This window comes from Limnohabitans sp. JirII-29, from assembly GCF_003063395.1.
Classification (GTDB): Bacteria; Pseudomonadota; Gammaproteobacteria; order Burkholderiales; family Burkholderiaceae_C; genus Limnohabitans.
In genome coordinates, this window is the sequence record NZ_NESB01000002.1 from 163,439 (window position 1) to 217,420 (window position 53,982).

Annotated in this window: 60 protein-coding genes (2 of these 60 only partly in view); 32 read left to right on the forward strand and 28 right to left on the reverse strand. The window is 59.4% G+C overall.

The window, feature by feature from the left end:
- The 3 genes from argB to B9Z39_RS03515 all read left to right on the forward strand — a co-directional run.
- Window positions 1-597, forward strand: the 3' portion of a protein-coding gene (gene argB, locus B9Z39_RS03505; RefSeq protein WP_100148024.1) for an acetylglutamate kinase. 276 nt of this gene lie to the left of the window's left edge; the window shows 597 of its 873 coding nt (coding positions 277-873); its start codon lies beyond the left edge, outside the window; it ends in the stop codon at window positions 595-597.
- A 15-nt stretch (window positions 598-612) separates the two neighbouring features.
- Window positions 613-1,254 (forward strand): nucleoid occlusion factor SlmA, encoded by a 642-nt coding sequence (gene slmA / locus B9Z39_RS03510; protein ID WP_100148023.1) that lies wholly within the window; start codon window positions 613-615, stop codon window positions 1,252-1,254.
- A gap of 123 nt (window positions 1,255-1,377) precedes the next feature.
- Window positions 1,378-2,241 carry a fumarylacetoacetate hydrolase family protein gene (locus B9Z39_RS03515; RefSeq protein ID WP_100148022.1) on the forward strand — a complete coding sequence of 288 codons (864 nt, stop codon included), beginning with the start codon at window positions 1,378-1,380 and terminating at the stop codon, window positions 2,239-2,241.
- Window positions 2,242-2,303: 62 nt separating this feature from the next.
- On the opposite strand, the gene ttcA is transcribed toward B9Z39_RS03515, so the two are convergent.
- From ttcA to B9Z39_RS03535, 4 genes are read right to left on the reverse strand one after another with little or no spacing between them, the layout of a single operon-like run.
- Window positions 2,304-3,209: a tRNA 2-thiocytidine(32) synthetase TtcA gene (ttcA, locus tag B9Z39_RS03520; protein ID WP_108300731.1), complete on the reverse strand. Its 906-nt coding sequence runs from the start codon at window positions 3,207-3,209 to the stop codon at window positions 2,304-2,306.
- Window positions 3,210-3,252: 43 nt separating this feature from the next.
- The gene (locus B9Z39_RS03525; protein ID WP_100148020.1) at window positions 3,253-3,627 is read right to left on the reverse strand and encodes a dihydroneopterin aldolase; all 375 of its coding nucleotides are present in this window, start codon (window positions 3,625-3,627) and stop codon (window positions 3,253-3,255) included.
- Window positions 3,628-3,629: 2 nt separating this feature from the next.
- A complete protein-coding gene (locus B9Z39_RS03530) occupies window positions 3,630-4,034 on the reverse strand; it encodes a dihydroneopterin aldolase (RefSeq protein ID WP_108300732.1) in 405 nt (134 codons plus the stop codon).
- Window positions 4,031-4,903 carry an SDR family oxidoreductase gene (locus B9Z39_RS03535; RefSeq protein ID WP_108300733.1) on the reverse strand — a complete coding sequence of 291 codons (873 nt, stop codon included), beginning with the start codon at window positions 4,901-4,903 and terminating at the stop codon, window positions 4,031-4,033. Before B9Z39_RS03535 ends, B9Z39_RS03530 begins: the two co-directional genes overlap by 4 nt.
- A 45-nt stretch (window positions 4,904-4,948) precedes the next feature.
- Here B9Z39_RS03535 and B9Z39_RS03540 point away from each other — a divergent pair, with 45 nt between their 5' ends.
- Both B9Z39_RS03540 and B9Z39_RS03545 read left to right on the forward strand, forming a co-directional pair.
- The gene (locus B9Z39_RS03540) at window positions 4,949-6,085 is read left to right on the forward strand and encodes a class I SAM-dependent methyltransferase (RefSeq protein ID WP_108300734.1); all 1,137 of its coding nucleotides are present in this window, start codon (window positions 4,949-4,951) and stop codon (window positions 6,083-6,085) included.
- Window positions 6,086-6,094: 9 nt separating this feature from the next.
- Window positions 6,095-6,289, forward strand: coding sequence for a DUF2905 domain-containing protein (locus B9Z39_RS03545; protein WP_108300735.1), 195 nt, complete (start codon window positions 6,095-6,097; stop codon window positions 6,287-6,289).
- Here B9Z39_RS03545 and B9Z39_RS16865 read toward each other — a convergent pair.
- The 4 genes from B9Z39_RS16865 to B9Z39_RS03560 all read right to left on the reverse strand — a co-directional run bounded on the left by B9Z39_RS16865 (window position 6,282) and on the right by B9Z39_RS03560 (window position 9,582).
- Window positions 6,282-6,575: a hypothetical protein gene (locus tag B9Z39_RS16865; RefSeq protein ID WP_146183272.1), complete on the reverse strand. Its 294-nt coding sequence runs from the start codon at window positions 6,573-6,575 to the stop codon at window positions 6,282-6,284. The two genes, B9Z39_RS03545 and B9Z39_RS16865, sit on opposite strands and share 8 nt — an antisense overlap.
- Window positions 6,576-6,709: 134 nt before the next feature.
- The gene (locus B9Z39_RS03550) at window positions 6,710-7,933 is read right to left on the reverse strand and encodes a multifunctional CCA addition/repair protein (RefSeq protein WP_108300736.1); all 1,224 of its coding nucleotides are present in this window, start codon (window positions 7,931-7,933) and stop codon (window positions 6,710-6,712) included.
- Between the two features lie 37 nt (window positions 7,934-7,970).
- The gene (locus B9Z39_RS03555) at window positions 7,971-8,666 is read right to left on the reverse strand and encodes a glutathione S-transferase family protein (protein ID WP_108300737.1); all 696 of its coding nucleotides are present in this window, start codon (window positions 8,664-8,666) and stop codon (window positions 7,971-7,973) included.
- 13 nt (window positions 8,667-8,679) lie between these two features.
- Complete coding sequence (locus tag B9Z39_RS03560; protein WP_108300936.1) at window positions 8,680-9,582, reverse strand: complex I NDUFA9 subunit family protein; 903 nt, start codon at window positions 9,580-9,582, stop codon at window positions 8,680-8,682.
- Between the two features lie 73 nt (window positions 9,583-9,655).
- On the opposite strand from B9Z39_RS03560, the gene tal reads away from it, so the two are divergent.
- Window positions 9,656-10,603 (forward strand): transaldolase, encoded by a 948-nt coding sequence (gene tal, locus B9Z39_RS03565; RefSeq protein WP_108300738.1) that lies wholly within the window; start codon window positions 9,656-9,658, stop codon window positions 10,601-10,603.
- Here tal and B9Z39_RS03570 read toward each other — a convergent pair.
- From B9Z39_RS03570 to B9Z39_RS03590, 5 genes are all read right to left on the reverse strand, one after another.
- Window positions 10,594-11,022 (reverse strand): DUF86 domain-containing protein, encoded by a 429-nt coding sequence (locus B9Z39_RS03570; protein ID WP_108300739.1) that lies wholly within the window; start codon window positions 11,020-11,022, stop codon window positions 10,594-10,596. The genes tal and B9Z39_RS03570 overlap by 10 nt on opposite strands.
- Complete coding sequence (locus B9Z39_RS03575; protein WP_108300740.1) at window positions 11,012-11,416, reverse strand: nucleotidyltransferase domain-containing protein; 405 nt, start codon at window positions 11,414-11,416, stop codon at window positions 11,012-11,014. The genes B9Z39_RS03570 and B9Z39_RS03575 overlap by 11 nt, the downstream gene beginning before the upstream one ends.
- Window positions 11,417-11,610: 194 nt before the next feature.
- Entirely contained in the window at window positions 11,611-13,257 is a 1,647-nt protein-coding gene (gene groL, locus B9Z39_RS03580; protein WP_108300741.1) for a chaperonin GroEL, read from the reverse strand.
- A gap of 22 nt (window positions 13,258-13,279) precedes the next feature.
- The gene (gene groES, locus B9Z39_RS03585; RefSeq protein ID WP_100148011.1) at window positions 13,280-13,567 is read right to left on the reverse strand and encodes a co-chaperone GroES; all 288 of its coding nucleotides are present in this window, start codon (window positions 13,565-13,567) and stop codon (window positions 13,280-13,282) included.
- A 161-nt stretch (window positions 13,568-13,728) separates the two neighbouring features.
- On the reverse strand, window positions 13,729-15,774 hold the full coding sequence (locus tag B9Z39_RS03590) for a lytic transglycosylase domain-containing protein (RefSeq protein WP_108300742.1): 2,046 nt from the start codon (window positions 15,772-15,774) through the stop codon (window positions 13,729-13,731).
- A gap of 13 nt (window positions 15,775-15,787) precedes the next feature.
- Between B9Z39_RS03590 and B9Z39_RS03595 the strand changes: the two genes are divergently transcribed.
- Window positions 15,788-16,363: a 5-formyltetrahydrofolate cyclo-ligase gene (locus tag B9Z39_RS03595; protein ID WP_108300743.1), complete on the forward strand. Its 576-nt coding sequence runs from the start codon at window positions 15,788-15,790 to the stop codon at window positions 16,361-16,363.
- A 7-nt stretch (window positions 16,364-16,370) separates the two neighbouring features.
- On the opposite strand, the gene B9Z39_RS03600 is transcribed toward B9Z39_RS03595, so the two are convergent.
- A complete protein-coding gene (locus B9Z39_RS03600; protein WP_108300744.1) occupies window positions 16,371-17,339 on the reverse strand; it encodes a LysR substrate-binding domain-containing protein in 969 nt (322 codons plus the stop codon).
- Window positions 17,340-17,498: 159 nt separating this feature from the next.
- Between B9Z39_RS03600 and B9Z39_RS03605 the strand changes: the two genes are divergently transcribed.
- The 3 genes from B9Z39_RS03605 (at window position 17,499) to B9Z39_RS03615 (ending at window position 19,485) form a co-directional block, all read left to right on the forward strand.
- Window positions 17,499-17,795 carry a DUF2917 domain-containing protein gene (locus B9Z39_RS03605; RefSeq protein ID WP_158269446.1) on the forward strand — a complete coding sequence of 99 codons (297 nt, stop codon included), beginning with the start codon at window positions 17,499-17,501 and terminating at the stop codon, window positions 17,793-17,795.
- 22 nt (window positions 17,796-17,817) lie between these two features.
- A complete protein-coding gene (locus B9Z39_RS03610; protein ID WP_100148006.1) occupies window positions 17,818-18,414 on the forward strand; it encodes a TetR/AcrR family transcriptional regulator in 597 nt (198 codons plus the stop codon).
- A gap of 78 nt (window positions 18,415-18,492) precedes the next feature.
- On the forward strand, window positions 18,493-19,485 hold the full coding sequence (locus B9Z39_RS03615) for an MBL fold metallo-hydrolase (RefSeq protein WP_108300746.1): 993 nt from the start codon (window positions 18,493-18,495) through the stop codon (window positions 19,483-19,485).
- A 1-nt stretch (window position 19,486) separates the two neighbouring features.
- On the opposite strand, the gene B9Z39_RS03620 is transcribed toward B9Z39_RS03615, so the two are convergent.
- Complete coding sequence (locus B9Z39_RS03620) at window positions 19,487-20,368, reverse strand: DUF6279 family lipoprotein (protein WP_143474218.1); 882 nt, start codon at window positions 20,366-20,368, stop codon at window positions 19,487-19,489.
- Between B9Z39_RS03620 and glmU the strand changes: the two genes are divergently transcribed.
- Genes glmU through B9Z39_RS03635 form a run of 3 tightly spaced genes read left to right on the forward strand, consistent with a single transcriptional unit; the run spans window position 20,367 to window position 22,461 of the window.
- Window positions 20,367-21,761, forward strand: coding sequence for a bifunctional UDP-N-acetylglucosamine diphosphorylase/glucosamine-1-phosphate N-acetyltransferase GlmU (gene glmU, locus B9Z39_RS03625; protein WP_108300937.1), 1,395 nt, complete (start codon window positions 20,367-20,369; stop codon window positions 21,759-21,761). The two genes, B9Z39_RS03620 and glmU, sit on opposite strands and share 2 nt — an antisense overlap.
- 45 nt (window positions 21,762-21,806) lie before the next feature.
- A complete protein-coding gene (locus tag B9Z39_RS03630) occupies window positions 21,807-22,058 on the forward strand; it encodes a type II toxin-antitoxin system Phd/YefM family antitoxin (RefSeq protein WP_100148003.1) in 252 nt (83 codons plus the stop codon).
- Window positions 22,045-22,461, forward strand: a complete 417-nt coding sequence (locus B9Z39_RS03635; RefSeq protein WP_108300747.1) for a putative toxin-antitoxin system toxin component, PIN family — start codon at window positions 22,045-22,047, stop codon at window positions 22,459-22,461. Before B9Z39_RS03630 ends, B9Z39_RS03635 begins: the two co-directional genes overlap by 14 nt.
- Here B9Z39_RS03635 and B9Z39_RS03640 read toward each other — a convergent pair.
- Complete coding sequence (locus tag B9Z39_RS03640) at window positions 22,458-22,946, reverse strand: Lrp/AsnC family transcriptional regulator (protein WP_100148001.1); 489 nt, start codon at window positions 22,944-22,946, stop codon at window positions 22,458-22,460. The two genes, B9Z39_RS03635 and B9Z39_RS03640, sit on opposite strands and share 4 nt — an antisense overlap.
- Window positions 22,947-23,082: 136 nt before the next feature.
- Here B9Z39_RS03640 and glmS point away from each other — a divergent pair, with 136 nt between their 5' ends.
- Window positions 23,083-24,954 carry a glutamine--fructose-6-phosphate transaminase (isomerizing) gene (glmS, locus tag B9Z39_RS03645; RefSeq protein WP_100148000.1) on the forward strand — a complete coding sequence of 624 codons (1,872 nt, stop codon included), beginning with the start codon at window positions 23,083-23,085 and terminating at the stop codon, window positions 24,952-24,954.
- A 499-nt stretch (window positions 24,955-25,453) separates the two neighbouring features.
- On the opposite strand, the gene kdpE is transcribed toward glmS, so the two are convergent.
- The 6 genes from kdpE to B9Z39_RS03675 form a co-directional block, all read right to left on the reverse strand.
- A complete protein-coding gene (gene kdpE / locus B9Z39_RS03650) occupies window positions 25,454-26,161 on the reverse strand; it encodes a two-component system response regulator KdpE (protein ID WP_255416778.1) in 708 nt (235 codons plus the stop codon).
- The gene (locus B9Z39_RS03655; protein WP_108300748.1) at window positions 26,158-28,917 is read right to left on the reverse strand and encodes a DUF4118 domain-containing protein; all 2,760 of its coding nucleotides are present in this window, start codon (window positions 28,915-28,917) and stop codon (window positions 26,158-26,160) included. Before B9Z39_RS03655 ends, kdpE begins: the two co-directional genes overlap by 4 nt.
- 76 nt (window positions 28,918-28,993) lie before the next feature.
- Entirely contained in the window at window positions 28,994-29,608 is a 615-nt protein-coding gene (kdpC, locus tag B9Z39_RS03660; RefSeq protein ID WP_108300749.1) for a potassium-transporting ATPase subunit KdpC, read from the reverse strand.
- A 17-nt stretch (window positions 29,609-29,625) separates the two neighbouring features.
- Complete coding sequence (kdpB, locus tag B9Z39_RS03665; RefSeq protein ID WP_108300750.1) at window positions 29,626-31,719, reverse strand: potassium-transporting ATPase subunit KdpB; 2,094 nt, start codon at window positions 31,717-31,719, stop codon at window positions 29,626-29,628.
- 32 nt (window positions 31,720-31,751) lie between these two features.
- Window positions 31,752-33,551: a potassium-transporting ATPase subunit KdpA gene (kdpA, locus tag B9Z39_RS03670; protein ID WP_108300751.1), complete on the reverse strand. Its 1,800-nt coding sequence runs from the start codon at window positions 33,549-33,551 to the stop codon at window positions 31,752-31,754.
- Window positions 33,551-33,649 carry a potassium-transporting ATPase subunit F gene (locus B9Z39_RS03675; RefSeq protein WP_108300752.1) on the reverse strand — a complete coding sequence of 33 codons (99 nt, stop codon included), beginning with the start codon at window positions 33,647-33,649 and terminating at the stop codon, window positions 33,551-33,553. Before B9Z39_RS03675 ends, kdpA begins: the two co-directional genes overlap by 1 nt.
- A gap of 476 nt (window positions 33,650-34,125) precedes the next feature.
- Here B9Z39_RS03675 and B9Z39_RS03680 point away from each other — a divergent pair, with 476 nt between their 5' ends.
- The 17 genes from B9Z39_RS03680 (at window position 34,126) to B9Z39_RS03760 (ending at window position 48,702) form a co-directional block, all read left to right on the forward strand.
- Entirely contained in the window at window positions 34,126-34,749 is a 624-nt protein-coding gene (locus tag B9Z39_RS03680; RefSeq protein ID WP_108300753.1) for a tyrosine-type recombinase/integrase, read from the forward strand.
- A 430-nt stretch (window positions 34,750-35,179) separates the two neighbouring features.
- The gene (locus B9Z39_RS03685) at window positions 35,180-35,695 is read left to right on the forward strand and encodes a hypothetical protein (protein WP_146183273.1); all 516 of its coding nucleotides are present in this window, start codon (window positions 35,180-35,182) and stop codon (window positions 35,693-35,695) included.
- Between the two features lie 5 nt (window positions 35,696-35,700).
- Window positions 35,701-36,045, forward strand: a complete 345-nt coding sequence (locus B9Z39_RS03690; RefSeq protein WP_108300755.1) for a hypothetical protein — start codon at window positions 35,701-35,703, stop codon at window positions 36,043-36,045.
- On the forward strand, window positions 36,046-36,354 hold the full coding sequence (locus B9Z39_RS03695) for an ATPase with chaperone activity (protein ID WP_100147997.1): 309 nt from the start codon (window positions 36,046-36,048) through the stop codon (window positions 36,352-36,354). It abuts the gene before it with no gap.
- Window positions 36,351-37,112: an alpha/beta fold hydrolase gene (locus B9Z39_RS03700; protein WP_100147996.1), complete on the forward strand. Its 762-nt coding sequence runs from the start codon at window positions 36,351-36,353 to the stop codon at window positions 37,110-37,112. Before B9Z39_RS03695 ends, B9Z39_RS03700 begins: the two co-directional genes overlap by 4 nt.
- Window positions 37,113-37,225: 113 nt before the next feature.
- Window positions 37,226-38,029: an ABC transporter ATP-binding protein gene (locus B9Z39_RS03705; RefSeq protein ID WP_100147995.1), complete on the forward strand. Its 804-nt coding sequence runs from the start codon at window positions 37,226-37,228 to the stop codon at window positions 38,027-38,029.
- A gap of 46 nt (window positions 38,030-38,075) precedes the next feature.
- Window positions 38,076-39,080, forward strand: a complete 1,005-nt coding sequence (locus B9Z39_RS03710; protein ID WP_108300756.1) for an ABC transporter substrate-binding protein — start codon at window positions 38,076-38,078, stop codon at window positions 39,078-39,080.
- A gap of 6 nt (window positions 39,081-39,086) precedes the next feature.
- Window positions 39,087-39,872, forward strand: coding sequence for an ABC transporter permease (locus B9Z39_RS03715; RefSeq protein ID WP_100147993.1), 786 nt, complete (start codon window positions 39,087-39,089; stop codon window positions 39,870-39,872).
- Window positions 39,869-40,630, forward strand: coding sequence for an SDR family oxidoreductase (locus B9Z39_RS03720; protein WP_100147992.1), 762 nt, complete (start codon window positions 39,869-39,871; stop codon window positions 40,628-40,630). The genes B9Z39_RS03715 and B9Z39_RS03720 overlap by 4 nt, the downstream gene beginning before the upstream one ends.
- A 118-nt stretch (window positions 40,631-40,748) precedes the next feature.
- A complete protein-coding gene (locus B9Z39_RS03725; protein WP_233202738.1) occupies window positions 40,749-41,246 on the forward strand; it encodes a cupin domain-containing protein in 498 nt (165 codons plus the stop codon).
- Window positions 41,247-41,257: 11 nt separating this feature from the next.
- Entirely contained in the window at window positions 41,258-42,145 is an 888-nt protein-coding gene (locus B9Z39_RS03730) for an alpha/beta fold hydrolase (RefSeq protein WP_100147990.1), read from the forward strand.
- A complete protein-coding gene (locus B9Z39_RS03735; RefSeq protein ID WP_108300757.1) occupies window positions 42,142-42,936 on the forward strand; it encodes an IclR family transcriptional regulator in 795 nt (264 codons plus the stop codon). The genes B9Z39_RS03730 and B9Z39_RS03735 overlap by 4 nt, the downstream gene beginning before the upstream one ends.
- Window positions 42,933-44,603 carry a thiamine pyrophosphate-binding protein gene (locus B9Z39_RS03740; RefSeq protein ID WP_108300758.1) on the forward strand — a complete coding sequence of 557 codons (1,671 nt, stop codon included), beginning with the start codon at window positions 42,933-42,935 and terminating at the stop codon, window positions 44,601-44,603. The genes B9Z39_RS03735 and B9Z39_RS03740 overlap by 4 nt, the downstream gene beginning before the upstream one ends.
- A gap of 4 nt (window positions 44,604-44,607) precedes the next feature.
- On the forward strand, window positions 44,608-45,408 hold the full coding sequence (locus tag B9Z39_RS03745) for an aspartate dehydrogenase (RefSeq protein WP_108300759.1): 801 nt from the start codon (window positions 44,608-44,610) through the stop codon (window positions 45,406-45,408).
- A gap of 7 nt (window positions 45,409-45,415) precedes the next feature.
- Complete coding sequence (locus B9Z39_RS03750; RefSeq protein WP_108300760.1) at window positions 45,416-46,888, forward strand: aldehyde dehydrogenase; 1,473 nt, start codon at window positions 45,416-45,418, stop codon at window positions 46,886-46,888.
- A 1-nt stretch (window position 46,889) separates the two neighbouring features.
- Complete coding sequence (locus tag B9Z39_RS03755; RefSeq protein WP_369908108.1) at window positions 46,890-47,903, forward strand: Bug family tripartite tricarboxylate transporter substrate binding protein; 1,014 nt, start codon at window positions 46,890-46,892, stop codon at window positions 47,901-47,903.
- A gap of 22 nt (window positions 47,904-47,925) precedes the next feature.
- Window positions 47,926-48,702 carry an SDR family oxidoreductase gene (locus tag B9Z39_RS03760; protein ID WP_108300761.1) on the forward strand — a complete coding sequence of 259 codons (777 nt, stop codon included), beginning with the start codon at window positions 47,926-47,928 and terminating at the stop codon, window positions 48,700-48,702.
- A 3-nt stretch (window positions 48,703-48,705) separates the two neighbouring features.
- Here the strand turns inward: B9Z39_RS03760 and B9Z39_RS03765 are convergent, their stop codons facing one another.
- The 6 genes from B9Z39_RS03765 to B9Z39_RS03790 form a co-directional block, all read right to left on the reverse strand.
- Complete coding sequence (locus B9Z39_RS03765) at window positions 48,706-49,671, reverse strand: PDR/VanB family oxidoreductase (protein WP_108300762.1); 966 nt, start codon at window positions 49,669-49,671, stop codon at window positions 48,706-48,708.
- A 20-nt stretch (window positions 49,672-49,691) separates the two neighbouring features.
- On the reverse strand, window positions 49,692-50,732 hold the full coding sequence (locus B9Z39_RS03770) for an aromatic ring-hydroxylating dioxygenase subunit alpha (RefSeq protein WP_100147980.1): 1,041 nt from the start codon (window positions 50,730-50,732) through the stop codon (window positions 49,692-49,694).
- A 14-nt stretch (window positions 50,733-50,746) separates the two neighbouring features.
- Window positions 50,747-50,974: a recombinase-like helix-turn-helix domain-containing protein gene (locus B9Z39_RS03775; RefSeq protein ID WP_100147979.1), complete on the reverse strand. Its 228-nt coding sequence runs from the start codon at window positions 50,972-50,974 to the stop codon at window positions 50,747-50,749.
- 37 nt (window positions 50,975-51,011) lie between these two features.
- Window positions 51,012-51,974, reverse strand: a complete 963-nt coding sequence (locus B9Z39_RS03780; RefSeq protein ID WP_108300763.1) for a VOC family protein — start codon at window positions 51,972-51,974, stop codon at window positions 51,012-51,014.
- Window positions 51,975-52,093: 119 nt separating this feature from the next.
- Entirely contained in the window at window positions 52,094-53,140 is a 1,047-nt protein-coding gene (locus B9Z39_RS03785) for a zinc-binding dehydrogenase (RefSeq protein ID WP_100147977.1), read from the reverse strand.
- Complete coding sequence (locus B9Z39_RS03790) at window positions 53,137-53,610, reverse strand: MarR family winged helix-turn-helix transcriptional regulator (protein WP_233248908.1); 474 nt, start codon at window positions 53,608-53,610, stop codon at window positions 53,137-53,139. Before B9Z39_RS03790 ends, B9Z39_RS03785 begins: the two co-directional genes overlap by 4 nt.
- A gap of 169 nt (window positions 53,611-53,779) precedes the next feature.
- Between B9Z39_RS03790 and badH the strand changes: the two genes are divergently transcribed.
- Window positions 53,780-53,982, forward strand: the start of a protein-coding gene (gene badH / locus B9Z39_RS03795; RefSeq protein ID WP_100147975.1) for a 2-hydroxycyclohexanecarboxyl-CoA dehydrogenase. 565 nt of this gene lie beyond the right edge of the window; the window shows 203 of its 768 coding nt (coding positions 1-203); it begins with the start codon at window positions 53,780-53,782; the stop codon falls past the right edge of the window.

A 53,982-nucleotide genomic window follows, 5' to 3' on the forward strand; every position in this document is an offset into this window, starting at 1 on the left:
GAAGTGGTGGAGTGGGTGCTGGGTGGCGAAGTGCAGCAAGACATCGTGGGCCTGATCAACCAAGCGGGTGGCAAGGCGGTGGGCTTGACCGGACGTGACGGTGCCATGATTCGCGCCCGCAAACTGGTGTTGCACGACAGCCAAGACCCCAGCAAAGCCTACGACGTGGGCCAGGTGGGCGACATCGTCAGCATCGACCCCAGCGTGGTCAAAGCTTTGCAGGACGACGCTTTCATCCCCGTGATCAGTCCGATTGGTTTTGGAGAAAGCAACGAGAGCTACAACATCAACGCCGACGTGGTGGCCGCCAAGCTGGCCACTGTGCTGCAAGCTGAAAAGCTGTTGATGCTCACCAACATTCCCGGCGTGCTCGACAAACAAGGCCAGTTGCTGCCCGAGTTGACACCACGTCGCATTGACGAGCTGTGTGCCGACGGCACCATCAGCGGCGGCATGTTGCCCAAGATCAGTGGCGCCCTGGATGCTGCCAAGAGCGGTGTGAATGCGGTGCACATCATCGATGGCCGGGTGCCGCACGCTATGTTGCTGGAGATCTTGACCGATCAGGCCTTCGGCACCATGATTAGGTCGCACTAACTATCAAGGCCGCCCATGTCTGACGCCGCTTCTGTCCCCGACTCTGATGCGACCCATGCCTCTGCCGAGGGCGTCAGCCGCAAGCGCATGAAGCCCGGTGAGCGGCGTGCGCAAATTTTGCAAACCCTCGCGAGCATGCTGGAGCAGCCGGGTGCCGAGCGCATCACCACCGCTTCTTTGGCGGCCAAATTAGAGGTGAGCGAGGCGGCGCTGTATCGCCACTTTGCCAGCAAAGCGCAGATGTTTGAAGGGCTGATTGATTTCATCGAAAGCAGCCTGTTCACCTTGATCAACCAAATCGCAGAACGCGAGGGTGACGGGGCCGACAAGGCAGCACGCATGGTCACCGTGTTGTTGCAGTTTGGCGAAAAGAACCCGGGTATGGCCCGCGTCATGGTGGGCGATGCTTTGGTGTTTGAACACGAGCGCTTGCATCAGCGCATGAACCAGTTGTTTGACCGCATTGAGTCGGCCCTGCGTCAAGTGCTGCGTGCTGCAGCCCAAGCGCGTCAGTCGCCCACCCCCACAGTGGACGCCCAAGTGCGCGCCGCCGCCTTGGTGGCGCTGGCCCTGGGCAACTTGCAGCGCTTCGCGCGCTCGGGCTTCAAACGTTCACCGCTGGAACATTTGGACGCTGCCCTCACGCTGTTGGTTTGACGGCCTGTGCTCGGCCTTTGTCGCCCACGCGAAGTGAGGCGCTCGCTCAAGGCGCCATAATCCGCCCGCACCTCATGCAACCCATGAGCGCTTCGAATGACTGTTTAACCTGAAAGGCAACCCATGAAATTGGTTCGTTATGGCAACCCCGGCAAAGAAAAACCCGGTTTGATTGACGCCGATGGCAAGCTGCGTGACCTGAGCGCTGTCATCCCCGACTTGCTGCCCCAATACCTCGGTGACGCCACCTTGGCCAAGCTGCGCCGCCTCAAAACCGCGTCGCTGCCTTTGGTCAAAGGCAAGCCTCGTCTGGGTTGCCCCGTCGCAGGTGTGGGCAAGTTTGTGGCCATTGGCTTGAACTACGCTGACCACGCCGCCGAAGCCGGCATGGCATTGCCCAAAGAACCCGTGGTGTTCATGAAACCCACCAGCTGTATCCAAGGCCCCAACGACGATGTGATGTTGCCCAAGGGCTCGGTCAAGTCCGACTGGGAAGTGGAACTCGGCATCGTGATTGGCACCAAGGCCCGTTATGTGTCGCAAAAAAGCGCACTCGACCACGTGGCGGGTTACACCTTGATCAACGACGTCAGCGAGCGCGAGTTCCAACTCGAGCGCGGCGGCACTTGGGACAAGGGCAAGTGTTGCGACACCTTCGGCCCCATCGGCCCCTGGTTGGTCACACGCGACGATGTGCCCAATCCCCAGAAATTGGACATTTGGTTGGACCTCAACGGCGAGCGCATGCAGTCGGGCAACACCAAGACCATGGTCTTCGGTGCCGCCAAGCTGGTGAGCTATGTGAGCCAGTTCATGACCCTGTACCCCGGCGACGTGATTGCTACCGGTACGCCCGCAGGCGTGGGCCTGGGCAAGAAGAAAGATGGCAAGCCACAACCTATCTTCTTGAAGCGCGGTGACGTGATGACCTTAGGCATCGAAGGCCTGGGCGAGCAAACGCAAAAAGTGGTGGCGTTCAAGCTGTAATTTTTTGTTGCGCAAAAAAGCCGCTCATTGAGCGGCTTTTTCTTTGGGCGCTGGCGCTCTGCTCAGTCGCTCAAGCGCACCACTTGCAAACCCGGCAAGCTAGGCACCGCAAACTCTTCGTGGTCAAAGGCCTTGTCGCCGTCATCCGACGCCACGCCGGTGGTCACCAGGTTTTTGAAGTCAAACTTCGAGTGGTCCAGCAGGTGCGAGGGCACCACGTTTTGTAGCGCGGCAAACATGTTTTCAATGCGACCCGGAAACTTCTTTTCCCACTCGCGCAGCATCTCGCCCACCACTTGGCGTTGCAAGCCGTCCTGGCTGCCGCACAGCGTGCAGGGGATGATGGGGAACTGGCGGTGCGCGGCCCAGCGCACCAGGTCTTTCTCGCTCACATAGGCCATGGGGCGAATCACCATGTGGTCGCCACCGTCGCTCACCAGTTTGGGCGGCATGCTTTTGAGCTTGCCGCCGAAGAACATGTTCAAAAAGAAGGTTTGCAAAATGTCATCGCGGTGGTGGCCCAGCGCAATTTTGTTACAGCCCAACTCGCCTGCCACGCGGTACAAAATGCCCCGGCGCAAACGGCTGCACAGGCTGCACATGGTCTTGCCTTCGGGAATTTTGTCTTTCACGATCGAGTAGGTGTCTTGCGTTTCAATGCGAAACGGCACGCCGACTTCTGTGAGGTATTTGGGTAGCACATCCGCCGGAAAACCGGGTTGCTTTTGGTCCAGGTTGACGGCGATCAACTCAAAGCGGATGGGCGCGCGCGCTTGCATCTTGAGCAAGATGTCGAGCATGCCGTAGCTGTCTTTGCCGCCCGACATGCAGACCATGACCTTGTCGCCCTCTTCGATCATGTTGTAGTCGACGATGGCTTGACCGACCTGACGGCACAAGCGCTTCTCCAGCTTGTGGGTCTCGTGTTCGATTTTGATTTGCTGAGGGTCTTTGGCGGTGGTGGTCATGGTGTGCGTGCGTTGAGTGCAGGGCGGCAAGCGTGTTGCGCCCTTAGTTCCATTGTCCTGTTTCCATGCGAATCGCCACTTCGCAGTCGTCAAAAATTTCCAGCTTGGCAATTTTCACCCGAACGCCCAGCACGCCGGGCAGTTGCATCAGGCGATGGGCCAGTTTGCCAATCAAGCTCTCCAGCAAATTGACGTGCTCTGCGGTGCACTCGGTGATGATGATCTGGCGCACCTTGCGGTAGTCGAGCACGTGGCCAATGTCGTCGTCATGCGGTAGCAGGGGTTGGGTGCCTAAGTTGAGTTCGGCGTCCACCTGGATGGGTTGTGGATCGGTTTTTTCGTGTTCCAAGATGCCTAGGTTGGCATCAAAGCGCAAGCCATTGAGCGTGAGAATTTGGGTGCCTTTGGACAGTGCCATGGTCACAGCACTCCGGGTTTGGCACGAAAGGCTTCCACGCCGACGGCTTCGCAATCGGGGTAGACATCGGGTTTGCGGGTGGACACGCGCGCAGCCAACACGCCCGTGTGTTCGAGCAAGTGGGTCAAGATGTTGTCGCACAAAGTTTCTTGCAGACCAATGTGGCCTTTGGCAATGCGGCCATGCACCACGGCGCGCACAAAGTCGTAGTCCACCACTTCGTCGATGCGGTCGTCTTTGGGGCTGGTGCCTGCGAAAGACACGTACAAGTCCACGTCGATCACCAGACGTTGCGGGGCGTGTTGTTCAAAGTCGTGCACCCCAATTTGGGCTTGCACGGTGAGGCCGCGCAAAAACAGGCGGCGGCAGTTGAGCAGGAGGGCGTTGTTCAGTGAGGTGTTGGTCATGGTTTGAAAAGTTCTTCGACCACAAACATGATGTCGCGCGAGAGCGGCACCAAGTGTTGGCCGTTGTCCACCCGCACGGTGGTGCCGGTGATGCTGGGGTTGTTGGCCAGAAACACCACCGTGTTGGCGACGTCGGCTGGGGCGATGGGTTGGCGCAGCAGGTTGGCTTTGGCTGCGCGGTCAAAGTTGTCTTGCGATTGGGGGCCGCTCAAGTACATCAACCCAGGTGCCACCGCGTTGACGCGCAAGGTGGGTGCCAGCGACTGCGCTTGCAAACTGACCGCGCGTTCGAGTGCGAGCTTGGACAGGGTGTACGAAAAATAATCGGGGTTGAGGTTGAACACCTTTTGGTCGAGCACGTGCACCACGCTCGGAGCGGCCAAGCGTGAGGCAAGGTGCGCACTCTGCGCAGTGACCGGCATGGGCTCTGTGGTGTTGGTCGCCATGGCGTTGGCTGACACATGGGGTTGAGGCGCTGCGCCATGGCCATGCAAAGCGGCCAGCCACTTGCCAAAACGCATCGGCGCCATGAGGTTGACTTTGAGTTGCGCCAGGGCTTGGGTCTCGTCAAAGTCGCTGCCCTCGTCGGGCACAAACAAAGAGGCGTTGTTGACGATGCAGCGCAGGTCGGTGCCGGTGGTGGCCACCGTGGTGTTGAAAATGTGTTGGCAACTGGCTTCGTCTTCCAACTCGCCAGCCACGGCCAGGGCTTGCACGCCCAAAGCGCGCAGCTCGACACACAGGGCTTGCGCCGCGTCGGCAGAGCGGTTGTAGTGGCACGCCACGTTCCAGCCCGCGCGTGCGAAGGCCAAGCCGGTTTCACGGCCCAGGCGAACGCTGCCGCCGGTGATGAGTGCCCAAGAAGTCATGTGTGTGGTGAGGCGGTAGGATGCGCGCCAAGATTCGGTAGAGCCATGGATTCTCACAAATTATCTCAAGACCCCGCGCAACGCGCCCTCTATGCCCTGATTCAGCGTGCCATTGCCAAGGCCGGTGGCTGGCTAGGCTTTGACCGTTTCATGGCGCTCGCGCTGTACGCGCCGGGCTTGGGCTACTACGCCAACGACTTGCGCAAGTTCGGCACCACGCCTGAGAGCGGCAGCGACTTTGTGACCGCCCCCGAAATGTCCCCCTGGTTTGGTCGCACCCTGGCCCACTCGGTGCGCGAGGCGCTGGCGGTGACAGGTACCGACGAGGTGTGGGAGTTTGGTGCGGGTTCCGGCGCCTTGGCACTGCAACTGCTCGACACCCTGGGCGACACCATTCAGCGCTACACCATCGTGGATTTGTCGGGCAGCCTGCGCGCACGCCAGCAAGCCTGCCTGCACGCGCATGCAGCCAAGGTGCAGTGGGTGGACGCCTTGCCTGAGCAACTGAGCGGCGTGGTGGTGGGCAACGAGGTGCTCGACGCCATGCCGGTGCAGCTGTTGGTGCGCACGCAAGGTGTGTGGCATGAGCGCGGCGTGGTGTGGACAGGCGACGCGGCCCAGCCGCTGCAATGGCAAGACCGTGTGACCGAGCTGCGCCCACCCGTTGAGTTGGAGGGTGCGCACGATTACCTGACTGAAATTCACACCCAGGCCGAAGCCTTTGTGCGCACCCTGGCCGACCGCATGAACGCCAGCGTGGCAGCGGGCGGCAAAGGCGCCGCCGCCTTTTTGATCGACTACGGGTTTCCGGAGCACGAGTACTTTCACCCCCAACGTCACATGGGCACCTTGATGTGCCACCAACTGCACCAGGCCGATCCTGACCCACTGCAAGATGTGGGGGCCAAAGACATCACCGCCCATGTGAACTTCACCGGTGTGGCCTTGGCCGGCCAAGACGCGGGCTTGAATGTGCTGGGTTACACCAGCCAAGCACATTTTTTGATCAACAGCGGTTTGTTGCCTCCGCTGGTGGATGCGCCCCTGCCTGAGAAGGCGATGGCGCAAAAGCTGATCACCGAGCACGAGATGGGCGAGCTGTTCAAGGTGATCGCCTTTGGTACCGGCGAGCCTTGGGAGCCTATGGGTTTTGCCCAGGGCGACCGCAGTCACACGCTTTAAGGACACGCCATGTTTCGCTGGCTCTTGGTGGTGTTTTTGGCGCTGTTGTTGATCAACAGCGTGACGCCGTGGTTGCAAAAGCTTGGCTTTGGGCGTTTGCCGGGGGACATTCGGTTTCGCCTCTTCGGGCGTGAGATTTTTATTCCGCTCACGTCGACGATCATTCTCAGCGTTGTGTGTGCGTTGATTGCCAAGGTCATTTGAACTGCCCTTCGGTGTCAAACGCCGAGGGCTGCACCTGCGCTGCTCCTACGCCGCTGGCGCGGCTCGATGTCGCTGACGCAGGCACAACCTTCGGCGTTTGACGCGGTATGTTTTTGCTGCTGGCCTGTGATGATTCGAGCTTCCCTTCTATGTCAAACGCCGAGGGCTGTACCTGCTCTGCTCCTACGCCGCTGGCGCGGCTCGATGTCGCTGCCGCAGGCACAGCCCTCACCGTTTGACGTAAGGCGTGATGTCGTGCGTTGAAATCTGTGCGCGTACCCAGCATCGAAGTGGCAAGGGTGGTGACCGCGGCAGCGACATCGAGCCGCGTAGCGGCGTAGGAGCAGAGCGGTTGCCGCCCTTGCTACTTCGTTGCGTCTCACTTCAATCGCAAGAGAGCAAGAGCAAGAACGAGAAGAACTAAAGCGCCAACGAAATAGCCGCCAAGCGCGCAGTATCCAAACGCGCACCCACTGCTGGCCCGGTCAGTCCGTCTTGCAACGCCCGTGCACTGACCGACGCACTGTCCACCGACAAAGCCGCTTGCAGCAAGCGCGTCAAACGCGCACGCTGCGGGTAGTCGTCCTGCTCGCGCCCCAAGCGCCCACGGGCATCGCACTCACACGCTTGCAAGGCCAACGCAAACCGCTCGGGCCGGCGCACTGCATCGCAGCGCAGCAGCAAACGCAACACCGCTTGGGCGCCCAAACTTTGGCTTTGGTGGATGTTGCCGTGCTCACGCGCCACCACATCGGCCAGGGCTTTGCACTCCACCGGAACACGCCAGCGTTCGCACACGGCCAGCAGCAGTTTGGCGCTGCGTTGCTCGTGGCCGATGTGGCGTGGCAACACGTCCGCTGGCGTGGTGCCTTTGCCCAAGTCGTGGCACAAGCAGGCAAAGCGCACTTCAAGCGGCGCTTGGGCCAAGGCGCTTTGGTCGAGCACCATTTCCAGATGAATGCCGGTGTCGACCTCGGGGTGGTGCTCGGCGCGTTGGGGCACGCCGTAAAGACGGTCTACCTCGGGCAAGAGGCGCTTCAAAGCCCCGCACTGGCGCAGCACTTGCAACATGCGCGAGGGGCGTGCAGACATGAGGCCACGGGCGAGTTCTTGCCACACACGCTCGCTCACCAGGGCGTCTACCTCGCCCTCGTCCACCATCTCACGCATGAGTTGCAGGGTTTCGGGGGCCACCGCAAAGTCGGGAAAACGCGCGGCAAAGCGCGCCACGCGCAAGATGCGCACTGGGTCTTCGCGAAAGGCATCGGTCACATGGCGCAGCACCTTGGCTTGCACATCGCGTTGGCCGCCATAGGGGTCGATCAGTTCGTTCGTGTCGGGGTCTTGGGCGATGGCGTTGATGGTGAGGTCGCGTCGGGCCAGGTCTTCTTGCAGCGTCACCTCGGGTGCGGCATGCACCGCAAAGCCACGGTAGCCGCGTGCGGTTTTGCGTTCGGTGCGAGCCAAGGCATGTTCTTCGCGCGTGGTGGGGTGCAAGAAGACGGGAAAGTCGCGCCCAACAGGCTCGAAACCTTGGGCCACCAGGGCCTCGGGTGTGCCGCCCACCACCACCCAGTCGCGGTCGGCCCCAGGGTGCCCCATCAGAGCGTCACGCACGGCACCGCCAACCAAGTAAGTTTTCATGGCGCGAGTGTAAAACGCGCGCTGGCGGGGCTGCGCTTCAGGCGTGCCGGTAGGGCTCTTCAAAGGCCCGAAAGTCGTGCTCGGCCAGGGCTTGCTGCATCCACGCTGCCACACCAGGCAATGCCACCACGCGTGCGATGTAGGCCTGCACATCGGCAGGCACAGGCAGTGCGTAGGTACGGATGCGCATGCAGACCGGCGCAAAGTAGGCGTCGGCGATGCTGAAGGTGCCAAACAGCAGAGGGCCTCCATGGCTTTGCAGCAAGCCTTGCCACATGTCTGTGATGCGTTGCAGGTCTTGTTGCAGCCCCGCATGTTCGTGCATCAAGCGTGCGCCGACTTCGGGCAGATGGGCTTCAATGTTCATGGGGCACAGCGACCGCAAGTGGCTAAAGCCGGCGTGCATCTCGGCACACAGGCTGCGCGCATGGGCGCGTGCTGCTCGGTCTTGGGGCCACAGGTGTAGGTGGGGATAAGTCTCGGCCAGGTATTCGCAGATGGCCAGCGTGTCCCAGATGGCTTGGCTTGGCTGGAGCTGGTCGTCTACCAGCACCGGCACTTTGCCCACGGGGCTGATGGGTTGTAGGGCGTGTTTGAACGCAGAGTCAGGTTCAAAACTGTCAAAGCGCACACGCTGTTCATTGAAGGCAATGCCCGCTTGTGTCATCAACACCCAAGGTCGCATCGACCACGAGGAGTAGTTTTTGTTGCCAACGACCAAGGTGAGTGCCATGACGCCTCCTTGTTTAAAACACGCTAGCCAAGGTGCGAGGTGTGATGCCCAAAGCTTCTAAACCATCCAGGCGACCGCTGGCCACGTTGTCGACTTGCATGGAGGCCAGGTTGTCGCGGCTCATCAGGGTGGGGCCGGGGGCCAACTCCATCAGCAAGGCCTGCGCCCAGCCTGCTGCATAGGGCAAGGGCAGCACCGGGCGGGGATGGCCCACCCAGCGGCCCGCAAACTGCACCAGTTCGGCCAACGTGAACACTTCGGGGCCGCAGACCTCAAAGCCTTGGCCGATGGTGCGTGCGTCTTGCAGGCAATGCACCACGGCACGGGCCACGTCTTGCACCCACACGGGTTGAAAGCGCGCCTGGCTGCCTGCCAATGGCATGAGGGGGAAGACTTTTTGCAAGCGCGCAAACAGGTTGATGAACTGGTCATCTTCGCCAAAGATCACGCTGGGGCGCAGCACCGTCAGGCCCAAGCCTGTTTTGTCAGCCGCTGCCATCAAGACCAATTCCCCCTGACCTTTGCTGCGTTGGTACATCGAGGGGCCTTGCACATCGGCGCCCAAGGCACTGATGTGCACCAGGCGTTTCACATGGGCGGCCTGGCAGGCCTTGGCAATCAGCGCGGGCAGGGTCACATGCACGTGTTCAAACGCTGCTTCGTTGCCATGCAAGATGGCCACCAAATTGACCACCGCATCATGGCCACGTACCAGCGCATTGAGTTCACGCGGCTCGTGAATATTGGCCTGCACCACCGACACGCCCGGCAACATTTGCACGCTGCGCGCAGGCAGACGGCGCGTGGGCACAGTGATTTGCCAGCCCAGACGCGACAGAGCTTCGCAGACATGACGCCCCACAAAACCGGAGCCGCCCAAGACCAAAACGCGTTGCTGAAAAGAGTGTGTGTTCATGCCGTCACTGTAGCCCGTGCATTGGGTGTTGGTGCATACAAGGTTTCTGGCGATGGGTTGGATAATTGCGGGCATGAACCAACTCGACGCACTCAAACAATTCACCACCGTGGTGGCCGACACGGGCGACTTCAAGCAACTGAGCGCTTTTCAGCCGCAAGATGCCACCACCAACCCCTCACTGATTTTGAAAGCGGTGCAAAAGCCCGAGTACCTGCCGCTCTTGAAAGACACCGTGGCCGCGCACGGCAAAGAGCCCATGGATGTGCAGATTGACCGCTTGCTGGTGCGTTTTGGTTGCGAAATTTTGGCCATCATTCCGGGCCGTGTTTCCACCGAGGTCGATGCCCGTTTGAGCTTTGACACCGCAGCCACCACCGCACGCGCACGCCGCATCATGGCTTTGTACGAAGCGGCAGGCATCCAGCGCGAACGGGTGTTGATCAAGATCGCGTCCACCTGGGAAGGCATTCAAGCGGCCGCTGAGTTGGAGCGCGAAGGCATTCGCACCAACTTGACCTTGCTGTTCTCGTTCGCCCAAGCGGTGGCCTGTGGCGACGCCAAGGTGCAGTTGATTTCGCCTTTTGTGGGGCGCATTTACGACTGGTACAAAAAGTCAGCTGCTGGTGGGTGGGACGAGGCGGTTCAGGCGGGTGCCAACGACCCCGGTGTCAAGTCGGTGCGCCAAATTTACAACCACTACAAGCGTCACGGCATTGCCACCGAAGTGATGGGTGCGAGCTTTCGCAACGTGGGCCAAATCACCGCCTTGGCGGGGTGTGACTTGCTCACCATCGCACCTGAGTTGCTGGCGCAATTGAGCGCCTCTGTCGAGCCTTTGGTGCGTGCGCTAGAGCCCCACGCGGCCCAACAGATGGATTTGCCTGAAGTGCATCACAGCGAAGCGTCTTTCCGCTTTGCCTTGAACGAAGACGCCATGGCCACCGAGAAATTGGCCGAGGGCATCCGCGCGTTTTGTGTCGACGCCGTCAAGCTCGAAGCCTTGATGCATCAAGGCTGATCGTTGGGGATATCTTTCAGCAGGATCTGTCTGGTGAAGGCGGTGAACTCATCCAGATGGTGGGTGATGATGTTGACCGTGATCGGCAGTTGCAGCGCTTGGTATTCGTGCACAGCGACATTGCGAAACCCAACCATGCGTTTCATCGACTCGGCCAAGGCCTCATCCACCCAACTGACCTGAGCCAAGAGCGTGAACACATCTCTGGCGCTTTGCGGCAAGCCCAACGATTCACGTCGAATGATGTGTTGCCCCATGTCGAGCACGGCCTCACAGGCGCGTTGGATGTTTAGGATGGCGGCATCTTGCCGAGTAAAGTTTTTGGCAAACCCGTCAGGGTCGCCTGCGTATTCTTCACGCGCACGTGCCACGCAGCGCTCAATGGCGGCGGCTTTGTTCAACAACACGTCATCGGCCATAGACAGCGCCCCGTTGCACCACGTCACGGACCAGTCCGTCTCGGGCTTGGTCTAAGTAAATTTTTTCACTCAGCATCGCGGCTTCAAAAAGCCCGGCCTGTACATCCTTGGCCCACCAGCGCACACCCTGCGTGAGGATTTGGTGCTGCATCACCGTGCTGGCCGCGCGCATGTCTAAAAGATCGACATGGCAGTGCGCCAGGTCTGCCACGGCACCTGCCAATTCGAAGAGTTGCAAAGGGTCGGCATAGCCTTCCACCAAAACTGCCAAATCCAGATCGCTTTGTGCGTTGGCATGACGCCCTTCGTCTTTGATACGACTGCCAAAGGCGTACACCGCCATCAACGCAGGTAGGCGCTGTTGCAGCAGAGCAATGATGGGGCGAGAGTCCATTGGGCTATTGTGTCGCAACGCAGAAGCGAAAAAAAACCTCGCAAAAATTGCGAGGCTTTTTTTGAGTTGAGTCATAGCAACCAAAGTCACTGCGACGCAGCATGAGAGTGCAGGGCAAGGCGCAAACGCGCTGACAGTGGCATCGCCACGGCAAGCGGTTGCAACGCTGCCCTGTGCTCTCAGGCAAGGAGAGCTTACATGCCCATGCCGCCCATGCCGCCCATCCCACCCATATCAGGCATACCGCCGCCAGCAGCTTCTTCTTTCGGAGCTTCTGACACCATGCACTCGGTGGTCAACATCAACGAAGCCACGGAGGCTGCGTTTTGCAGCGCGGTGCGGGTCACTTTGGTTGGGTCCAAGATACCCATTTCGATCATGTCGCCATAGGTGTCGTTGGCAGCGTTGAAGCCGTAGTTACCTTTGCCAGCCAACACCGCGTTGACCACCACCGATGGTTCGCCACCGGCGTTGTACACGATCTCGCGCAGAGGCGCTTCGATGGCTTTCAACACCAGCTTGATACCGGCTTCTTGGTCAGCGTTGTCACCCTTGATGGTGCCAGCGGCTTGACGGGCACGCAGCAAAGCCACGCCACCACCAGCCACGATGCCTTCTTCCACAGCAGCGCGGGTGGCGTGCAGGGCGTCTTCCACGCGGGCTTTTTTCTCTTTCATTTCGACTTCGGTGGCAGCGCCCACTTTGATCACGGCAACACCGCCAGCCAACTTGGCCACGCGCTCTTGCAGTTTTTCGCGGTCGTAGTCAGAAGTGGCTTCTTCGATTTGCACGCGCACTTGTTTGACGCGGGCTTCGATGTCAGCAGCAGCACCTGCGCCGTCGATGATGATGGTGTTTTCTTTGCCCACTTCGATGCGCTTGGCTTGGCCGAGGTCAGCCAAGGTTACTTTTTCGAGGGTCAAGCCCACTTCTTCAGCGATCACTTTGCCGCCGGTCAAGATAGCGATGTCTTCCAACATGGCTTTGCGACGATCACCAAAGCCAGGTGCCTTGACAGCCACAACTTTCAAGATGCCACGGATGGTGTTGACCACCAAAGTTGCCAAGGCTTCGCCTTCGACTTCTTCGGCAATGATCAACAAAGGACGGCCTGCTTTGGCAACGGCTTCCAAGGTGGGCAACAGGTCACGGATGTTGCTGATCTTCTTGTCAAACAACAACACGAAGGGGTTGTCCAACAAAGCAGCTTGCTTCTCGGGGTTGTTGATGAAGTAGGGCGACAGGTAGCCGCGGTCGAATTGCATGCCTTCCACTACGTCGAGTTCGTTGTTCAACGACTTGCCGTCTTCCACAGTGATCACGCCTTCTTTGCCCACTTTTTCCATGGCGTTGGCGATGATTTCACCAATGCTGTGGTCGCTGTTGGCAGAGATCGAACCGACTTGGGCGATTTCTTTGCTGGTGGTGGTGGCCTTGGTGGCTTTCTTCAGTTCTTCGATCAAAGCAGTCACTGCTTTGTCGATGCCGCGCTTGAGGTCCATGGGGTTCATGCCTGCGGCCACGTACTTCATGCCTTCGCGCACGATGGCTTGTGCCAACACGGTGGCAGTGGTGGTGCCGTCGCCAGCGTTGTCAGAGGTCTTGGAAGCGACTTCCTTGACCATCTGGGCGCCCATGTTTTGCAACTTGTCTTTGAGTTCGATTTCTTTGGCCACGGACACACCGTCCTTGGTCACGGTGGGAGCGCCGAAAGAGCGCTCAAGCACCACGTTGCGACCCTTGGGGCCCAGGGTCACTTTGACCGCGTTGGCCAAAATGTTCACGCCTTCAACCATGCGTGCGCGGGCTTCGCCGCCGAAAATTACGTCTTTTGCTGCCATTTTGAATTCTCCAGATATTTGATTAGGCGACCACGGCGAAGAGGTCTTCTTCTTTCATGACCAACAGCTCTTCACCGTCGACTTTGACGGTTTGGCCGCTGTACTTGCCGAACAACACGCGTTCGCCAACTTTGACGTTCATGGCGAGCAGTTCGCCTTTGTCATTTTTCTTACCTGGGCCAACGGCCAGGATTTCGCCTTGATCGGGCTTTTCAGCAGCGGAATCAGGGATCACGATGCCAGAAGCGGTTTTTGTTTCGCTTTCGATACGTTTAACGATCACGCGATCGCCGAGAGGACGAAGTTTCATTGCATCTCCAAATTGGAACTAAAGGATTGAAATTACCTGGAGTCGGGTGCGAGTTGTTAGCACTCGACGCCATTGAGTGCTAATTTTAGGGCATGTCTGTGACATTTCAAGGGCAGGGGCCAAATCAGTGGGGTGTTTTGTTCAGCCTGAACCCGCGCGCGTCAGGGCAGATCGAGGTTTTCTGCCGGTGCGGTGGCGTTGCGTGGGCCCACTTGTCCCAAACGGGCCTTGAGTGACTGAGGTTGTCCGGTGATCAACGCCGCGTAGTTGGTGGTGTTGGAAAGCACCTTTTTCACATAGTCACGGGTCTCGTTGAATGGCACGTTCTCGGCCCAGATGGCACCTTCCAAGACCGGACCTGCCCCCTCGTTGGGCGCACGCCAACGGCGTGAGCGGCTTGGGCCTGCGTTGTAGGCCGCAGCGGCCAAGGGCATCGAGCCTTCAAAGCTGTCGAGCACCAATTTCAGATAACCCGTGCCGATGGCTATGTTGGTGTCGCGGTCGGTGATTTGGTCGGGTGTGAAACCGTTCATGCCGATCTTGCGCGCGGTCCACTTGGCGGTGGCGGGCATGACTTGCATCAAGCCCGAGGCGCCCACGCCAGAGCGTGCGTCCATCACAAAGCGGCTTTCTTGGCGAATCAAGCCGTACACATACGCTGGGTCGAGGTTGATGTCGCGTGCACGTGCAATGACGCTGTCTTTGAAGGGCATGGGAAAGCGCTGTTCAAAGTCCATCACCTGGCGCGTCTTGTCGCTGGTGTTGATGCAGCGGTCCCACACCTGGTGGTCGCAGGCCAGCTGAGCGGCTGCGAGCAATTCGCGGTCGCTCATCAAGCCGCTTTGACCTTGGGCATTGACCAGGTTGGTGGCGTAGTTCCATTCGCGCACACCTTCAGACCGCAAACCGATGGCCATGGCATACAGCGCACGTTGCAAGGAAGGGTTGTTGCGTGCGACTTCCATTTCTTCTGGCGCCGGTGGCGCAGGGCGAGCGGGGGCGGTCACTTTGCGGCCCAACTCTTCCAGGGCCAGTTGCTCGTAAAAGCCGCGTACGCCAGCAATGCTCTCTAGCGCGGCGGTGGCTTCTTGTTGCACTTGAGGCGTCACGCGCTTGCGTGCCAGCAAGGCGCGGGCGTGCCAATAAATCCAGGTGGGGTCGCGTCGTGCGTCGGGGCTCATGGCCTGAATGGCCGACTCCACCGTTGCCCATTTCGGGCTGTTTCCTGCGCGCAGTGCTGCGCGGGCTTTCCACGCCAACATGTCGTCATTGAGGTCTTTGTCGTGGGCCACGCGGGCGAAGTGGTCCAGCGTGTCTTCGTCCAGACGCATGGCCGATTGACGGCCAATCACCCCCCACACCCAGTGGCGTTCTTCGGTCGTGAGGTAAGGCTGCCATTTGTTTTTCATCAACCTGGCGGCTTCGTCTGCATCGGTGGCGGCCACCTTGACCAAAGCCATGACCACCAACTCTTGACGTACTTTTTGTGGGGCCGCGATGTGCTTGGCTAAGAATTTGAGGGCGTTGTTGTTCAAGTCAGTCACCGCGTTGGCGGCATCTGGCGCCACGATGAACACCGCATTGCGTGCCGTGCGTGGGCGGTTGTGTTCCATCATCAGGCGGGCTTTGCGCCAAATGTCCAAGGCCGTGAATTGCTTGTTGAAATACAAGCGGTCTGCTGCCAGCGTGCAGCCGTCATCGGCCTCGCGCATGCCCATCCAGTTGCGTCTTACCTCGTCTGCCAAATCGGGTGTTGCCCGTGGCCCTTTTTCAAGCAGCTCGACGGTCAATATGTAGCAACGCAGTTCACGGTCGTCGCGCATGCGGTAATGCGGGTGTTCGTCGCTCAGTGTGGTCCAGTCACGTCGACTGCCCAGCAGCAGCAACCAATCGTTGCGCAAGCGGTCTTCTTGGTAGGTGCCGGCATAGCGGCTCAGGTAGCTGCGCACCTCTTGCGTGCTGGCTTCATCTAGGCGGGCTTTGAGTTCCCAGTACGCGGCCCAGGCTTCGAGTGGATGGCCTTTGGCTTGCGGCAGCAAGGCACTCAAACGCTTGCGGTCGCCACGCTTGAAGGCTTGGGCCATGTCGGTGATGACCGCGTCCGCTTTCGGATCGGTGATCACCGTGGCTGCTTGAGCGGAGGGGCTGAACAGCTGGAGCGCAAGAGTGACCCCAGCAAACAATGACACAATGACAGACAACTTCATGCACTGATTATCTGTGGACAAAAAAACTTTGCGCCAGCAGCTCATTGAAGAGCGTTTGAATTTGCCCGACAGGCTGGAACGGGCCGACATGTTGCAACGCGTGATGCGCATCTGGTTGTTTGACCGTCCCGATGCGGTCATCGGCGCTTACTGGCCCATCAAAGGCGAGTTCGATCCACTGCCTGCCTTGCACCGCTGGAAAGAAGACGGCGAGTTGCTCGACCAACCGCAACGCCGCCGCATCGGCTTGCCCGTGGTCGACAAAGCCCACAAGACCTTGACCTTCCACGCTTGGTATCCCGGTTGCCCGATGGAAGAAGATGCCTACGGTATTCCCAAGCCCAAAGACACCGAAGTGATCGTGCCCACCTTGTTGTTTGTGCCCTGCGTGGGCTATGGGCCGGGTGGTTTTCGCTTAGGGTACGGCGGTGGCTTTTACGACCGCACCTTGGCCACTTTGCAGCCCAAGCCTTTCACTGCGGGTTTGGGTTTTACCCACGGCTTCATTCCTGACTTGATGCCCGAAGCCCACGACATGCCGCTGGATGCTTTGTTGAACGACAACGGCGTGGTTTGGCCCATGGGCTGAGTGGCCATCACGCCATGGCGTCTTTCTCACCTATGGTGCGACGCGTGGCAAGTGCCTGCTCGGTCAGCCATTGGCTGAAGTTTTGGGTTTCAGGCCGATTCAAGCTGCGCGGATTGACGATCAGCCAATAGGCCATCGGAGACTCTGTGCGGTCTTGCGGTAAAACTTCTACCAAATCGCCATTGGCCAAACTTTCTGCCACCAAAGGCAGCCGTGCCAGCACCACGCCTTGACCGCTCATGGCGGCCTGAACCATTTGGTAGGAGTAGTTGAAATGCAACCACCGCTTGGGTTGCAAGTGGCCCAGTTGATGGGTTTCAAACCAGCGCTGCCAAGTCAACCAGTCGAGGTGGCTGTGGTTGGCGTCTATCGACTCAATCAAGCTGAAGCCTTGCAGGTCTTGGGCGGTGCGCACAGGCTGCGAGTTTTTCAACAACCAAGCACTGGCCATGGGCGTGAGTTGTTCGCCAAAGAGGCGCTGCGCATGTGCGGGCATGCGTGATGCTGGCCCATAGCGCAAAGCGATGTCGATGCCTGAGGCCTCAAGGTCGACGGCGTGGTCTGACGCTTCGACGCGGATGTCGATTTCTGGGTGCGCACGTTGGAACATTTCCAGCCGAGGAATCAACCACATCGATGAGAAAGACGCAAAGGTGGTGATCGATACGGTTTGTCGGCTCGCCTTGTGCCGAATTTGACGCACCGTCAAATCCAGTCTCTCCAACAAGCTGCCCACGCAGGCCAGCAACTCCACGCCATCTGCCGTGAGTTCAACCGCGCGCGTATGGCGGGCAAACAGTCGCACGCCCAACTCTTGTTCAAAAGCTTGAATTTGTCGACTTACTGCCGATTGCGTGAGCGCCAATTCATGGGCGGCCAGTCGGTAGTTGCGGTGACGTGCCACCGTCTCAAAGGCGCGCAAGTTGCCAACCGTCAATGGACGTGTGCGTAACAAGGGGCGAGCAGGCGGCGACATAGGGGTCCTGTTGCAGTGGGCTCCCAAGCGTAACGGGAAACAAGGCGTCGATTGATGCGTTGTGGGTATCAAACGGGACGTACTTTTTCATTGGACGATGCACACCAAACCACACACCATCACATGCTTTGTCACGCTTGTGGCGCTGGAGTGATTGCCATGTGTTTCTCAGATGCTTCGCCTTTGCTGTTGGATGCCGCTGCCTGTTGGACTGTGCCGCGTGGTCAGGCCTTGAGTGTGTATGCCACGCAGGTGGCACGTTTGCAGGTCGTGCGTGGGCGTGTTTGGGGCACCTTTGATGGCCCACATGCTTGTGCAAAAGAGGCCGATTGGATTTTGTTGCCAGGCCAATGCGTCGTCGTCCACCCTTTGCAGCGTTTGGTGGTGGAGGCATGGGCACGTTTTGCAGGCGATGAGGCCTGGTTGTGCTGGCAAGCCCCAAGCCAACAGGCTTGAGGTGGCTGGCAGAATATTGGGCATGGCCCGCCCTAAATCTGCCTCTCATGATCTCAAACGCGACGAAATCTTAGACATTGCCGCGCAATGCTTTGCCGACGGCAGCTACCCCGCCACCAGCATGAGCACCATCGCCGCTGCGGGGGGTACGTCCAAAGCGCGGCTTTACCACTATTACGAGAGCAAAGAAGCGATTCTGTTTGACTTGCTCGACCGCTACACCCAACGCTTGTTGGCATTGATTGGTGAGTCTGAAGCGGTGGCCCAGCGCCGCAACTTGGATGACAGGGCGGCCTTGCACGAATTGGTGCGTCGCTTTTTGCAGGAGTACGAAAACTCAGCCACCCGTCATGTGGCCTTGTTGGCTGACACCAAATTCTTGGGTGAAGAGCAACGTGCGTTGATCGTGGCACGCCAGCGCGACGTGGTGGCCGCCTTCACGCGCTTTTTGAAACGGGCTTACCCCGAGCGTTTGAATCCGGTCAACCAAACCGCCGTCACCATGATGCTGTTTGGCATGATCAATTGGACCTTCACCTGGTTGCGCCCGGGTGGGCCGATCAGCTATGCGGCGTTTGCCGATGAGGTGATTGCGATGTTGGAGCGCGGACTTTCTTGATGACTTGAGGGGTTTACCAATTCGTAACGCATTTCGATTAGGTAAAATCGATGCCAATACAACCAGGAGACAAGTTCTATGTCCACCGCTCCCACCAAAGCCTTTGCCAGTCAAGCTGACCTGGATGAGAAAAAAATCACCTTCCAGCAACTCAGTGCGCATTGCTGGGCCTACACCGCTGAAGGCGACCCCAATTCGGGCGTGATCATTGGCGACAAATACATCTTGGTGAGTGACGCCACCGCCACGCCCGCCATGGCGCGCGACCTGATTGCCAAAATCCGCACCGTCAGTGACAAGCCCATCAAGTACGTGTTGTTGACCCACTACCACGCGGTGCGTGTGCTGGGGGCCAGCGCCTACGCAGCCGAAGGCGCGACTGAAATCATTGCCAGCCGTGGCACGTATGAGCTCATCGTCGAGCGTGGCGCCCAAGACATGCAAAGCGAGATCGAGCGCTTCCCACGTTTGTTCCGTGGTGTCGAAGGCATTCCCGGTTTGACCTGGCCCACGATGGTGGTGGGCGATGGGCAGCCGGGTCGCCAAGGCTCTTTGTGCATCGACTTAGGGGGCGTGAAAGTGGACATCTGGCACCCCGGTGCAGGCCACACGCGTGGCGACACCATTGCCTGGGTCGAGGCTGAGAAGGTGCTGTTCAGTGGCGACTTGGTGGAGTACGAAGCCGGTGTTTACACCGGTGACGCCCAACTCGAAGAATGGCCTGCCACGCTCGAAGCCTTGCGCGCGTTGAATGCCGAGGCCATCGTGCCTGGGCGCGGTGAAGCCATGATGGGCCACGCCAATGTCAACAAGGCCTTGGACTACACCAAGCGCTGGGTGGAAACCTTGTTTGGCTGTGGCAAGGAAGCTGCCAAGCAGGGCTTGGATCTCAAAGCCTCCATGGCGTTGACGCGCCAAAGTATGGATCCGATTTTTGGCCATGTGTTCATTTACGAACACTGCTTGCCGTTTGATGTGAGCCGTGCCTACGACGAAGCCCAAGGCATCAAGAACCCACGCATCTGGACGGCTGAGCGCGATAAAGACATGTGGGCCGCGCTGCAGGCCTGATTTATTTTTGACTGATCAGCGTTTTCAAATCGGTTTCGTAGCCGCGCAAGGTCTCGACCAAGCGTTGGCGTTGCGCTTGGGTGGTGCTGTTGTGCAGTTTGGCAAAGCCCGTGCAGTTTTCTTGCCATAAGGCTTGGCTGTAGCTGCGGTATTGCTCGTTGGGTGAATTGAAAGCCCTGTCGATCCAGGTGCGCAGCAGTGTTTGTGCTGTGCTTGGCGCTGCGGCCATGCGCTGCAAAGTTTGCAAGCTGTCGGCCTGGCGGCGTTCGCGTTCGGCATATTGGGTGGTTGCATCAAAGATGGATTCGTTCAGCCAGTGGTTCAACACTTCGCGTTGCGGGTCATCGAGTCGGCCATAAAAGTCTTCCAACCTGTTCAAGGCCTGCTTGGTGCGGTAACGCAAGCGTTTCTCTGCGCTGCCTTCGAGCCAATCGGAGCGCCACTCTTTGTTGGTCTTGTCATAGCGCTTGCGCATGTGTTGGAGCTGCTGGGCGTTGAGTTGCGTGCCAAGTCGTGCAGCAGCGGGTTCGATGTGGCGCAGCAGCGTCAGGAAGCTGGTCTTCATGTCTTCGGTCGTTGCGCACACTTGGGCCGCCGTGACGTCTTGCAGCGCCATGCTGCGTGCTTTTTGCAGCAGCGCCACGTACTCGGGCAGCTGCTGTTGACGGTGCCAACGCTGTAGCTCGCTGAGCGCTTCTCGGGTGCTGGCTTTTTGCTCGGCCTCCAAGTCGACATAGGCGTCCACCCACCAGTAAAGCAAGTCATCGCTCTGGTTATAGACCAGTTTGATCGTGCTGCACCCGCTCAGACATGCGAATGCCAACACCCCTAGCCAAAGAAAGGCTTGGCGGATAATTCTTCGCAATAAAAGGATGAATGACATGACAGTGTTGGATGTGGTGATCATGGCGGCCGGCAAAGGCACACGCATGAAGAGCAGTATGCCTAAGGTTTTGCACCGCTTGGCCGGCAAGGCTTTGGTGCAACATGTGATCGACACCGCACGCAGCTTGCAGGCACGCCACACCATCGTCATCACGGGGCATGGTGCAGAACAGGTAGAGGCCGCGTTGCAGCAGGCCAATCCAGGAGACGGCTTGCAGTTCGCCCGTCAAATGCCCCAGCTCGGCACGGGCCATGCGGTGCAACAAACCGTGCCTTTGTTGGGTGACGACGCGGTGGTGGTGGTGCTCTCGGGCGATGTGCCCTTGACCCAGGCCGACACCTTGCAAGCCTTGATCGACGCCTGCGCAGGCCAACACTTGGCCTTGTTGACCATCGCGTTTGACGACCCCACCGGCTACGGACGCATCGTGCGCAATGCCGATGGCCAAGTGCAAGCCATCGTGGAGCATAAAGACGCCAGCGACGCACAACGCGCCATCTGCGAGGTCTACAGCGGAATCATGGCGGTGCCCGCCAAGTTGCTCAAACCCTGGCTGGCGCGCTTGGACAACCACAACGCGCAACAGGAGTACTACCTGACCGATGTGGTCAAGTTTGCCGTGGCCGATGGTGTGTCGGTGGTGGGTCACCAAATTGCCGACCCGGCCCAAGTGGCCGGTGTCAACAGCCCCACGCAACTGGCCGAGTTGGAACGTGCGTTTCAGCTGCGCCAAGCCCAGGCCTTGATGGCCGAGGGTGTGCGCATCATCGACCCCGCACGCTTTGATGTGCGCGGCAGCTTGCATTGCGCGCAAGATGTGGAGATTGATGTGAACTGCATCTTTCAAGGTCAAGTGTTTTTGGGCCAAGGCGTGAAGATCGGTGCGAACTGCGTCATCGCCAACTGCGTCATCGAAGCGGGTGCGGTGATTCACCCCTTCACCCATATTGATGGCGAACAACTCGGCGTGGCCGTGGGGGAGGGCGCCCTGATTGGCCCCTTTGCCCGCTTGCGCCCCGGCGCACAACTGGCCGCAGAGGTGCACATTGGCAACTTTGTGGAGGTCAAAAACTCCACCCTGGCCCGTGGCGCCAAAGCCAACCACTTGGCCTATTTGGGCGACGCCACGGTGGGCGAGCGCGTCAACTTTGGCGCGGGCAGCATCACCGCCAACTACGACGGTGCCAACAAACACCGCACCGTCATCGAAGCCGATGTGCATGTGGGCAGCAACTGCGTGTTGGTCGCGCCCGTCACCATTGGCGCGGGCGGCACGGTGGGCGGTGGCTCCACCATCACCAAGAGCACCGAGCCCGGTGCTTTGAGCGTGGCGCGGGGCAAGCAGGTGAGCATGGCCAATTACAAGCGGCCTGTTAAAACCCCAAAGTAGCCTCATGGCTTGAACGAATCGTTCGATTCGTGCTAAATTTGGCGTATGCAAACTTTTTCCGCCAACGAAGCAAAAACCCAATTCGGTCAATTCATTGACTTGGCCCAGCGCGAGCCCGTGCGTGTCATGCGCCGTGATCGGGTGGTCGGGGTGATGGTCTCGGCCCAAGACTACGAAGCGATGCGCGAGTTTTACGCCAATCGCTTGCAGCACACCCTGCAAGACACCGCCATGCAAGCCGAAAAAGCGGGCATGACCCCCGAGCTGCTCGAAGATTTGCTGCGTGACGAGTCTTAAGCTGGTCATCGACACCAATGTGTTGATCAGTGCGGCCTTGTCCACACAAGGCGCACCTGCCAAGCTGGTCCAATTGGCTTTGGCGAAGCACCGTTTGGTTTTTTCGCAAGCCACGTTCGATGAGCTGCGGACACGTCTTTACCGCCCCAAGTTCGACCGCTTCATTTCCTTGGAGTCGCGTGAGCGCTTGCTCCATGACTTCAATGCTTGTGCGCACTGGGTCGAGATCGGTGTACCGGGCTTGTATTGCCGCGACCGTGATGACGACAAAATGGTTGAGACCGCCCTCCAGGCCAGCGCCGCTGCCTTGATCAGTGGTGACAAAGACTTGCTGGACATGGCAGCGATTCCTGGCTTGCAAGTTCTCTCGCCTCAGCAAGCCTTGGTATTTTTAGGCGCTTAAGTTCTTTGAATTCGCAGCGGCCACGTGCTGCTGAACTTGGCCCGCTTCACGCTGAAAAACGCTTTCACGTTGCGCACATTGGCGTCTTGCGTAAAGAGGCGCTGCGTCAGCGCCAGGTAGCTCGGCATGTCGGCGGTTTGCAGTACCAACATGAAGTCGGGCCCCGGTGACACACGCCAACACTGTTGCACCGCGTCTTCGGCCACTGCGCGTTGTTCGAACGCATCCATGTGTTCGCTCCCCTGCCGGTCCAGCGTCACTTCCACCAGCGCACTCAAGGCGGGTCCTTGTGCGGCGCTCAAGCGGTCGGCGTTGAGCACGGCCACTTGGCGCTCTATCCAGCCCTCTTGCTGCAAACGCTTGACGCGGCGCAAGCACGTGGGTGGCGACACCTTCACGCGCTCGGCCAAAGCTACATTGCTCAGGCTGGCGTCGTGTTGGAGCAAGTCCAAAATCTGCAAATCAATGGCATCTATTTCTTCCATAAATCAGATGATAAAGAAATTTAATTTCAATATCAATGATTTATAAAATTTAAATCCATATAAATCAAAAAATAGTAGAGAAATTTCTTTCTGCGCAGCCTACGATCCGCAGCAACGTTATTCAGGAGTGCAAAACATGTGCGGCATCGTCGGAGCAGTTTCATCGCGCAACATCGTCCCCATCCTTGTTCAAGGCTTGCAGCGCCTGGAGTACCGGGGGTACGACTCGTGTGGCGTGGCCGTGCATGCCGCCAGCTTGGGCGCTAAGCAAGGCGGCTTGCAGCGTGCGCGCAGCACCGCCCGCGTGTCTGAGCTCATGACCCAAGTGGCCGATGACCACATCGAAGGCGGCACCGGCATTGCCCACACCCGCTGGGCCACCCACGGTGTGCCAGCGGTGCACAACGCCCACCCCCACTTCAGCCACGGGCCTGGTGCTGACGCTGACCAACGCCCGGGCCGTGTGGCCTTGGTGCACAACGGCATCATTGAAAACCACGACGAATTGCGTGCTGAGCTGCAAGCCAAGGGCTATGTGTTTTATAGCCAGACCGACACCGAGGTCATTGCCCACTTGGTCGACAGCCTCTACAACGGCGACATTTTTGAAGCCGTCAAAGCCGCTTTGGCGCATTTGACCGGTGCTTATGCGATTGCCGTGTTCCACAAAGACGAGCCACACCGCGTCATTGGGGCGCGTGCCGGTTCGCCTTTGATCTTGGGCGTTGGTCAAGACGGTGCTGAAACCTTTTTGGCCAGCGACGCCATGGCCTTGGCCGGCGTGACCGACCAAATTGTCTACCTCGAAGAGGGCGACTTGGTCGACCTGCAACTGGGCAAGTACTGGGTGTTTGACAAGGCGCGTCAGCCGGTGACCCGTGTCGTCAAAACTGTCCACGCCCACAGCGGTGCTGCCGAGTTGGGGCCTTACCGCCACTACATGCAAAAAGAAATTTTTGAACAACCCCGCGCCATTGCCGACACCCTGGAAGGGGTCGAGGGCATCGTGCCCGAGTTGTTTGGCGACGGCGCCTATTCAGTGTTCAAAGCCATCGACAACGTGCTGATCTTGGCCTGTGGCACCAGCTATTACAGCGGCTGCGTGGCCAAGTACTGGATCGAGGCCATTGCCAAAGTGCCCTGTCAGGTGGAGATTGCCAGCGAGTACCGTTACCGCGAATCGGTGCCCAACCCCAAGACCTTGGTCGTCACCATCAGCCAGTCGGGCGAAACGGCGGACACATTGGCCGCGCTGCGCCATGCGCAAAGCCTGGGGCTCACACACACCCTCACCATTTGCAATGTGGCCACCTCGGCCATGGTGCGCGAGTGCCAGTTGGCCTATGTCACGCGCGCGGGGGCTGAAATTGGTGTGGCCTCCACCAAGGCTTTCACCACCCAACTGGCTGGCTTGTTCTTGCTCACCTTAGCCTTGGCGCAAACCAAGGGCCATTTGACCGACGCGCAAGAAGTCGAACACCTCAAGGCCATGCGCCACTTGCCTGCCGCCTTGCAAGCCGTGCTGAACCTAGAACCGCAGCTCATCGCGTGGGCACAAGACTTTGCGTCCAAAGAAAATGCCTTGTTCTTGGGCCGTGGCACGCATTACCCCATCGCCCTGGAAGGCGCGCTCAAGCTCAAAGAAATCACCTACATCCATGCCGAGGCCTATGCCGCGGGTGAACTCAAACACGGCCCCTTGGCCTTGGTGACCAGTGCCATGCCGGTGGTCACCGTAGCCCCGAACGACGCCTTGCTGGAAAAGCTCAAAAGCAATATGCAAGAGGTGCGCGCGCGCGGCGGCGTGTTGTATGTGCTGGCCGACGGCGACACCAAAATTCAAAGCAGCGAAGGCGTGCACGTCATCCGCATGCCTGAGCACTACGGCGTGCTCTCGCCCATCTTGCACGTGGTGCCGCTGCAACTGTTGGCGTACCACACGGCGTGTGCGCGGGGCACCGATGTGGACAAGCCGCGTAACTTGGCGAAGTCGGTCACAGTGGAGTGATGCAGGTTGTGCATTTCCCAGGTATTCCTTGCAAATAAAGTCGTAAACAGCCCTCTAGCATCCATGCGGGTTTCCAGCGTACCAAATTGACAACAGCGCGGATTAAAGTCGTAAACAACTTTTGGTTTTGCCGAGCTAGCAATGCCAAAAACCTAATTCGTCGCACGGTAAATGTCAGTCACAACGGCTGTTTTCGTCTTATATCTGGGCGGGAGATCCTGCAAGATAGCAATTTGGACAGCAGGTTTCGACCCAAAGCGGTCCTAGCGTTCACCGAAGTCACTGGCTGATTGCTGACATACGCCGATCCCCAAAGTCACGGCGTCAATGACCGCTTGTAGGCAATCCAATCTTTAAAGTGGACAACTGCCATTGACCACGAGCAGTCATTTGATTTAATTTAGCAGAGCTGCATTAGGACTCACATCAAATGAGCTGTTTCTTAATTTGCAGCCGCGCAATCGCTTGATGTAACCGCGTCAAAATACCAGATTAAGCATTAACGCATTAATCGATACCCCACTGCAGTCTCCGTCAACAAATGCTCTGGCTGTGCAGGATCACGCTCCAACTTCTGGCGCAAGTGGCCCATGTAGATGCGCAGGTAGTGGCTTTGTTCGGTGTGCGAAGGCCCCCACACTGCAATAAGCAACTGGCGCTGTGTCATGACGCGGCCCGCATTGGCAATCAGCGCGCCGAGCAAGCGGTATTCAATCGGGGTGAGATGAACTTCAGCCCCATCGCGCCGCACAATGCGCGACTGCCGGTCTACTTCTACGCCGCCAAATCGGAATATTGCGTCCTCTTCGCTGCCGCCTGCGTCATGAGTGCCGTCGGCGCTGGCGCGCGGCCTGCGCAAATTGGCGCGAACCCGCGCCAGCAATTCGCCCACACCGAAGGGCTTGGTGAGGTAGTCATCGGCACCGGCATCCAGTGCTGCAATTTTGTCGGTTTCGTCAGCCCGCGCAGACAGCACCACGATGGGCACATTGGACCAACTGCGCACATCTCGAATCACGTCCAGGCCGTCACCATCAGGCAGTCCCAGGTCGACCACCAGCAAGTCGGGTTTGCGGGTACCTGCATCGAGCAGGCCGCGTTTGGCCGTGTCGGCCTCGTGCACCTGCCAGCCTTCGGCCTCCAGCGCCATGCGCACAAAGCGGCGGATTTGCGGCTCGTCTTCAATCAAGATGGCAACCGGGTTCAAGAGACTTCCATTTCAAGAGATGCGGGTGGTGCACTGCGTGGCAGCACGATACTGAATTCTGCACCTCCACCGCTGGCTTGCGCCGCACGGATGCTGCCCCGGTGGGCTTTCACGATAGCTTTGCAAATCGCCAGACCCAACCCCACGCCACGAGTACTAGATTCACTTTTGCCACGCGTGAACTTGTCAAACAAGGTGTCTTCATGGCCGATGCTTGCTGGCGGCAAGCCAGGGCCGAAGTCGCGCACCTTCAGCTCCAGCGTGTGGGCTGTAGTGCGCGCGGAAATGCAAATGGCAGGTACATGCAATGGCGAAGCAAGGCCGTACTTGGCAGCATTCTCCAAGAGGTTGACCAGTGCCCGTTCCATCAATGCCGCGTCAAATTGCACCAGCGGCAAATCCGGTGGGATATCGGCCTGCACTTCCAACGCCCCTAGGGCATGGCGGGCTGCACGAATCGAGGTACCCACCACCTCCTCCACCGACTGCCACTCCTGACGCAGTTGCACAGTACCACTTTCCAGCCGGGCCATGTCCAGCAGGTTGCTAACCAGCGCATTCATTTCACGCGCCTCAAATCCCATGGAGCGGACCATAGCGAGCTGCTCCGGATTGAGACCACCAGTTTGCGCAAGCGTTTCAGCTTGCCCGATGAGCGCTGTCAGCGGCGTGCGTACATCGTGCGACATGGCGGCCAGCAGCGTATTGCGCAAACGCTCAGACTCCATTTGCACGACGGCGCTTTGCGCCACATCGACATAGTGCACGCGCTCCAGCGCAATGGCGATCTGGCGTGCCAGAGTTTCGAGCTGCTGCACCTGTTCCGGAATCAGCAACCAGCGCGGCTGGTCCGGCTGCAAGGCCAACACACCGCGTATGCGCATAGGCGCTTGAAGCGGCACGTAATGCCAGGTGTTGGACGGCAAGGTGGCGGTCGCTAACCCGGCCCGCTGGCCGTTTTGGTAACACCAGTCGGCAATGCCGGCATCCAGACCCTGCGGCAGACTGCCGTCAAGAGCAAGCCTGTCATTGGCGTTGGTTACCAAGACCTGCACCTGGCCGCCAAAGGTACGCTTTACGGCCGCCTCGCCCAACTCCACCACCTGCTCGGTCTGCAGTGCGGCAGACAGGTCGCGAGTCAGAGCAAACAAAGCCTGGGCGCGCCGCTCGCGGTGGGCGGACACACTGGCAGCAAAGCGTAAGTTGGCGGCGAGTTGACCGATGAGCAGCCCCACCCCAAGCATCACCGCAAAGGTCAACAGGTACTGCACATCGCTGACGGCAAACGAAAACCGCGGCGGTACAAAAAAGAAGTCAAACGCCGCCACCGAAAGCACCGCTGCGAGCATCGCAGGGCCACGTCCGAGCTTGACCGCCACCAGCACCACGCACAGCAAAAACAACATGACGATGTTGGCCAAGTCAAACAAAGCCAGCATGGGCGTAGTCAATAACGTGGTGATGACGCATCCGCCTATGGCCCAGGCATAACGCTGCCAGTTCGCCGCAATGGCCAAACCTTCGTCATCACGCGCACTGTCCACCGGCAACGGCGGCGCGATGCGGCGCACTGTTTCTGTGGAACCCACCTCCACAATATCAAGCGTAGGCGCCAGGTCTGCAAGCTGCCGGGTCAGGGTAGCGCTCCACATCCGCTGCACACGGCTCCACCCGCTCTGAGCGGGTCGCCCCAATACCACCGTGGCGCAATTTAGGGTTTGCGCTTGCTCAAGCAGAACACGCGCCACATCATCACCGGTTAGCACAACGGTGGCGCCACCCAGCTCTTCGGCGAGCTTGAGCACCGCCAGTGTGTGGTCGCGCGCGCTGGCAGGTGCGCGCTGCAGTTGCGGCGTTTCTACATACGCCGCGTGCCAGCGCACATTGAGTTTGCCGGCCAAGCGTGCAGCGCTGCGCACGGCGTGCTCCGCGCCTTCACCGGGTCCCACGCACACCAGCAGCGCGCCTGATGTATTCCAAGCTGCCGCACTGGCATTGCCCCGGCTGGCAATCTGGTGCTGCCGCGCCCGGTAGCTGCGCACATCGTCACCCACATGCTCGGCCGTACGGCGCAGTGCAATTTCGCGCAAGGCAAACAAGTTGCCCTTGCGGAAGAAATTTTGTGTGGCGCGCTCTGCCTGCTGCGGCACATACACCTTGCCCGCCTTGAGCCGGGCAAGCAGTTCGTCGGCGGTCACGTCCACCAGAATCAATTCATCGGCTGCGTCCAGCACGGTGTCGGGCACCGTCTCGTTCACGCGAATGCCGGTGATGGCGCCCACCGTTCCGTTAAGGCTTTCCAGATGCTGCACATTCAGCGCGGTCCAAACGTCGATGCCGGCGTCCAGCAACTCCTGCACATCCTGCCATCGCTTGGGGTGGCGTGAACCGGGTGCGTTGCTGTGGGCCAGCTCATCGAGCAACAACACCGCAGGCTTGGCCTGCAGCGCAGCGTCCATATCAAACTCCAGCAGCACCTGCCCGCGGTAGGCAATTTCTGCCAGCGGCAGCCTGGGCAGGTCGGCAAGCAGCGCCTCGGTTTCGCGCCGGCCGTGGGTTTCTATCAAACCGATCAACACCGATTGCCCTGCCGCATGCGCGCGCTGGGCCGCACTGAGCATGGCAAATGTCTTGCCCACCCCCGCGCTGGCACCAAAGTAAATACGCAGCTTGCCCCGCTGTACGGCTTCTGCCTCTTCGCGCAGTTGCGCGAGCAAGACGTCGGGGTTGGGGCGGGAGTCGGAGATGGAGGCCATGGTGCTTCGATTATTGAGCGTTTATTGGCGGGGAAAGCTGGTGCCAGAAGTTACGCCAAGCGCCACAGCGCCCTGCTCACAGAGCGTCTAGCGCCAAGTTCAAACGCAGCACATTCACTCCCGCCTCACCCAACAAGCCCCACAGGGGGCGCTCTGTGGATTGCTCCACCAAAGCCTGCACCTTTGCCACCTCCAGCTTGCGCGCAGCAGCCACGCGGTTGACCTGATAGTTGGCTGCGGCCACGCTAATGTGCGGGTCCAGCCCGCTGGCCGAGGCCGTCACCAGATCTACCGGCACGGGTGCGGTATTGCCAGGATCGGCGTCGCGCAGAGCCTGCACGCGGCCCTTAACGGCCTCGACCAGTGCGGGGTTGAGCGGCCCGAGGTTGGAACCACTGGACGCCGCCGCATTGTTGGGCTGCGGGCCGGTGGCAGACGGGCGACTCCAAAAGTGTGCCGGGTCGGTGAAGTTCTGGCCGATAAGTGCAGAACCGACTGGCTTTCCATCTTTGACGATCAAGCTTCCTGCTGCCTGTGCTGGGAACAGCCCTTGGGCTACCACCGTGGTCAGCAGGGGATACAGCAGTCCGGTGAGGACCGAAAGCAGAATAAACAGGACCACGACCGGACGCAGAATTCCTTGCGGAGCGCTGCCGGTTTCAAAGGAAACGATGGAAGTTGTATTTGTCATGAGGGACTCTCTTTTGTTTACACCAAATGCACTGCGACCAGCAGCATGTCGATCAGCTTGATACCGACAAACGGCACCAGCAAGCCGCCCAGTCCATAAATCAGCAGGTTGCGCCGCAACAGCACTGCCGCGCCGATGGGGCGGTATTTCACGCCCTTCAAGGCCAGCGGAATCAGGAACACGATGATCAGCGCGTTGAAAATCACCGCCGACAAAATGGCCGAATTGGAGCTGCCAAGCTGCATCACATTCAGTGCTGCAAGTTGCGGGTAAGTCGTTACAAAAATCGCGGGAATGATGGCGAAATACTTGGCGACATCATTGGCAATCGAGAAGGTGGTCAGCGAGCCGCGCGTCATCAAAAGCGCTTTGCCGGTTTCCACCACTTCAAGCAGCTTGGTGGGGTTGGAATCCAAATCCACCATGTTGGCTGCCTCTTTGGCAGCCTGTGTGCCGCTGTTCATGGCCACGGCTACGTCGGCCTGTGCCAGCGCGGGTGCGTCGTTGGTGCCGTCCCCAGTCATGGCGACCATGCGGCCTTCGGCCTGGTAGCTACGTATCAACACCAGTTTGTCCTCGGGCGTGGCTTCGGCCAGAAAGTCGTCTACACCGGCTTCGGCAGCAATGGCCGAGGCCGTGAGTTTGTTGTCGCCTGTAATCATCACCGTCTTGATGCCCATGCGGCGCAGCTCGCCAAAGCGCTCTTTGATACCGGCTTTGACAATGTCCTTGAGCTCCACGATGCCCAGTACGGTGCTGCCATCAGCAACGGCGAGTGGCGTACTACCGCGACGTGACACTTCATCGGCCGCGGTGAGCACCTCGGCAGGCATCTGGCCACCCGCGGTCTGCACATATTTGCGCACTGCATCGACCGCGCCTTTACGCAGCATCGATATGCTGCCATTTGCCATCGTGATGTCTACGCCGCTCATGCGCGTTTGTGCGGTGAACGGGACCGGTGTTGCACCCAGGGAAGTAGCTGGGCTCGCGGCGTGTCCCGCATCATTGCGCAAGCGCTCTGCCAGCACCACGATGCTGCGGCCTTCGGGCGTCTCATCCGCCTGTGAAGCCTGTGCCGCGCAGGCCGCCAGCTGCGACACTGTCACACCGGGTGCCGGAATGAAAGTTGACGCCTGGCGGTTGCCATGGGTTATGGTGCCGGTTTTGTCCAACAGCAGCACGTCCACATCGCCTGCAGCCTCTACCGCGCGGCCCGAAGTGGCAATTACATTGGCCTGCATCATGCGGCTCATACCTGCCACACCCACGGCAGAGAGCAAGCCGCCAATGGTAGTGGGAATCAGGCACACCAGCAAAGCAACCAGTGCGGTAATGCTGACGGCACTGCCGGACTGCGCAGCGTCTACGCTGAACAGCGAATACGGGAGCAGCGTCACCGTAACGACAAGAAACACTATGGTCAGCGCCACCAGCAAAATGGTCAACGCAATTTCGTTGGGCGTCTTCTGGCGCTTGGCGCCTTCGACCATGCTGATCATGCGGTCCAGAAAAGACTCGCCGGGATTGACACTAACTCGCACCACCAGCCAGTCGGACAGCACGCGGGTACCGCCGGTCACCGACGCAAAGTCACCGCCGGATTCGCGCACCACCGGAGCGGATTCGCCGGTGATGGCGCTTTCGTCCACGGTCGCCACACCTTGCACCACTTCACCGTCCATGGGGATCAGGTCTGGCGCCTCAATGAGGACGAAGTCGCCTTTGCGCAAATTCTCTGCCTGCTCAGGTAGCCAGCTTGTCCCATAAAGCGGTTCCTTGAGCTTTTTCGCCCAGGTGCTTTGTTTGAGTCCGCGCAGCGATGCGGCCTGGGCTTTGCTGCGTCCCTCCGCCAAGGCTTCTGCAAAGTTGGCAAACAGCACGGTAAACCACAGCCACACCGCAATACTCAGGATGAACCAAGCGGGCGCTTCACCCTGCCCTTGCAGGGCCTGTACTCCAAGCAGAGTGGTCAGAATGCTGCCCAAGTAGACGACAAACATGACCGGGTTGCGCCACTGCACCGCAGGACTTAGTTTCGTAAAGGCGGCCTTGATGGCCGGACCGACCAGTGCTGTATCGAGCAATGTCAAAGACGTTTGGGTTTTCATATTCAAATACTCCGTGAATGTGTTGTGATGGCTTAGTGCGCAGACCACAACATCAGGTGCTCGACCATGGGGCCCAGCGCCAGGGCGGGCACGTAATTGAGCAACCCAACCAGCAGCACCGTGCCAATTAACAGCACCACGAACAGCGGGCCGTGCGTGGGCAAAGTTCCAGCTGTGGTGGGCAAACGCTTCTTGGCTGCCAGAGCACCGGCAATGGCCAGCACCGGCACGATCACGCCGAAGCGGCCAAACCACATCACAAACGCCAGCAGCGTGTTGTAAAACTGTGTGTTGGCAGACAAGCCTGCAAACGCGCTGCCGTTGTTGTTACCCGCAGAGGTAAGTGCATACAGAATCTCCGAGAAGCCATGGGCGCCGGGGTTGGCAATGCCCGCACGACCGGCATCCGTCATCACTGCAATGGCGGTACCCACCAGCACCAGCATCGGCGTCACCAGAATCGCGACCGAGGTCAGCTTCATCTCGTGTGACTCAATCTTTTTGCCCAGGTACTCCGGTGTGCGGCCAATCATCAAGCCGGCAATAAACACCGCCAAAATGGCAAATACCAGCATGCCGTACAAGCCTGTACCTACGCCGCCAAACACTACCTCGCCCAGCTGCATCATCACCATGGGCACCATGCCGCCCAGGGGGGTCAGTGAGTCGTGCATGCCGTTAACGGCACCGCAGCTAGCAGCCGTGGTGATCACGGCAAACAAACTGGTGGCGTTGATCCCGAAGCGGGTTTCCTTGCCCTCCATATTGCCGCCGGCTTGCAGTGTGCTGGAAGCCTGATCCACACCCTGCGCAGCCAGCAAGGGGTTGCCAGCCTGCTCTGCCGGGGTGATGGCAACCACTGCCAAGACAAACATAACCGTCATTGCGGCCAGCACCGCCCAGCCCTGACGCTTGTCGCCCACCTCAGCACCAAAAGTGAAACACAGCGCGGCTGGAATCAAAAAGATTGCCAGCATCTGCAAAAAATTGGAGAGTGCCGTTGGATTCTCGTAGGGATGCGCAGAGTTCGCATTAAAGAAACCACCGCCATTGGTGCCCAGCATCTTGATGGCCTCTTGTGAAGCCACCGGGCCCATGGCCAGGGTTTGTTTGTCTGTTTTGGCGTCCTCCAGCACTGGTGCACCTTTGGCATCCAATACGGGTTGCCCTGCAGCATCCGCCTTAGGCTGCTGAAACTGGGTCACCTCCAGGGTAGTCACCTCTTTGTAGGCATCAAAGTTTTGAATCACCCCCTGCCCTACCAAAACCACTGCAAACACCAGCGACAAAGGCAGCAGCAGCCACAACGTGACGCGTGTGATGTCAGCCCAGAAGTTGCCAATCACCGAAGTTGAGCGAGCCGCGAAGCCGCGGATCAATGCAAACACCACCGCAATGCCGGTGGCCGCCGAGAAAAAGTTTTGCACCGAGAGTGCCAGCATTTGGGTGAGGTAGCTCATGGTGGCTTCACCGCTGTAACCCTGCCAGTTAGTGTTGGTGACAAAGCTCACGGCGGTGTTGAAGGCCGAATCGGCAGATACCGCAGCCATGCCTGCCGGATTGAAGGGCAGCACTCCCTGCAGGCGTTGCAATGCATACACCGCCAACACACCCAATGCATTGAAAGCCAATAGCGCCAGGCTGTATTGCGTCCACTTCATGGACTGCTGCGGCACCACGCCGGCCAGGCGGTAAAGCGGTGCCTCGATGGCATCCACCCACCGTGGCAGGCGACCCGCACAAAGGCGGGCAATCCATAGACCCAAGGGATAGGCGCAAACAAGTAGTGCGGTGATAAATAGGGCCAGCAAGCCCCATGCGGCGCTTGTCATCAGAATTCCTCCGCGCAAAACAGCGCATAGACCAGGTACACCAGGAGCAACGCAGCACAAAGGCCGCCTGCGCCATACAACACGTGCAAGAGATTCATGACCGGTCTCCCGCTGGCTTGGCCAGTTTGGTAAGCCCTTTGACCATCAGCACCGTAGCAAGCCAGAAGCCTGCAACCATGGCGATAAACACCGTATCCATACTTCACCCCTTATTGATTTAGGTGGATCTAGTGTGTGTTTTTGCGTATAAAAGTACTGTTGAGACTGCAACTAAAGTTGTAAAAAATCCGTAAAAATGCAGTCGATTGCTGGCACGGCAGCTTCGTAAATTTTGGATTGATTGGGAAACTCGTGACGGCCGTGATGCTGCATCACGGCTAGGAAAATCAGGATGCTCTCTGATCCGAATTCACCTTTGCACACCTTCAAGCAAACCAGCACTTCTATGGCTGCTTTGGGCACCGACGGGCCTATGACGAACGTCAGCAGTCAGGTATTTCCAATGTGGTGATTGCATTGACTACTGGCGTAGCCGGTTCACAGTTGCTCTCCCCTTCAACTTAAGGAGAGCATCATGGACAGTGAAATCAGTTCAGCCACCAAAGTCCCATGGAACAAAGGGAAGATTGTTGGCCAGAAGGCGCCGCTGAAGCTAAAGGACATCTGGGCCATTCGGATACGGCTTCAACTTGGAAACAGGACAAGAGAGCTGGCACTCTTTGACCTCGGGTTAGACAGCAAGCTAAGAGCATGTGACCTGGTCCGCTTACGTGTGCGAGATATTTGCCATGGTGACCGCGTCTCTACGCGTGCGATTGTCATGCAGCAGAAAACTTTCCAGCCAGTTCAGTTTGAAATCACACCGCCAACGAGAGAAGCCGTTACTGCCTGGATCAAGGAGGCGGAATTGGCCACTGATGATTTCCTGTTTCCAAGTCGGGTACATGACTCCCCGCACTTGGGGACAAGGCAGTACGCACGCATATTGGATTCCTGGATCGAGGAAATCGGTCTTGATCCAACAGCCTATGGGACCCACACAATGCGCCGCACCAAGGCGTCCTTGATCTACCGTCGCACCAAAAACATCCGTGCTGTGCAGTTGCTTCTGGGGCACACCAAGTTGGAAAGCACAGTTCGGTACCTTGGCATCGAGGTCGAGGACGCCCTGGAACTTTCAGAGCAAACGGAGATTTGAACGCATTTACCGGGCCGGTGACTCTCGCCAATTTTGGCTGCCAGTTACCGGCCATTCGCAAGTGACTGCAACTGGCCCAGACCGGTCAAACAATGGGGCTGAACTTTAAGTGCCAATCCCCTAAGTGAAGGGCCTAGGTTCGGACCCAGGAAGAAAGCGTGTTTACGACTTTAAAGCTCCGTCTCTAAATTCCAACAGCCCGCAAACCCGCATGAATGCTAGGCCCCTGTTTACGACTTTATTTGTCCAGAATACCAGGCTTGGTGGTATCCCAGTAGGTGTGGTGAGCATCTTGTCCTCCCCCTTTGCCGAGTGTTATCTTTCAAGATAACCGTCATGTCTTCATAAACAAAAAAAGTTGGAGTTTGCTGCGATGCAACAGGGCCTTTTACGAAATTTATCCATCACACAAAAGTTGATGATTGTGTTGATGTCTGCTGCTGCCTACTTTGCGTCGTTTGAACTCAACGGTATTTTGTTTTCGGACCTGCTGTTCACCCACCGCGTGCATTGGATTTACTTGCCCAGTGGTTTGCGTTTGTTGCTGGTGTTGGTGTTTTTTGAGGTTGGGGCGGTCGGCATTTTTTTGGGTTCGTTGGCCATCAATTACGTCTACTTTTTCAATGGTGACTACGTGTTCACGGTGGTCACGTGCTTGCTGTCCGCAGGCACACCTTTGCTGGCACGCTATTTGGCCGTGGAGTGGTTCAAGCTGGACGTCAATTTGGCTGGCTTGACGCCAAAAATTATTTTCAAAATGACCATACTGTTCTCTTTGTTGAGTTCAACCCTCATTCAACTGTGGTTTTTTTGGAATGGCAGAACCGAGAATTTCCTTCTAGCTGTTGCTGTTATGGCTGTCGGCAAATGGTTTGGCACCGTTTTGGTGCTCGCTCTGACTAGTTTCTTGTTAAAGTTCGTGCTAGTGCGACTTCATAAGGATTAATCTCCATGAAAAATATATACCTCAGTTTTCTGGCGCTTGTTGAGGCGCTCCAAGGCGAAACGGACGCGTTATCTTCCATCGATCTGGAAGCTAAAAAGCTGCTCGAAATCATTGCCGTCAAGCACAGCGAAGGTGACCCTTTGAAGGTGATGGATGCCATGCGGCTGGACGACATTGCGTCTCCTGCCACCATCCATCGCAAACTGACGCAGCTTGCACAAGTAGGCCTGATTGACATGGAGCATCGGGGCACCAACCGTCGCAAAAAGTACTTGGTTCCTACACAGGCGGCTGAAAAGTATTTCGACCGTGTGGGCGAGGCGATGGCTAAAGCGGTGACCACCAACTGAATGTCCGACTCACAAATCGACATTCCCTCGTCATTCATCGCCCTGTTTGTCCGCCCCGGGCAAACCAAGCCCAGTGCCAGCCACCAAGAGGTGGCGCAGCGCTACGAAATCTGTGAAGACATGGCCAACTTGCTGACTGAACACGCACAAACCGTGCAATTCAGCCAGGGGCTGGATACCCAAGAGGTGTTAGCGCGCTGCTACCAAGGCCTGCTGGCCGATGTCTCTGCCGTGTCAGCCATGGAGGCTGAGTGGGTGATTCGCCGTTTGGCAGAGCTTTTGAACTGGGATACTCACGCCCCATCATGACACCTACTTCCTGCGCTACTTCACCCCAAGCACTGTTGCTGGTTCCTGGCCTCATGTGTGATGCCGCTGTTTGGAACCCTTTGTTGCCCTCATTGGCAGCGTATGCCGATTGCCACATCGTGGACCACGGCATGGCGGACAGTTTGGGCACGATGGCCGACCAACTGCTGGCCACCGCTCCACCTATGTTTGCAATGGCTGGCCACTCCATGGGCGGCCGCGTGGCGCTGGAGGTGATGCGTCGTGCGCCCGAGCGTGTGACACGCCTGGCCTTGCTCGACACCGGCTACAAAGCCAAGGCCGCTGGGGCCGTGGGTGAGGAGGAGGCGCGCAAACGCTACGCCTTGCTCGATATTGCGCGTACGCAAGGTGTGCGTGCCATGGCGCAAGTGTGGGTGCAGGGTATGGTGGCCCCTGAGCGTTTGTCCGATACCGATTTGATCGAAGCCATCGTCGCCATGTTGGCGCGCAAATCAGCGGATGTGTTTGCTAACCAAATTCAGGCGCTGCTCAACCGCCCTGACACCATGGATGTGCTGGCGGCCTTGCGTATTCCCACCTTGGTGGCTTGTGGTCAACAAGACAGCTGGTCACCACCGTCACAGCACGAAGAAATTGCTTCGTATATCCCTGCGCACCCACGCGTGCACACCATCTTGGATGCGGGCCACATGGCCACCATGGAGCGGCCCGCTGCTTCGTCGCAACTGCTGATCGATTGGTTGAGCCAAGCCTCAACCCCAGCCAGCACCCAATAACCTTCAAAAACTGCGGGCCATTCTTGACGCTACTCAGTGTGGGGTCAATAATATTTCCTTAATGAATCAGTGTTTCATTGAAGAAACAAATTCAGCGAATACAGGAGATCCGTATGCGCGATGCACAGGCCCTTACATCGGCCATTGAATTCATCGGTGTGGACAAGCGCTTTGGCGTGCCTGGCACGCCTTCCGAGGTCTTGGCCGCACGCGATGTGACGTTTGCCGTCGCACCCGGCGAAGTGGTCTCCATCATCGGTCCTTCGGGCTGCGGCAAGAGCACCTTGCTCAACATGGGCTCGGGCCTGGCCAAACCCAGTGCGGGCATTGTCAAAGTGGCTGGCGAAGTGGTCAATGGTCCCAACAAGCATGTCGCTTTCATGCTCCAAAAAGACTTGCTCATGCCTTGGCGCACGATTGCGCAAAACATTGAATTTGGTTTGGAGCTACGAGGCGTGGATGCGGCGCAGCGCCATGAGGTGTCGGCCCAGTTGCTGGCGCAGTGCCACCTCACAGGGTTTGGCGGTCACTACCCGCATCAGCTGTCGGGGGGCATGCGTCAACGCGCGGCCATGGCCCGCACTTTGGCGGTAGACCCACTGGTGCTGTTGATGGACGAGCCGTTTTCGGCACTCGACGCGCAAACCAAAATGATCTTGCAACAAGACTTGGCGCGCACCGTGTCGCAGCAAGGCAAAACAGTGTTGTTCATCACCCATGACTTGGCCGAAGCGGTGGCTTTGTCTGACCGTATCTTGGTCATGAGCGAGCGCCCCGGCACCATCGTCGAGCAAATCAAGGTAGACATTCCAGGGCGTGACAACCCCATGCAGCGTCGCAAAGACGACCGTGTGGGGCATTACGTGGCCATGCTCATGGACTTGCTCAAACTCGATGCCAACACCGAAGTTCATTGAGTCATTTTTTTAAACGCTTCTTCACCCAACCTTTAGGAGTTCTTGCATGAGCCGTACTGTCACCACTTTGAAGAGTCGTCGCCTTGCCTTGGCGCTGGCGGCCTCGGCTGCCTTGGCTTTGCCCATGCTGGCCAAAGCCCAAGCCATGCAAGAAATCACCTACCTCTTGCCAGCCCCCAGCACCTTGCCTGCCTTTGGTCCCTGGATGATTGCGCAAGCCAAGGGCTATTACGCTGCTGAGGGCCTGGATGTGAAATTCGTCACGGGCCGGGGTGGTGTGGACGTGGCCAAGCAAGTCGGTGCTGGCAACGCCGTGATTGGTGGTGCCATCGGCGACACCCCCATCATTGCGCGTGCACAAGGCATTCCGGTCAAAGCCGTGGCCGTGTTGGGCGCGGGCTCACTCACGCAGCTGGTCACGCACAAAGACGAAAAAATTGAAAGCCCACGCGAGCTCAAAGGCAAAACCGTCACCGTGCTGGCCTATACCGACACCACCTACTACGCGCTGCTGGGCATGCTCAGCAAAGTGGGGTTGACCAAGAACGATGTGAACATCCAGGCCGCTGGCCCTGCCGGTGTGTGGCAACAGTTCGCAGCCAAAAAAGCGGTCGGCATGGCCGGTGTGCCGGACTGGACCGTGAGCGCCATGGAGGCCGGTGCCCAAGTCGACATCTTGCCCGCCGATGTGTATTTCAAGAGCATGGCGCAAGCCATCTTGGCGTCTGACGAGACGATCCAAAAGAACCCGCAGCTGATTCAAAAATTGGTACGCGCCACGATCAAGGGCATGAAAGACATCATGGCCGATCCCAAGGCCGCCACGGCGGTCTACGTGGCTCACGTGCCTGCGCACAAAGGCAAAGAGGCTTCCATCCTGAAAGCCTTCGAGATGTACAACCAATACGTTTACGCCAAACAAAAAGTCCCTGGCCAAATGGACGAAACACGTTTGGGTGAGTTGCAAAAGTTTTATGTCGACAACGGCGTGGTCCCCAAAGCCGCACCGTTGAAAGACCTCTACACCAACCAGTTCGTTTCTGGAAAGTAAACCTTCATGAGCGCCCAACGCGACCGTCTTGTCACCACCAGCCTGAGCCTGGCTGTGTTGGTCTTATTCCTTGCAGCCTGGGAGTGGGGGCCTGGTTGGTTGGGCGTTCCTGAATTTGTGCTGCCTCGTTTCAGCGCCGTGTGTACCGAGGCCGTGCGCATTTGGGGGGCGGAAGAGTTGCTGTGGCACACCGGCATCACGGCCGCAGAAGTGGTGATTGGCTTTGTGTTGGGCTCGCTCATGGGGGCTTTGATTGGCTATGCCTTGGGCCTGTCGCCGCGTGTGGAGGCCGTGTTGTCACCGTATCTGCTGGCCTTGCAAATTGCACCCAAGGTGGCCTTTGCGCCCTTGTTTGTGATGTGGCTGGGCTACACCATGTACCCCAAAATTTTGGTGGCGGTGTTGATTGTGTTTTTCCCCGTGCTCATCAACGTCTTGTCGGCCATGCGCACCATGGACTACGACATGATCAACCTGGCACGTTCCTTCTCAGCCACCCGCTTGCAGGTGTTTCGCATGGTCGAGTACCCCACCACCATGCCCGCGTTGTTCTCTGGCTTGCGCATTGCCAGCACCTTGGCCGTCATTGGTGTGGTCGTGGGTGAACTGGTGGGCGGCAACATGGGATTGGGTTACTTGTTGGTCTTCTTTGAAGGCCAGGGCAACACCGCCGGTGTGTTCGTCATCATTGGTGCGCTCACCGTCATTGGCATCGTGGCGTACTACGCCGTGGTGTTGACCGAGCGGCGCGTGTTGCACTACTTGCCCAGCGCAGAAAGACGCACCGCATGAGCACCCAAGCTTCAGAAATTTCGCTCACGGGCCGTCGCGTGTTGGTCACGGGCGGTGCCCGTGGTTTGGGCGAGGCCTTTGTGCGCGCCTTGGTACTTGCCGGTGCCCGTGTGGTCATCAGCGATGTGCTGCACGAGCGCGGCCGCGCCCTGGCCGCCGAGCTGGGCGACGTCACCCACTACCTGCCCATGGACATGTCCGACCCCGCTGCCGTGAAGGCGGGTGTCAACGCCGCCGCTGCCCATTGGGGGGGCTTGGACGGCTTGGTCAACAACGCCGCCATCACCAACTCGGGTGGCAAAAACATGGACGAGTTGAGCGTCGACACCTGGGACCAGGTGATGGCTGTCAATGTGCGCGGACCCTGGTTGGCCACCGTGGCGGCCACGCCGCATCTGGCCGCCAGCGGCACGGGCCGTGTGGTCAACCTCGCGTCCGACACCGCCTTGTGGGGTGCCCCGCGCCTGATGGCCTATGTGTCGAGCAAAGGTGCGGTGATGGCCATGACCCGCTCCATGGCGCGCGAGCTGGGGCCCCAAGGCATCACCGTCAACGCGGTGGCGCCAGGCCTGACCTTGGTCGAAGCCACCGAGTACGTGCCCGAAGCCCGCCACCAGTACTACGCCCAAGGTCGCGCCATCGAACGCGCCCAAGTGCCCGACGACGTGACCGCCACCGTGCTGTTTTTGTTATCCCGCAGCAGCGGCTATGTGACGGGCCAAGTCTTACCCGTCAATGGCGGCTTTGTGATGAATTAAACCTGTCCTCAAGGAGATCCCCATGACCACCACCCAAGCAGCTGCCAACCAACCCGTGTTCAACGAACGCGGTTTGATGGATGCCAATATTCCGCCCGAAGCTGATATCCAACGCAGCATGATGCAAGCCAGCGGCCAAGACTTGGGTGCTTGGCTGGAGTCGCGTGTGGCGCGCTTTGCCACCCGCCGCTATGACTGGGACGCTTTGGCATTCCAGGCCAAAGTCGACCCCCGCTACCGTCGCGCCCAAATGCGCTACATGGGCACCGGTGCCACGGGCGTGGCCAGCGACAACAACACCGTGCCTTCGGCGCACTTCACCTTCTCCACCATGGTCATCCCCGCCGGTGGCATTGGCCCATCACACATCCACTACGACGTGGAAGAGGTGTTCTTTGTGCTGCGCGGCAAGATGAAAATCGTGTGTGAAAAAGACGGCCAGCGCTGGGAATCCATCCTGCACGAGCGTGACTTGATTTCTGTGCCACCTGGTGTGTACCGCGAAGAAGTCAACATCACCGACGAAGACGCGCTGATGTGTGTGATGCTGGGCACCCCCAAGCCCATCACCCCTACCTACCCACCCGAGCACCCGCTCTCCAAAGTCAAGCGCTGAAACGCGGACCTATGACTGCCGCCACCGATCTCCAGCATCGTTTGCAAGCCCATGCCTTGCAACAGGTCGACACCGCCTTGGGCACGGTGCAATACCGCCACGCCGGTGTGCCATTGCCTCAGACCACGCACGTGTTTCTACACGGCATTGGCTCGGGCTCTGGCAGTTGGTTGATGCAGCTCGACGCAGCGACGAAGTCGTTGCCTCATGACTCGGCTGCCCAGTCTGCGAACCCACCCGTTGGTGTGTTGGCCTGGGAAGCCCCTGGTTACGGCGCCTCCACACCTGTCGGCCCCACAGAGCCTTTGCCGAGCGACTACGCGGCGCGCGTCTGGGCCTGGTTGGACGCTTTGGGTGTCACCCATCCCATCACCTTGGTGGGCCACTCTTTGGGCGCTTTGATGGCGGCCAGCGCAACCGCCGCGCAGCCCGCGCGCGTGTCGCGCTTGGTGTTGTTGGCGCCCGCACAAGGCTATGGTTTGGCCGATGCTGCATTGCGCGCACAAAAACGCGATGACCGCTTGCGCGCCCTGCATACCTTGGGGCCCCAAGGCATGGCCAGCAAACGTGCAGTGGCCATGTTGTCGCCCCAAGCCAGCCCTGAACAATTGTCCTTTGTGCAACACATCATGGCCCAGGTGCATCCCGCCGGGTACACCCAGGCCACCCACATGCTGTCGCAGGGCGATGTCGCCACCGATTTGCAGCATGGCACCGCCCCTTTGACCATCGCCAGCGGTCGTGCCGATGGCATCACGCCCATGGCCGGCTGCCAAGCCTTGGCTGCGCGCTTAGGGCTACCCTGGCACGACTTGGGCGATGTGGGGCACGCCTGTGCGCTCGAAGGCGCCGATGTTGTCAACGCCTTGCTCGGCCTCACCGCAAAGCAGACCTCATGACCGCCACCTCTGACGACAAATATTTGGTGCCTGCGCTGCAACGTGGTTTGGAACTGCTGGGGCAGTTCAACCGCACCACGCCAACCCTGACGGGGGCCGATTTGGCCCGCAGCATGGACCTGCCCCGTGCGTCGGTGTTTCGCATCTTGCACACCCTGGAACGCTCGGGTTTTGTCGAGCGTGTGGGCGACTCCACCAGCTACAAACTCAGTATCGGTGTGTTGCGCCTGGGCTTTGAGTTTTTGGCCTCGATGGAGCTCACCGAGTACGGTCGTCCCGTCATCGAACAACTGCGTGATACCTCGGGTTATTCGGCGCACTTGGTGGTGCGCGATGGCCGCGATGTGGTGTTTGTGGTGAAGGCGGCAGGGCGCAGTGCCTTGTTCCACTCCATCCAAGTGGGTGCGCGTTTGCCCGCTCACGCCACGGTGCTCGGGCGTTTGCTGTTGTCGGACCTCGACATGGCCGCCCTGAAAAAACTCTATCCCGAAACACCGCTTCCCAAGTACACCGACAAAACGCCCACCACTTTGGCGCAGCTCAAAACCTTGATCGACAAAGACCGCGCCAATGGCTATGGCTTGAGCCAGGGCGGGTTCGAGACCGGCATCTCCACCATCGCGGCGCCCGTGTTCAACGACCAGCACCACGTGGTGGCCGCCATCAGCATCACCGTGCCTGCCCAACAGGTGGACCCGGAGCTTGCCAAGGTCTTGCTGTCCCACGTTCAATCTGCTGCCGCTCAATTGACCGAGCGCATCAGCCACTTTCAAAAACCAAGTTCGATATGACCACATCCAACCCGACAGCACAGATCACCGTTGGCGAGCTGGCCACCCGATTTTTAGAGCAGTGCGGCGTCAAGGCCGCCTTTGGTGTGATCTCGATTCACAACATGCCGATCTTGGATGCCTTCCACCGTCGGCAAAAAATTCGCTTTGTGTCGGCGCGCGGCGAAGCCGGTGCCTGCAACATGGCTGACGCCTATGCGCGTGTCACCGGCACCTTGGGCGTGTGCGTCACCAGCACCGGCACGGGTGCGGGCAATGCGGCAGGCGCCATGATTGAAGCGCTCACCGCAGGCACGCCGCTGTTGCATCTGACCGGTCAAATCGAGTCGCCTTACTTGGACCGTGACCTGGGCTACATCCACGAAGCGCCGGCTCAAGTGGCCATGCTGCAAGCGGTGGGCAAAGCGGCGTTTCGCATTCGCAACCCCGAAACCGCTTTGGCCACGCTGCGTGAGGCCGTGCGCCTCGCGTTCACCCCTCCGTGTGGACCCGTCAGCATTGAAATCCCCATCGACGTGCAAGGCCTGTTGATGGACCTGCCGTCTGAAGTCACGCCTTTGCCCGTACCCCCTGTGGTGCCCCCCGCGTCTGAGGTGCAGGCTTTGGCGGACCGCTTGCGCTCGGCCAAGCGTCCTCTGCTGTGGCTGGGCGGCGGTGCCCGTGCCGCGGGCCCGGCGGTGGAGCGCTTTGTGAAGATGGGGTGGGGTGTGGTCACCTCGGTGCAAGGGCGCGGCATCTTGGCCGAAGACCACCCGGCCTCTTTGGGGTCGTACAACCTGCAAAAACCGGCAGAGACGCTCTACCAAAGCTGTGACGCCATGTTGGTGGTGGGCTCGCGTTTGCGCAGCAACGAAACCCTGCGCTACCAGCTCAAGCTGCCATCCAAGCTCTACCGCATCGATGCCAACGCCTTGGCCCACAACCGTGGCTACACCAGCGACTACTTTGTGCAAGGCGACGCTGCGCATACCTTGCATGCCTTGGCCGATGCGCTCGAAGGCCAGATGCAGGTCGACCCTGCCTTGCGCCAAGACGTGCAGCAAGCGCGCCTTGAAGCGGCTGGCTTGGTGGACGCCACCTTGGGGGCCTACGTCACGCTGAAAAACGCCGTCGCCACCCACGCTGGCAAAGCCCTGTGGTGGGTGCGTGACATCACCTTGTCCAACACCATGTGGGGCAACCGTGCGCCGGTGCTCGACCACCCCCGTGCCGGTGTGCACGCGCTGGGCGGGGGCATTGGTCAAGGCCTGGCCATGGCCATTGGCACGGCCATTGCCGATACCGAACACCAGCTGGGCCGCAAAACCGTGGCCTTGGTGGGTGACGGTGGCTTCATGCTCAACGTGGGTGAGTTGGCGTGTGCGGTGCAAGAAAAAGCCAACCTGGTGGTGCTGCTCATGAACGACAGCCGCTACGGGGTGATCCGAAACATCCAAGACGACATCTATGGCAGCCGCCATTGCTATGTCGACTTGCACACGCCCGACTTTGCCCAGTTCTGTGCCAGCCTGAAGGTCACGCACCTGGCCTTGTCGGAGCCTGCGCAAACCCAAGCCGTGCTGCAACAAGCGTTCGCCACGCCAGGCACGGTGGTGGTCGAAGTCGACATGAACCGCTGGGGCGCTTTCGCGGTCAAGTTCGCCGGCCCTATTTTGAAAAAGGAGTGAGCCCATGCCACGTGCTGTGCAAGAGGTGACCTTGGTCGGCTTCGGTGCCATTGGTCGTTCGATCTTTCAACGCATGCGTGGCTCGGCCCACACCCGCATCGCACACATCGTGGTGTCGACGGCGCGTGTGGCCGCGCTGCAAGCCGAGTTGGGGAGCGCGGTGCAGGTCAGTGACCAGGTGCCCGCCAGCAGCCGCTTGGTGCTGGAGTGCGCTGGGCACTCGGCCCTGACCCAGCACGTGGTGCCCGCCCTGGCGCGCGGCATTGAATGCGCGGTGCTGTCGGTGGGCGCTTTGTCGGATGCGGGCTTGCCTGAGCAACTGGCCCAAGCGGCCGAGCAAGGCCAAACCCAGGTGCATTTGCTGTCGGGTGCCATTGGCGGCATCGACGCCATTGCGGCGGCTCGCCTGGGCGGCTTGAGTGATGTCACCTACACCGGGCGCAAACCGCCCAGCGGTTGGCGTGGAACGCCCGCTGAGCAAGTGGTCAACCTCGACACCTTGACGGAACCCGCTGTCATCTTGCAAGCCAGTGCGCGCGAAGCTGCACGCCTGTACCCAAAAAACGCCAACGTGGCGGCCACCGTGTCCTTGGCGGGCTTGGGGCTGGACGCGACCCAAGTGTGCTTGATTGCCGACCCTGGCGTGAGCGAGAACATCCACGAAATTGTGGCCCGTGGCGCCTTTGGCGAAATGCATCTCACCCTGCGCGGCAAGCCCTTGGCGGACAACCCCAAAACCTCGGCGCTCACCGTGTTGTCGGCACTGCGCTTTTTGCACAACCGCAGCGCTGCGGTCACTTTGTGAGCCCGTCATGACACAGCACCTTCAAACCTTCATTGCGGGCCGCTGGCGCGATGCCTCAGGTCCCCAATATTCCACCGAATACCCCGCAGATGGCAGCACCGTGGCAAGCTTGCATGCGGCCACTGTGGCCGATGTGGACGAGGCCGTGCAAGCCGCCGAGCACGCACGTTTGCAACCGTCATGGGCTAACCTGAAACGCCATGAACGTGCGGGCATCTTGCACCGCATTGCCGCTGGCATTCGTGCCCGTGGCGAAGAGCTGGCACAACTGCAACGCCTCGACAACGGCAAGCCCATCAGCGAAACCCGTGCCTTGGTGGCCAGCGCCGCAGGCACCTTCCAGTTCTTTGCCGCGGCTTGCGAAACCTGGGAAGACACCCTCACCCCCGCACGTGGCGACTACCTGACCATGAGCGTGCACGAACCTCTGGGTGTGGTGGGTGCCATCACACCCTGGAACTCGCCCATCGCCAGCGAAGCCCAAAAAATGGCACCTGCATTGGCGGCGGGTTGCGCCATGGTGTTCAAGCCTGCCGAAATCACACCACGCATGGCCATCGAGTTGGCCAAGATTGCGCAGCAAGCCGGGGTGCCCGACGGCATCATCAGCGTCTTGCCAGGCAAAGGTTCGGTGGTCGGGGACGCATTGGTCAAACACCCCCTCATTCAACGCATCGCGTTCACCGGTGGCACCAGCGTGGGCTTAGGCATTCAACGCTTGGCGGCTGAAAAGCTCATGCCCACCTCATTGGAGTTGGGCGGTAAGTCGCCCACCATCGTGTGTGCCGATGCCGACCTGGACCACGCCGTGGCTGGGGTGCTGTTTGGCATCTTCAGCTCTTCGGGCGAGTCGTGCATCGCGGGCTCGCGGGCCTTTGTGCATGCCAGCGTGTACGACGAATTCAAACGCCGTTTGCTCGCGGGCGTGCAAGCCTTGCGCGTGGGTGACCCCGCCGATGAGCGCACCCAAATGGGCCCCTTGGTCAACCTGGGTCACCGTGCGTCGGTGGAGCGCTATGTGGCGCTGGGCGTGCAAGAGGGCGGTCGTGTGTTGTTTGGCGGCAAGCGGCCTGAAGGCGGCTTGTTTGACCGTGGCAGTTATTACCTGCCCACCGTGATCGAAGGGCTGCCCAACACCGCACAGATGTGCCAGGAAGAAATTTTTGGCCCCGTGCTGGCCTTGCTGCCCTGGCACGACGAGGCCGATCTGCTGGCCCAGTGCAACGACAACGTCTATGGCTTGGCATCAGGCATTTGGACGCGCGATTACAAAGCTGCCTGGCGCATTGGCAGCGCCTTGAAAACCGGCACGGTGTGGATCAACACCTACAAGCTGTTCTCCGTCAGCACGCCGTTTGGCGGCGTCAAGCTCAGTGGCACAGGCCGCGAGAAAGGCCGCTTGGGGATTTTGGAATACACCAGCCAGAAAAGTTTTTACTGGGGTCTCAACGAGAACCCCTTGCCTTGGGCTGGCGCTTGAGATGACCTTGCTGCACGCGCGCAAGCGCCGACACGTCATGGCGTGCGCTTTCGCACTGGCAGCGCTGGCGTTCGGTGTGTTTGCCCACGCGCAGCCTGTGTCTGGCGCAGAAAAAATGTTGGCGCAAGAACGCTTCACCGTGGTGGCCCCGTTCCCGCCCGGTGGGCCGGTGGACACCTTGGCCCGCTGGCTGGCCGATGGCTTGCAAAAGCGCTACAACCAATCGGCGGTGGTGGAGAACCTGGCGGGTGCGGCAGGCAATTTAGGCCTCGACAAAGTCAAACGCGCCAAGCCCGATGGCCACACCTTGCTGGTGGTGCCAGCGGGCAACCTCACCATCAACCCCACCTTGATGCGCAATTTCCCGTTCCAGATCGAGAAGGACTTTGCCCCCGTCACCATGTTGGCCAAAGCGCCCAATGTGCTGGTGGCCGGTCCGGGTGTGGCGGTGAAAAACCTCAAAGATGTGTTGGCCTTGACGCAAGCCAAACCCAACAGCTTGTCGTATGCCTCGCCGGGCGTAGGCAGTGGCTTGCATTTGGCAGGTGAGTTGTTCAAACAACAAACCGGGGCCGACTGGTTGCATGTGCCCTACAAAGGCACGGGCCCAGCGCTCAACGATGTGCTGGGCGGCAGCGTGCCCTTGATGTTCAGCAACCTGCCCGCCACCTTGCCCTACATCCGCAGCGGCAAGTTGGTGGCCTTGGGCGTGACCGATGCCGTGCGCACACCGGTGGCAGCTGACATTCCCACCTTGGCCGAGCAAGGCGTCTCGGGTGTGGTGGTCACGTCTTGGTATGGCTTGCTGGCGCCCAGCGGCACACCGCCTGAGTTGTTGCAGCAGCTGGCCAAAGACGCCGCCGACATCTTGAGCCGCCCCGCCGTGCGCGACCAACTGCACGCCCAAGGGCTGACGCAAGCCACCCAAAGTCCTGACGAATTTGCAGCGCATATTCGTCAGGAAACCCTCACCTGGCGGCGCGTGATTCAGAGCCGCCACATCGAAGCCGACTGACACAAAGCAAGAAAGCACCCCCATGGATTTAGGAATTGCCGGAAAAAAGGCCTTGGTGTGTGGCGCCAGTGCAGGCCTGGGGTTTGCGTGTGCGCAAGCCTTGGTGCGCGAAGGGGTGGAGGTGGTCATCGTCGCCCGCACCGAAGCACCGCTGCGCGAAGCCGCCCTGGCCTTGACAGCGCTGGGCGCGGGTGCCGTGCATTGGGTGGCGGCCGATGTGACCACCGCCGAAGGACGGGCCCGCATTTTGGCGGCGCACCCTGCGTTCGACATCGTGGTGACCAACGCAGGTGGGCCGCCTCCGGGCGACTTTCGCCAGTGGGACCGCGACATCTGGCTCAAAGCCTTGGACGCCAACATGCTGGCCCCGATCGAACTCATCAAAGCCACGGTCGACGGCATGATGGCGCGCGGCTTCGGTCGCATCCTCAACATCACCTCCAGCGCAGTCAAAGCGCCGGTCGATGGCTTGGGGCTGTCCAACGGCGCACGCAGTGGCTTGACCGGCTTTGTGTCGGGCTTGGCGCGTTCCACCGTGGCCCGAGGTGTCACCATCAACAACCTGTTGCCAGGCACCTTTGACACGGCGCGGCTGGCGGGTAACTTTGCGGCCCAAGCACAACGCGAAGGCCGCAGCGTCGATGACGTGCGCGCCGCGCGTCTGGCCAAGCACCCCGCGCATCGCTTAGGCCAGCCCAGCGAGTTGGGCGCCACCTGTGCGTTTTTGTGCAGCGTGCACGCGGGCTACATCAACGGCCAGAACGTGTTGCTCGACGGCGGGTCGTTCGCTGGGGTTTGACGCTCAGAGGTCCAGTACCAGGTGCGCGCTCTTGCAGCCTGACACGCACACCATCATCACGGTGTTGCTGGCTTGCTCGGCAGGGCTGAGCACCGAGTCGCGGTGGTCGGGTGTGCCTTCGAGCACTCGTGTTTCGCAGGCACCGCAAATGCCTTCTTCGCAGCTGGTGCTGCAATCAATCTTGGCGGCTTGCAGTGTGGCCAGCAGCGATTGACCGGGCAGCACGGTCAGCACTTGGCCTGAACGTCTGAGTTCAACCGTGTAGGTGTGTTGTGCATCGCTGGCGGGGGCCACCTCGACGGCGCTGAAGCGTTCGATGTGGGCATGGGGGTAGCCCAGGGCCGCGCAGCTGCGCTCAAACGCATCCAGCATCACGGCAGGGCCGCAGGCGTAGTAATGCGTGTGGGCGGCACCTGCACCAGGGCGTGCCGCCAGCAGGGCTTGCAAATCGGGTGGGCCGCCTTGTTCGTCGTCAAAGTGCCAATGCACCTGTGGCGCCAGGGCTTGAATTTCTGCCACAAAGGCGGCGCTGCGACGGGTGCGCGCGCAGTACACCACGTCAAACGGGCAGCCCAGCTGGTGCAGGCGTTGCGCCATGCTCAAGATGGGCGTCACGCCAATGCCACCAGCCACCAGCACCGTGTGAGCGGCGTCTTCCACCAGCGCAAAGTTGTTGCGTGGCTCCGAAATGGTCAGCGGCATGGCAATGCGCAGTTGCTCATGCACGGCGCGTGAGCCGCCTCGGCTGGCTTTGTCTTTGAGCACCGCCACCACATAGCGGTGGCGTTCGCGACAGTCGTTGAGCAGCGAGTAGCTGCGCACCCAGCCGCCAGGCAAGTGCAGGTCGATGTGTGAGCCTGCTGGAAAGGGCGGGAACTCGCCGCCTGCCACAGGCCGCAGATCAATGCTGAGGATGCCTTCGGCCTCGAACTTCAGCGTGTGGACAAAGGCGTTCAGCGTCTGGGCCATGCAGCGTTTCCTGTTCCTGATTAGGCTTTTTGAGCGGCGGCTTTGTCCAGTTGTTGCTGGGCCAAAGTTTTCAGGGTGCGACGCAGGCGCACGATGCCCATGTCGTGTTGGTACAGGTGCTCGCGCTGGTTGGCGTCGGGCTCCATGTGTTCCATGGCCACGCGGTCTTGTTCCAGCACTTGCCAGTGGCGTGCCTCCAGACGGTTTTTGTACAAGAAGCGCCATGCATTGCGCTGCCAGCCCGAGACCTTGCGGCAACGCCAGAAGAAGATGCCTGCGGCGTCGCGTGTGATGGGCACATAGCTGCCAATGATGGTGAAGCTGCCGCCAGGGCCACCGGTTTTGGGATAAGGAATTTCCAGGCGCATCCAGTGCGCGTCGTTGGCCATCCACTCGGTCCAGTCGAAGTTCACATTGCGTTGACCTTTCTTCTCGAAGAAGAAGCCTTCGTCGGTCGGTCGAATTTGAAAATCAGCGGTCAACTCGCCATCGGCCATGGTGTGCGATTGCTTGTGCAAGTAGGCACCGTGCATCGGGTCGATCACGTTTTCCATCACGTAGCGGTAGTCGCAACCCCACTCGGTGTAGCAAATGAAGGTGGACCACTCGGGCGAGCTCAGTTGCTCGGGCAAGCGCAAGGGTGGGGGCGTTTCGAGTTGGGGGTCGAGTGCATTGAACAAAAAGATGGCGCCGTTGGATTCAGCCGTGTGGAAGGTGCGCGTTTGGCGTGAACCTTCGAGCTTGCAGCCGGGGCTGCCGGGCACACGGGTCACCGTGCCGTCGCAGCGCACTTCCACGCCGTGGTAAGGGCAGGCGATGCGGTCACCCAAGATCACGCCGAGCGACAGCGGTGCGCCACGGTGCGGGCAGTGGTCTTCCAGTGCGTGCACCTTGCCAGCTTGGTCGCGCCACAGCACGATCTTGTAGCCCAAGCGACGCAGCGACACGGGGCTTTCTTTCACAAAAGTGCTGGGGCACACGGGGTACCACAGGTCTTTCAGACCTTCGGCCAACACGGCTTCGGTAGGGTCGGCTTGGAAATGCATGACAGAGGTGTTCATGGAGTGCTCCTGATTTAAGCGCCCAAGCGGGCCATTTCTTGTTCGAACGATGCGCTCGTCCACGGCTGCCCATCGGGACCCGAGGGACCCGCAGTGTTCAGATACGCCACCAAGGCGTCGAGCTCGTGAATGCCTTGGGCAAAGGCACGTTCCAGTGAATCACCCAGCAAATTTTCATAGGCTGTGGGTGGGCCTGATCGGTGTTGGTGAGTCTCGTTGGACAAGGGGGGTAGTGCGCGCATCACATCTCTCCAAAGGAAAAAGGAATTTGAAATAAGGTCAGCGAGGTTTGTCGGTCATGAAGCGTCCGCTGGGCGCTTCGGCATCTTTTTGGCGTCGTGTGTGGCCGTCTATGCCACCTTTGATGGCCCACTCGGCAAACACGGTCGGGCCGGGCGTGAACTCGCGAGGCTGCCAAGCATCTGTCAACTCGTCTTCGTCGGTGTAGTACTCCACCAGTGCACCGGCAGGACTGACAAAGTACCAGAAGATGGCCGACGAAATGGGGTGACGTCCGGGGCCCAGTTCGGTGTCCCAGCCGCAACGCGACATGTGCAGGCCACCGCCAAACACCTCGTGCACATCGCGCACGGTGAAGGCCACATGGTTCAAGCCAGCGCGCGGTTGCGGTAATTGAAGCAAAAACAAATTGTGGTGCCCGCCCTCGGGCGCGCAACGTAAAAAGTGGCCGCGACCGGGGTAGCGGTCAGACACCACAAAGCCCAACAGCGTTTCGTAGAAGGCCGAGGTGGCTGCCAGATCGGTGACAAAAAACACCACGTGACCCACCTCAATCGGTGTGGCACGGTCATACGCTGGGCTGGCTTGGTTGATACGCGTGCGTTCGTTCCAGGTGTTGGTCTGCGCACAGTCCACGGTGATGGCGTGCTTTTGCGTCACTTGCACGCGCACGGCCAAGCCATTGGGGTCGGTGCAGCCGACGCGCCCGTTTTGGTCCACATAGCCTGGTTGTTGGTGAAGGCGTTGACGCACGCTCTCCAGGTCTACGGTGTTAGCCACCCCCCAGACCACTTCACGCAAAGTGGGGTCGGGTTCTACGCCAGCAGGCAAACCTGGTTTGTCTGAGTGGGCCACCACCACACGGCAACCGTTGAGCGAGGTGAACACCAGCTCTTGTGCCGATTCGGTGTGCAACGACAAGCCCCAGTCGAGAAAGAACTGGCGGCATTTATCCAGGTCTTTGGCGCCAAAAGTGACTTCATCAATGCCGAGTAGTTGCATACCTGTCCAGTCCGTTTCGTGTTTCTTTGGTAAAACAATGTTTCTGGTTTGAATCGGATTGGATTATTGCCACGCTGTTTTCGCTTGTCAAGCCTTGGCGGGTGTGGGCGCAGGTTGTCTTACCGCTCAGCCATGCGCTGTAAGTCCAGCCCCACTTTGCCAAACTGCTGTTGCGACGCCAGTCGGTCCAGCGCTGCATGCACTTGGTCCATGGGGTATTCGTGGTCGATCACGGGTTCAATGCCGTGTTGCGACACAAACGCCAGCATGTCGTGGAACTCGGCAAAGTTGCCGTGGGTCGAGCCCAAAATTTGCAGTTGCCGAATGAAGATGCGCCGCAGGTCGGCAGGCGGCTGGTCGCCGCTGGTGGCACCGCAAGTCACCAAGCGGCCTCCGCGCACCAGCGACTTCATGGCTGCTGACCACACAGCTTGCCCCACGTTCTCAATCACCACGTCCACACCGCGCCCATCGGTGAGGGCCATCACGGCTTTCGCCACATCTTGCGTTTGGCTGTTGATCGTGTGGTCCGCACCCAGTGCCAAGGCGCGCTCCAGTTTGCTGTCGTCACGAGAGGTGACGATCACGCGCACGCCCATGGCTTTGGCCAGCTGCATGGCCGCCAGCGACACGCCCCCACCGATGCCAAAAATCAGCACGGTCTCCCAGGGTTTGATCTGTGCTTTGGTCACCAGCATGCGCCAGGCGGTGATGTGGTTCACGCCGAGCGCGGCAGCTTGCACAAAGCTCAAGCCCGTTGGCATGGCAAACACATTGCGTGCGGGCACGCTGACCCACTCGGCAAAGGTGCCGTGGCGGTGTTCACCCAGCAGCTGAATTTGGGTGCACAACACGTTGTCACCACGTTGGCAAAACTCGCAGCGGCCACAGGTCACGGACGGGTGAATCAGCACCTTCTGACCCACGGTGAGCACGCGCTCATCGGCGTCCACTTCTTCCACCGTGCCTGCGCCATCCAAGCCCATGATCTGCGGCAGTGGGTGGGTGATGCCCGCGCCGCTGTTGCGCATGTACAAGTCCACCTGGTTCAAGGTGGCTGCGGCCATGCGCACCAGCACCTCGCCCGGTTGTCGAACAGGCCGCTCGCAGGTGCGAACCTCCACCACCTCATTGCCACCGTGTCCGGTGATGACCACTGCTTTCATGGTTTGTCTCCCGTCTCGTCTGGTGTGCCCGCGTCAATCTTCTCCATATTGCCCAGCAGTTTGAGGAGGTAGTGCAAGGTGTGGGTCAAGTCGCCCGTGGAAAAGTCGGTCAGCGCAGCGTCGTAATACGCACGAATCTTGGGTTGTGCGTCTTGTTGCCATACCTTGCGACCGTGTGTGCTCATGGTCACCAGCTTGGCGCGTCGATCACGTGCATCGGCCACCAACGTGAGGTGGCCATCGCGCTCCATGCGGCTGAGCAAGCCCGACAGGTTTTGCCGACTCACCATCAGGTAACGCGCCAAATCGCCCACGCTCATCCCGCCTTGTGCTTCGGGGCGTGACAGCGCACCCAATACCGCCCATTGCTGCGTGGTGAGCCCTTCATTTTCAACAGCACGTGTACCTGTTTTGTGCAACATATTGGTACATTGATAGAGCTTGAAAAACAAGCGATTCGCCAATTCCATGCGTGTCGAGGCATTTTTTTCAGGGTAAACCATAGTATTTTCACCGGTAAAAGGACTTGCGGCGTCAAATGCTGCAAGCGTAATATACGTCAATACATTGACATATATCGCGAAAGACCTTTGCGCAATGTCAGTCAAGCATACCAACCTTGTTCAACTGGAGAGACCCATGCAAAGAATGAAAAACAAAACCGTCGTCGTCACCGGAGGCGGTGGTGGCATTGGCGGCGCCACTTGCCAGCGCATGGCCCAAGAGGGCGCCAAGGTGGCAGTGTTTGACATGAACTTAGAAGCCGCCCAAAAAGTAGCCGACGCCATCACCGCCGCAGGCGGCCACGCGGTGGCCTTCAAGTGCGACATCACCGACCGTGC

What these genes read in the sequence shown, in the direction of transcription:
- slmA (WP_100148023.1), top strand. Translation starts at nt 613, where the DNA reads ATGTCTGACGCCGCTTCTGTCCCCGACTCTGATGCGACCCATGCCTCT.
- B9Z39_RS03515 (WP_100148022.1), top strand. Translation starts at nt 1,378, where the DNA reads ATGAAATTGGTTCGTTATGGCAACCCCGGCAAAGAAAAACCCGGTTTG.
- ttcA (WP_108300731.1), bottom strand. Translation starts at nt 3,209, where the DNA reads ATGACCACCACCGCCAAAGACCCTCAGCAAATCAAAATCGAACACGAG.
- B9Z39_RS03525 (WP_100148020.1), bottom strand. Translation starts at nt 3,627, where the DNA reads ATGGCACTGTCCAAAGGCACCCAAATTCTCACGCTCAATGGCTTGCGC.
- B9Z39_RS03530 (WP_108300732.1), bottom strand. Translation starts at nt 4,034, where the DNA reads ATGACCAACACCTCACTGAACAACGCCCTCCTGCTCAACTGCCGCCGC.
- B9Z39_RS03535 (WP_108300733.1), bottom strand. Translation starts at nt 4,903, where the DNA reads ATGACTTCTTGGGCACTCATCACCGGCGGCAGCGTTCGCCTGGGCCGT.
- B9Z39_RS03540 (WP_108300734.1), top strand. Translation starts at nt 4,949, where the DNA reads ATGGATTCTCACAAATTATCTCAAGACCCCGCGCAACGCGCCCTCTAT.
- B9Z39_RS03545 (WP_108300735.1), top strand. Translation starts at nt 6,095, where the DNA reads ATGTTTCGCTGGCTCTTGGTGGTGTTTTTGGCGCTGTTGTTGATCAAC.
- B9Z39_RS16865 (WP_146183272.1), bottom strand. Translation starts at nt 6,575, where the DNA reads ATGCTGGGTACGCGCACAGATTTCAACGCACGACATCACGCCTTACGT.
- B9Z39_RS03550 (WP_108300736.1), bottom strand. Translation starts at nt 7,933, where the DNA reads ATGAAAACTTACTTGGTTGGCGGTGCCGTGCGTGACGCTCTGATGGGG.
- B9Z39_RS03555 (WP_108300737.1), bottom strand. Translation starts at nt 8,666, where the DNA reads ATGGCACTCACCTTGGTCGTTGGCAACAAAAACTACTCCTCGTGGTCG.
- B9Z39_RS03560 (WP_108300936.1), bottom strand. Translation starts at nt 9,582, where the DNA reads ATGAACACACACTCTTTTCAGCAACGCGTTTTGGTCTTGGGCGGCTCC.
- tal (WP_108300738.1), top strand. Translation starts at nt 9,656, where the DNA reads ATGAACCAACTCGACGCACTCAAACAATTCACCACCGTGGTGGCCGAC.
- B9Z39_RS03570 (WP_108300739.1), bottom strand. Translation starts at nt 11,022, where the DNA reads ATGGCCGATGACGTGTTGTTGAACAAAGCCGCCGCCATTGAGCGCTGC.
- B9Z39_RS03575 (WP_108300740.1), bottom strand. Translation starts at nt 11,416, where the DNA reads ATGGACTCTCGCCCCATCATTGCTCTGCTGCAACAGCGCCTACCTGCG.
- groL (WP_108300741.1), bottom strand. Translation starts at nt 13,257, where the DNA reads ATGGCAGCAAAAGACGTAATTTTCGGCGGCGAAGCCCGCGCACGCATG.
- groES (WP_100148011.1), bottom strand. Translation starts at nt 13,567, where the DNA reads ATGAAACTTCGTCCTCTCGGCGATCGCGTGATCGTTAAACGTATCGAA.
- B9Z39_RS03590 (WP_108300742.1), bottom strand. Translation starts at nt 15,774, where the DNA reads ATGAAGTTGTCTGTCATTGTGTCATTGTTTGCTGGGGTCACTCTTGCG.
- B9Z39_RS03600 (WP_108300744.1), bottom strand. Translation starts at nt 17,339, where the DNA reads ATGTCGCCGCCTGCTCGCCCCTTGTTACGCACACGTCCATTGACGGTT.
- B9Z39_RS03605 (WP_158269446.1), top strand. Translation starts at nt 17,499, where the DNA reads ATGTGTTTCTCAGATGCTTCGCCTTTGCTGTTGGATGCCGCTGCCTGT.
- B9Z39_RS03610 (WP_100148006.1), top strand. Translation starts at nt 17,818, where the DNA reads ATGGCCCGCCCTAAATCTGCCTCTCATGATCTCAAACGCGACGAAATC.
- B9Z39_RS03615 (WP_108300746.1), top strand. Translation starts at nt 18,493, where the DNA reads ATGTCCACCGCTCCCACCAAAGCCTTTGCCAGTCAAGCTGACCTGGAT.
- glmU (WP_108300937.1), top strand. Translation starts at nt 20,367, where the DNA reads ATGACAGTGTTGGATGTGGTGATCATGGCGGCCGGCAAAGGCACACGC.
- B9Z39_RS03620 (WP_143474218.1), bottom strand. Translation starts at nt 20,368, where the DNA reads ATGTCATTCATCCTTTTATTGCGAAGAATTATCCGCCAAGCCTTTCTT.
- B9Z39_RS03630 (WP_100148003.1), top strand. Translation starts at nt 21,807, where the DNA reads ATGCAAACTTTTTCCGCCAACGAAGCAAAAACCCAATTCGGTCAATTC.
- B9Z39_RS03640 (WP_100148001.1), bottom strand. Translation starts at nt 22,946, where the DNA reads ATGGAAGAAATAGATGCCATTGATTTGCAGATTTTGGACTTGCTCCAA.
- glmS (WP_100148000.1), top strand. Translation starts at nt 23,083, where the DNA reads ATGTGCGGCATCGTCGGAGCAGTTTCATCGCGCAACATCGTCCCCATC.
- B9Z39_RS03655 (WP_108300748.1), bottom strand. Translation starts at nt 28,917, where the DNA reads ATGGCCTCCATCTCCGACTCCCGCCCCAACCCCGACGTCTTGCTCGCG.
- kdpC (WP_108300749.1), bottom strand. Translation starts at nt 29,608, where the DNA reads ATGACAAATACAACTTCCATCGTTTCCTTTGAAACCGGCAGCGCTCCG.
- kdpB (WP_108300750.1), bottom strand. Translation starts at nt 31,719, where the DNA reads ATGAAAACCCAAACGTCTTTGACATTGCTCGATACAGCACTGGTCGGT.
- kdpA (WP_108300751.1), bottom strand. Translation starts at nt 33,551, where the DNA reads ATGACAAGCGCCGCATGGGGCTTGCTGGCCCTATTTATCACCGCACTA.
- B9Z39_RS03675 (WP_108300752.1), bottom strand. Translation starts at nt 33,649, where the DNA reads ATGAATCTCTTGCACGTGTTGTATGGCGCAGGCGGCCTTTGTGCTGCG.
- B9Z39_RS03680 (WP_108300753.1), top strand. Translation starts at nt 34,126, where the DNA reads ATGGACAGTGAAATCAGTTCAGCCACCAAAGTCCCATGGAACAAAGGG.
- B9Z39_RS03685 (WP_146183273.1), top strand. Translation starts at nt 35,180, where the DNA reads ATGTCTGCTGCTGCCTACTTTGCGTCGTTTGAACTCAACGGTATTTTG.
- B9Z39_RS03690 (WP_108300755.1), top strand. Translation starts at nt 35,701, where the DNA reads ATGAAAAATATATACCTCAGTTTTCTGGCGCTTGTTGAGGCGCTCCAA.
- B9Z39_RS03695 (WP_100147997.1), top strand. Translation starts at nt 36,046, where the DNA reads ATGTCCGACTCACAAATCGACATTCCCTCGTCATTCATCGCCCTGTTT.
- B9Z39_RS03700 (WP_100147996.1), top strand. Translation starts at nt 36,351, where the DNA reads ATGACACCTACTTCCTGCGCTACTTCACCCCAAGCACTGTTGCTGGTT.
- B9Z39_RS03705 (WP_100147995.1), top strand. Translation starts at nt 37,226, where the DNA reads ATGCGCGATGCACAGGCCCTTACATCGGCCATTGAATTCATCGGTGTG.
- B9Z39_RS03710 (WP_108300756.1), top strand. Translation starts at nt 38,076, where the DNA reads ATGAGCCGTACTGTCACCACTTTGAAGAGTCGTCGCCTTGCCTTGGCG.
- B9Z39_RS03715 (WP_100147993.1), top strand. Translation starts at nt 39,087, where the DNA reads ATGAGCGCCCAACGCGACCGTCTTGTCACCACCAGCCTGAGCCTGGCT.
- B9Z39_RS03720 (WP_100147992.1), top strand. Translation starts at nt 39,869, where the DNA reads ATGAGCACCCAAGCTTCAGAAATTTCGCTCACGGGCCGTCGCGTGTTG.
- B9Z39_RS03725 (WP_233202738.1), top strand. Translation starts at nt 40,749, where the DNA reads ATGATGCAAGCCAGCGGCCAAGACTTGGGTGCTTGGCTGGAGTCGCGT.
- B9Z39_RS03730 (WP_100147990.1), top strand. Translation starts at nt 41,258, where the DNA reads ATGACTGCCGCCACCGATCTCCAGCATCGTTTGCAAGCCCATGCCTTG.
- B9Z39_RS03735 (WP_108300757.1), top strand. Translation starts at nt 42,142, where the DNA reads ATGACCGCCACCTCTGACGACAAATATTTGGTGCCTGCGCTGCAACGT.
- B9Z39_RS03740 (WP_108300758.1), top strand. Translation starts at nt 42,933, where the DNA reads ATGACCACATCCAACCCGACAGCACAGATCACCGTTGGCGAGCTGGCC.
- B9Z39_RS03745 (WP_108300759.1), top strand. Translation starts at nt 44,608, where the DNA reads ATGCCACGTGCTGTGCAAGAGGTGACCTTGGTCGGCTTCGGTGCCATT.
- B9Z39_RS03750 (WP_108300760.1), top strand. Translation starts at nt 45,416, where the DNA reads ATGACACAGCACCTTCAAACCTTCATTGCGGGCCGCTGGCGCGATGCC.
- B9Z39_RS03755 (WP_369908108.1), top strand. Translation starts at nt 46,890, where the DNA reads ATGACCTTGCTGCACGCGCGCAAGCGCCGACACGTCATGGCGTGCGCT.
- B9Z39_RS03760 (WP_108300761.1), top strand. Translation starts at nt 47,926, where the DNA reads ATGGATTTAGGAATTGCCGGAAAAAAGGCCTTGGTGTGTGGCGCCAGT.
- B9Z39_RS03765 (WP_108300762.1), bottom strand. Translation starts at nt 49,671, where the DNA reads ATGGCCCAGACGCTGAACGCCTTTGTCCACACGCTGAAGTTCGAGGCC.
- B9Z39_RS03770 (WP_100147980.1), bottom strand. Translation starts at nt 50,732, where the DNA reads ATGAACACCTCTGTCATGCATTTCCAAGCCGACCCTACCGAAGCCGTG.
- B9Z39_RS03775 (WP_100147979.1), bottom strand. Translation starts at nt 50,974, where the DNA reads ATGCGCGCACTACCCCCCTTGTCCAACGAGACTCACCAACACCGATCA.
- B9Z39_RS03780 (WP_108300763.1), bottom strand. Translation starts at nt 51,974, where the DNA reads ATGCAACTACTCGGCATTGATGAAGTCACTTTTGGCGCCAAAGACCTG.
- B9Z39_RS03785 (WP_100147977.1), bottom strand. Translation starts at nt 53,140, where the DNA reads ATGAAAGCAGTGGTCATCACCGGACACGGTGGCAATGAGGTGGTGGAG.
- B9Z39_RS03790 (WP_233248908.1), bottom strand. Translation starts at nt 53,610, where the DNA reads ATGGAATTGGCGAATCGCTTGTTTTTCAAGCTCTATCAATGTACCAAT.